This window comes from Streptomyces sp. NPDC020983 (assembly GCF_044333485.1).
Lineage (GTDB): Bacteria > Actinomycetota > Actinomycetes > Streptomycetales > Streptomycetaceae > Actinacidiphila.
In genome coordinates this window covers 382589-439683 of sequence record NZ_JBIRRA010000005.1, presented here as the reverse complement: position 1 = coordinate 439683, position 57095 = coordinate 382589, and the positions used below count along the sequence as shown (strand labels likewise).

45 protein-coding genes and 1 pseudogene (2 of these 46 running past the window's edge) are annotated in these 57095 nt (G+C 74.8%); 18 read left to right on the top strand and 28 right to left on the bottom strand.

The window, feature by feature from the left end:
• On the bottom strand, positions 1–1236 hold the 5' portion of the coding sequence (locus ACH4SE_RS13585; protein WP_398543527.1) for a beta-galactosidase. Its footprint begins 2946 nt before the window's first position; only the first 1236 of its 4182 coding nucleotides appear in the window; its start codon is at positions 1234–1236; its stop codon lies beyond the left edge, outside the window.
• Positions 1237–1567: 331 nt separating this feature from the next.
• Between ACH4SE_RS13585 and ACH4SE_RS13580 the strand changes: the two genes are divergently transcribed.
• Positions 1568–3592 (top strand): NPCBM/NEW2 domain-containing protein, encoded by a 2025-nt coding sequence (locus tag ACH4SE_RS13580; protein ID WP_398543526.1) that lies wholly within the window; start codon positions 1568–1570, stop codon positions 3590–3592.
• A 60-nt stretch (positions 3593–3652) separates the two neighbouring features.
• Here the strand turns inward: ACH4SE_RS13580 and ACH4SE_RS13575 are convergent, their stop codons facing one another.
• From ACH4SE_RS13575 to ACH4SE_RS13550, 6 genes are all read right to left on the bottom strand, one after another.
• The gene (locus tag ACH4SE_RS13575; protein WP_398543525.1) at positions 3653–4591 is read right to left on the bottom strand and encodes a hypothetical protein; all 939 of its coding nucleotides are present in this window, start codon (positions 4589–4591) and stop codon (positions 3653–3655) included.
• A gap of 54 nt (positions 4592–4645) precedes the next feature.
• Positions 4646–5575, bottom strand: coding sequence for an SCO2521 family protein (locus ACH4SE_RS13570; RefSeq protein WP_398543524.1), 930 nt, complete (start codon positions 5573–5575; stop codon positions 4646–4648).
• Positions 5576–5615: 40 nt separating this feature from the next.
• Complete coding sequence (locus ACH4SE_RS13565) at positions 5616–6644, bottom strand: SCO2522 family protein (RefSeq protein WP_398543523.1); 1029 nt, start codon at positions 6642–6644, stop codon at positions 5616–5618.
• The gene (locus tag ACH4SE_RS13560) at positions 6641–7558 is read right to left on the bottom strand and encodes an SCO2523 family variant P-loop protein (protein WP_398543522.1); all 918 of its coding nucleotides are present in this window, start codon (positions 7556–7558) and stop codon (positions 6641–6643) included. Before ACH4SE_RS13560 ends, ACH4SE_RS13565 begins: the two co-directional genes overlap by 4 nt.
• A 3-nt stretch (positions 7559–7561) precedes the next feature.
• Positions 7562–9403: an SCO2524 family protein gene (locus tag ACH4SE_RS13555; protein WP_398543521.1), complete on the bottom strand. Its 1842-nt coding sequence runs from the start codon at positions 9401–9403 to the stop codon at positions 7562–7564.
• Between the two features lie 77 nt (positions 9404–9480).
• Positions 9481–10296, bottom strand: coding sequence for an SCO2525 family SAM-dependent methyltransferase (locus ACH4SE_RS13550; RefSeq protein ID WP_398543520.1), 816 nt, complete (start codon positions 10294–10296; stop codon positions 9481–9483).
• 296 nt (positions 10297–10592) lie between these two features.
• Here ACH4SE_RS13550 and ACH4SE_RS13545 point away from each other — a divergent pair, with 296 nt between their 5' ends.
• Complete coding sequence (locus ACH4SE_RS13545) at positions 10593–11159, top strand: GNAT family N-acetyltransferase (protein WP_398543519.1); 567 nt, start codon at positions 10593–10595, stop codon at positions 11157–11159.
• A 27-nt stretch (positions 11160–11186) separates the two neighbouring features.
• On the opposite strand, the gene ACH4SE_RS13540 is transcribed toward ACH4SE_RS13545, so the two are convergent.
• From ACH4SE_RS13540 to ACH4SE_RS13525, 4 genes are all read right to left on the bottom strand, one after another.
• A complete protein-coding gene (locus ACH4SE_RS13540) occupies positions 11187–11936 on the bottom strand; it encodes a hypothetical protein (protein ID WP_398543518.1) in 750 nt (249 codons plus the stop codon).
• Positions 11933–12847 carry a hypothetical protein gene (locus ACH4SE_RS13535; protein ID WP_398543517.1) on the bottom strand — a complete coding sequence of 305 codons (915 nt, stop codon included), beginning with the start codon at positions 12845–12847 and terminating at the stop codon, positions 11933–11935. Before ACH4SE_RS13535 ends, ACH4SE_RS13540 begins: the two co-directional genes overlap by 4 nt.
• A 71-nt stretch (positions 12848–12918) precedes the next feature.
• Complete coding sequence (gene msrA / locus ACH4SE_RS13530) at positions 12919–13431, bottom strand: peptide-methionine (S)-S-oxide reductase MsrA (RefSeq protein WP_398543516.1); 513 nt, start codon at positions 13429–13431, stop codon at positions 12919–12921.
• A 64-nt stretch (positions 13432–13495) separates the two neighbouring features.
• A complete protein-coding gene (locus ACH4SE_RS13525) occupies positions 13496–14614 on the bottom strand; it encodes an isoafricanol synthase (protein ID WP_398543515.1) in 1119 nt (372 codons plus the stop codon).
• A gap of 332 nt (positions 14615–14946) precedes the next feature.
• On the opposite strand from ACH4SE_RS13525, the gene ACH4SE_RS13520 reads away from it, so the two are divergent.
• On the top strand, positions 14947–17688 hold the full coding sequence (locus ACH4SE_RS13520) for an ATP-binding protein (protein ID WP_398543514.1): 2742 nt from the start codon (positions 14947–14949) through the stop codon (positions 17686–17688).
• A gap of 204 nt (positions 17689–17892) precedes the next feature.
• Here the strand turns inward: ACH4SE_RS13520 and ACH4SE_RS13515 are convergent, their stop codons facing one another.
• The 5 genes from ACH4SE_RS13515 to ACH4SE_RS13495 are packed head-to-tail and all read right to left on the bottom strand — an operon-like array spanning position 17893 to position 23456.
• Positions 17893–18912, bottom strand: coding sequence for an ABC transporter ATP-binding protein (locus ACH4SE_RS13515; protein WP_398543513.1), 1020 nt, complete (start codon positions 18910–18912; stop codon positions 17893–17895).
• Positions 18909–19964 carry an ABC transporter ATP-binding protein gene (locus tag ACH4SE_RS13510; protein WP_398543512.1) on the bottom strand — a complete coding sequence of 352 codons (1056 nt, stop codon included), beginning with the start codon at positions 19962–19964 and terminating at the stop codon, positions 18909–18911. The genes ACH4SE_RS13515 and ACH4SE_RS13510 overlap by 4 nt, the downstream gene beginning before the upstream one ends.
• A complete protein-coding gene (locus ACH4SE_RS13505; RefSeq protein WP_398543511.1) occupies positions 19961–20884 on the bottom strand; it encodes an ABC transporter permease in 924 nt (307 codons plus the stop codon). Before ACH4SE_RS13505 ends, ACH4SE_RS13510 begins: the two co-directional genes overlap by 4 nt.
• Entirely contained in the window at positions 20877–21806 is a 930-nt protein-coding gene (locus tag ACH4SE_RS13500; protein ID WP_398543510.1) for an ABC transporter permease, read from the bottom strand. The genes ACH4SE_RS13505 and ACH4SE_RS13500 overlap by 8 nt, the downstream gene beginning before the upstream one ends.
• Before the next feature lie 36 nt (positions 21807–21842).
• Positions 21843–23456: an ABC transporter substrate-binding protein gene (locus ACH4SE_RS13495; protein ID WP_398543509.1), complete on the bottom strand. Its 1614-nt coding sequence runs from the start codon at positions 23454–23456 to the stop codon at positions 21843–21845.
• 261 nt (positions 23457–23717) lie between these two features.
• Between ACH4SE_RS13495 and ACH4SE_RS13490 the strand changes: the two genes are divergently transcribed.
• The 3 genes from ACH4SE_RS13490 to ACH4SE_RS13480 all read left to right on the top strand — a co-directional run bounded on the left by ACH4SE_RS13490 (position 23718) and on the right by ACH4SE_RS13480 (position 27728).
• Positions 23718–25364 (top strand): PucR family transcriptional regulator, encoded by a 1647-nt coding sequence (locus ACH4SE_RS13490; RefSeq protein ID WP_398543508.1) that lies wholly within the window; start codon positions 23718–23720, stop codon positions 25362–25364.
• A gap of 179 nt (positions 25365–25543) precedes the next feature.
• Positions 25544–26206 (top strand): FMN-binding negative transcriptional regulator, encoded by a 663-nt coding sequence (locus ACH4SE_RS13485; protein WP_398543507.1) that lies wholly within the window; start codon positions 25544–25546, stop codon positions 26204–26206.
• Positions 26199–27728, top strand: a complete 1530-nt coding sequence (locus ACH4SE_RS13480; RefSeq protein WP_398543506.1) for an amidohydrolase — start codon at positions 26199–26201, stop codon at positions 27726–27728. The genes ACH4SE_RS13485 and ACH4SE_RS13480 overlap by 8 nt, the downstream gene beginning before the upstream one ends.
• 97 nt (positions 27729–27825) lie before the next feature.
• Here the strand turns inward: ACH4SE_RS13480 and ACH4SE_RS13475 are convergent, their stop codons facing one another.
• Positions 27826–29508, bottom strand: coding sequence for a M14 family metallopeptidase (locus ACH4SE_RS13475; protein WP_398543505.1), 1683 nt, complete (start codon positions 29506–29508; stop codon positions 27826–27828).
• A 307-nt stretch (positions 29509–29815) separates the two neighbouring features.
• Between ACH4SE_RS13475 and ACH4SE_RS13470 the strand changes: the two genes are divergently transcribed.
• The 4 genes from ACH4SE_RS13470 (at position 29816) to ACH4SE_RS13455 (ending at position 33587) form a co-directional block, all read left to right on the top strand.
• The gene (locus tag ACH4SE_RS13470; RefSeq protein ID WP_398543504.1) at positions 29816–30535 is read left to right on the top strand and encodes a VIT1/CCC1 transporter family protein; all 720 of its coding nucleotides are present in this window, start codon (positions 29816–29818) and stop codon (positions 30533–30535) included.
• A gap of 3 nt (positions 30536–30538) precedes the next feature.
• Positions 30539–32419: an FAD-binding protein gene (locus ACH4SE_RS13465; RefSeq protein WP_398543503.1), complete on the top strand. Its 1881-nt coding sequence runs from the start codon at positions 30539–30541 to the stop codon at positions 32417–32419.
• A gap of 173 nt (positions 32420–32592) precedes the next feature.
• Positions 32593–33381, top strand: coding sequence for a COG4280 domain-containing protein (locus tag ACH4SE_RS13460; protein ID WP_398543502.1), 789 nt, complete (start codon positions 32593–32595; stop codon positions 33379–33381).
• Complete coding sequence (locus ACH4SE_RS13455; RefSeq protein WP_398543501.1) at positions 33378–33587, top strand: hypothetical protein; 210 nt, start codon at positions 33378–33380, stop codon at positions 33585–33587. Before ACH4SE_RS13460 ends, ACH4SE_RS13455 begins: the two co-directional genes overlap by 4 nt.
• Positions 33588–33673: 86 nt before the next feature.
• Here ACH4SE_RS13455 and ACH4SE_RS13450 read toward each other — a convergent pair whose 3' ends face one another.
• On the bottom strand, positions 33674–35500 hold the full coding sequence (locus tag ACH4SE_RS13450) for an adenylyl cyclase (protein ID WP_398543500.1): 1827 nt from the start codon (positions 35498–35500) through the stop codon (positions 33674–33676).
• A gap of 993 nt (positions 35501–36493) precedes the next feature.
• On the opposite strand from ACH4SE_RS13450, the gene ACH4SE_RS13445 reads away from it, so the two are divergent.
• The gene (locus ACH4SE_RS13445) at positions 36494–37807 is read left to right on the top strand and encodes a dicarboxylate/amino acid:cation symporter (protein WP_398543669.1); all 1314 of its coding nucleotides are present in this window, start codon (positions 36494–36496) and stop codon (positions 37805–37807) included.
• A gap of 70 nt (positions 37808–37877) precedes the next feature.
• Here the strand turns inward: ACH4SE_RS13445 and ACH4SE_RS13440 are convergent, their stop codons facing one another.
• Positions 37878–38801: an EamA family transporter gene (locus tag ACH4SE_RS13440; protein WP_398543499.1), complete on the bottom strand. Its 924-nt coding sequence runs from the start codon at positions 38799–38801 to the stop codon at positions 37878–37880.
• A 79-nt stretch (positions 38802–38880) separates the two neighbouring features.
• Between ACH4SE_RS13440 and ACH4SE_RS13435 the strand changes: the two genes are divergently transcribed.
• Positions 38881–39762 (top strand): LysR family transcriptional regulator, encoded by an 882-nt coding sequence (locus ACH4SE_RS13435; RefSeq protein ID WP_398543498.1) that lies wholly within the window; start codon positions 38881–38883, stop codon positions 39760–39762.
• A 22-nt stretch (positions 39763–39784) separates the two neighbouring features.
• On the opposite strand, the gene meaB is transcribed toward ACH4SE_RS13435, so the two are convergent.
• The 6 genes from meaB to ACH4SE_RS13405 all read right to left on the bottom strand — a co-directional run bounded on the left by meaB (position 39785) and on the right by ACH4SE_RS13405 (position 47682).
• Positions 39785–40789 (bottom strand): methylmalonyl Co-A mutase-associated GTPase MeaB, encoded by a 1005-nt coding sequence (gene meaB / locus ACH4SE_RS13430; protein ID WP_398543497.1) that lies wholly within the window; start codon positions 40787–40789, stop codon positions 39785–39787.
• A gap of 7 nt (positions 40790–40796) precedes the next feature.
• A complete protein-coding gene (gene scpA / locus ACH4SE_RS13425; RefSeq protein ID WP_398543496.1) occupies positions 40797–43007 on the bottom strand; it encodes a methylmalonyl-CoA mutase in 2211 nt (736 codons plus the stop codon).
• Complete coding sequence (locus ACH4SE_RS13420; RefSeq protein ID WP_398543495.1) at positions 43004–44851, bottom strand: methylmalonyl-CoA mutase family protein; 1848 nt, start codon at positions 44849–44851, stop codon at positions 43004–43006. The genes scpA and ACH4SE_RS13420 overlap by 4 nt, the downstream gene beginning before the upstream one ends.
• Before the next feature lie 61 nt (positions 44852–44912).
• Positions 44913–46313: a M14 family zinc carboxypeptidase gene (locus ACH4SE_RS13415; protein ID WP_398543494.1), complete on the bottom strand. Its 1401-nt coding sequence runs from the start codon at positions 46311–46313 to the stop codon at positions 44913–44915.
• Positions 46314–46643: 330 nt separating this feature from the next.
• Positions 46644–46928, bottom strand: coding sequence for a hypothetical protein (locus ACH4SE_RS13410; protein ID WP_398543493.1), 285 nt, complete (start codon positions 46926–46928; stop codon positions 46644–46646).
• 178 nt (positions 46929–47106) lie between these two features.
• Complete coding sequence (locus ACH4SE_RS13405) at positions 47107–47682, bottom strand: DoxX family protein (protein WP_398543492.1); 576 nt, start codon at positions 47680–47682, stop codon at positions 47107–47109.
• A 171-nt stretch (positions 47683–47853) separates the two neighbouring features.
• Here ACH4SE_RS13405 and ACH4SE_RS13400 point away from each other — a divergent pair, with 171 nt between their 5' ends.
• Positions 47854–48735, top strand: coding sequence for an oxygenase MpaB family protein (locus ACH4SE_RS13400; protein WP_398543491.1), 882 nt, complete (start codon positions 47854–47856; stop codon positions 48733–48735).
• Between the two features lie 178 nt (positions 48736–48913).
• Here the strand turns inward: ACH4SE_RS13400 and ACH4SE_RS13395 are convergent, their stop codons facing one another.
• Complete coding sequence (locus tag ACH4SE_RS13395) at positions 48914–49852, bottom strand: MerR family transcriptional regulator (protein WP_398543490.1); 939 nt, start codon at positions 49850–49852, stop codon at positions 48914–48916.
• Positions 49853–50027: 175 nt separating this feature from the next.
• Here ACH4SE_RS13395 and ACH4SE_RS13390 point away from each other — a divergent pair, with 175 nt between their 5' ends.
• On the top strand, positions 50028–51662 hold the full coding sequence (locus ACH4SE_RS13390) for a serine/threonine-protein kinase (protein WP_398543489.1): 1635 nt from the start codon (positions 50028–50030) through the stop codon (positions 51660–51662).
• 17 nt (positions 51663–51679) lie between these two features.
• On the opposite strand, the gene ACH4SE_RS13385 is transcribed toward ACH4SE_RS13390, so the two are convergent.
• Positions 51680–52585, bottom strand: coding sequence for a GNAT family N-acetyltransferase (locus tag ACH4SE_RS13385; protein WP_398543488.1), 906 nt, complete (start codon positions 52583–52585; stop codon positions 51680–51682).
• Between the two features lie 276 nt (positions 52586–52861).
• Here ACH4SE_RS13385 and ACH4SE_RS13380 point away from each other — a divergent pair, with 276 nt between their 5' ends.
• From ACH4SE_RS13380 to ACH4SE_RS13370, 3 genes are all read left to right on the top strand, one after another.
• Positions 52862–54508, top strand: coding sequence for an FAD-dependent oxidoreductase (locus tag ACH4SE_RS13380; protein WP_398543487.1), 1647 nt, complete (start codon positions 52862–52864; stop codon positions 54506–54508).
• 92 nt (positions 54509–54600) lie between these two features.
• Entirely contained in the window at positions 54601–55407 is an 807-nt protein-coding gene (locus ACH4SE_RS13375) for a class I SAM-dependent methyltransferase (protein ID WP_398543486.1), read from the top strand.
• Between the two features lie 32 nt (positions 55408–55439).
• The gene (locus ACH4SE_RS13370) at positions 55440–55883 is read left to right on the top strand and encodes a signal peptidase I (protein WP_398543485.1); all 444 of its coding nucleotides are present in this window, start codon (positions 55440–55442) and stop codon (positions 55881–55883) included.
• Here ACH4SE_RS13370 and ACH4SE_RS13365 read toward each other — a convergent pair.
• On the bottom strand, positions 55787–56290 hold the full coding sequence (locus ACH4SE_RS13365) for a hypothetical protein (RefSeq protein WP_398543484.1): 504 nt from the start codon (positions 56288–56290) through the stop codon (positions 55787–55789). The genes ACH4SE_RS13370 and ACH4SE_RS13365 overlap by 97 nt on opposite strands.
• Positions 56291–56661: 371 nt before the next feature.
• Between ACH4SE_RS13365 and ACH4SE_RS13360 the strand changes: the two are divergent.
• Positions 56662–57095: pseudogene (locus ACH4SE_RS13360) on the top strand (helix-turn-helix domain-containing protein) (its annotated part continues 337 nt past the right edge of the window); the annotation flags it as partial.

The following is a 57095-nucleotide window of genomic DNA, read 5'->3' as shown; positions in this document are numbered from 1 at the left end:
GACGATCCTGGTGTTGTCCGGCGGGGTCGCCCTGATCCGGTCGGTCTTGGTGAGCGGGGCCACCGACTGGGTGAAGTAGCCGATCAGCTTGTCCTCGTCGAACTTCGGGTCGAGTTCGCGCGTCTCGCGGATCGCGGCGCCGTAGTCGTACGAGGTGTAGTTCTCCGGCATGCCCAGCCAGCCCCAGTTGGTGCCGCCGTAGGTCATGTAGAAGCTCTGGGCGGTGGCGCCGACGGCGATGTTCTGCTTGTAGAAGACGTTGGCGAACTGGTCGTTGATGAGCTCGGCGCACTTGTCGTAGCCCGGGCCGCCCCAGGGGTCGAAGGCACCGCCCTGGAACTCCGGGGTGTAGAGCGGCTTCCCGGCCGGGTGGTCGTAGCTGAGGTCGGGGACGCCGTTCCACTTGGACGGGTTGGAGCAGTTGAAGCCCTGCGGGTAGGAGTCGGGACCGTCGACGTCCAGGGCGGCGTCACCGGAGTTGAAGGTGCCGTTGTTGTTGCCGGTGAGCGGCACGGTGATGCCGTCGGCGCGGGCCTTGTCCTCCAGGTGCTGCATGTACGCGCGGGCGCTCGCCGAGCCGTTGTAGTACTCGTTCTCCACCTGGTAGGCGATGACCGTGCCGGTGCCGTTGGTGAGCTGGTGCCGGGCGAGGATGCGGTCGATCTGGGTGAGCCACTCGTCCGAGTACTTCAGGAACTCGGGGTCGTCGGTGCGGTTCTTCTCCTTCTTGGTGGTGAGCCACCCGGGCAGGCCGCCGCTGTCGACCTCGGCGTTGATGTACGGCGCCGGGCGCGCGATGACGTACAGGCCCGCCTGCTGCGCCATGTCCAGCAGCTTGTCGACGTCGCGCACGCCGGTGAAGTCGTACACGCCGGGGGCGGGCGAGTGGTAGTCCCAGTCGAAGTAGAGGGAGGTGGCGTTGAAGCCCGCCGCCTTCATCTTCTGGAAGATGTCGAGCCACAGGTCGGGGCTCGGCAGCCGGAAGTAGTGGAACTCGCCGGACCACAGGTAGGTGCGGTCTCCGTCGACCATGAACGAGTAGCCGTCGAAGGTCACCTTGTGCGCGGTACCGGCCGCCGCGTCCTGCGCGGAGGCCGCCGGGACGCGCGGCGCCGCGGCGGCGGGCAGCGCGGGCACCGCCGTCAGGGCGAGGGCGGCGGCCGCCGCGGCCCCCGCCCACCACCTTCTGTGCCGGCCGGTCCTGCCGGCCGCCGAACCGTCGGGGTTACGTTGCACTGCGCCCTCCAGGCTTACCGAGGATGTCAACTCCAAACAGATTCAATCGAAGTCGCACAATAGGAGGGTGCGCAGGACGGCACAATAGGTCGGGCGAAGGTCGTCATCTTTCCGCAGCCGAAAGGTATATCTCTCCACATACCGCCCATCCGACGAGGACAACGGAGCCTCGCGTGGCGGATACACGCACCGATGAGTTCGCGTCAGATCCCTTGACAGGCGCCACACAGCTGGTCTGTCATGTCGCCAACTGTTGAGTTGCGTCGGATTCTGTGCCGACTGTGTTCGGCTGCCGACCGGTGCTCTCTCCGGAACCAACGATGGGACTCGTATGCCGATCACCCGCAGGATCCTGTCCTGCGTCACCGCGGGCGCGTTGTGGGCAGGCGGCCTCGGCGTTGCCGCGGTCACCGCAGGCGTCGCCACGGCGCCGTCCGCGGCGGCCCTCGACAACGGCCTCGCCCTCACCCCGCCGATGGGCTTCAACGACTGGAACTCCTTCGGCTGCAACGTCAGCGAGCAGCTGATCAAGGACACCGCCGACCACTTCGTCAGCTCCGGCCTGAAGGACGCGGGCTACACCTACGTCAACATCGACGACTGCTGGATGACCCACACCCGGGACGCCGAGGGGCGGCTGGTCCCCGACCCGGTCAAGTTCCCCGACGGCATCAAGGGCACCGCCGACTACGTCCACAGCAAGGGCCTCAAGCTCGGGATCTACGAGGACGCGGGCACCGCGACCTGCGCCGGCTACCCCGGCAGCCTCGGCCACGAGGCCACCGACGCCCGGTCCTTCGCCGACTGGGGCGTGGACTACCTCAAGTACGACAACTGCAACAATAAGAGCGACGGCACCCTCGCGGACTTCGTGAACCGCTACACCGCGATGGGCGACGCGCTCAAGGCGACCGGCCGGCCGATCGTCTACTCCATCTGCGAGTGGGGCCAGCTCCAGCCCTGGAAGTGGGCCGGCGACATCGGCAACCTGTGGCGCACCACCGGCGACATCAGTGACAACTGGGGCAGCCTGAAGTCCATCACGGACGCCAACCTGCCGCTGTCCGCCTACGCGAAGGCCGGCGCCTGGAACGACCCCGACATGCTCGAGGTCGGCAACGGCGGCATGACCGACACCGAGTACCGCACGCACTTCTCGCTGTGGGCGATGATGAACGCCCCGCTGCTCATCGGCACCGACCTGCGCAAGGCCACCCCGGCCACGATGGACATCCTGCTCAACAAGGACGTCATCGCGCTCGACCAGGACGCGCTGGGCAAGCAGGCGAGCGTGGTCGCCTCGACGGACAGCGGCACCAAGGTCGTCGTCAAGCAGCTCGCGAACGGCGACCGGGCGGTCGCGCTCTACAACGAGTCCGACCAGCCGCAGCACATCGCCACCACCGCCGCGGCGGCCGGCCTGCCCGCCTCCGCCACCGGCTACACGGTGCGCGACCTGTGGCAGCACCGCGACTACCAGTCGTCCGGCACCCTGGCCGCCACCGTCCCCGCGCACGGCACCGTGCTGCTGCGGGTGTCCCCGGACGTCCACGCCCTGCGCAACCCGGCCCTGGTCGACGCCGGTGTCGGCGGCACCTCCGTGCACATCCAGCCCGGCAAGGGCGCCGACGTCACGGCGTACGTCACCGACCTCGGCACCCTGCCGGCGCTCTCGGTCTCGGTGAAGCTCGACGGCCCCGACGGATGGTCGGTCCGGCCCGAGGGCACGACCACCACCGCGGCCCTCACCGCCGGCCACACCCTCAGCACCAGCTGGCACGTCGACGTGCCCGCCGGTACCCCGACCGGCACCTACGCCCTGTCCGGCACCGCCACCTACCAGGGCGCCGGAGCGACGGGCACCGTCAGCGTCCCGCTGAACGGGCAGGTCACCGTCGCCGTCCCGCCGCCGGCCGGCACCTCCTACCTGAGCGACCTCCCGTGGGAGTCGGCCACCAACGGCTGGGGCCCGGTCGAGCGCGACAGCAGCAACGGCGAGACCGGGTCCGGCGACGGCAGGCCGATCAGCCTCGGCGGCACGGTCTACGCCAAGGGCCTGGGCGTCCACGCGCCCAGTGACGTCGCCTTCTACACCGCGGGCAGCTGCACCTCGCTGACCGCCACCGTCGGCATCGACGACGAGAAGAAGAACAGCAAGGGCTCGGTGGAGTTCCTGGTGCTCGCCGACGGCAAGCAGGTCGCCGACAGCGGTGTCGTCACCAGCACCACCGGCGGCCACCCGCTGACCGCCGACGTCACCGGCGCCCAGGAGGTCCACCTGGTCGTCACCGACGGCGGCGACGGCAACGACAGCGACCACGCCGACTGGGCGGACGCGAAGATCACCTGCTCCTGATCCCCGCTCCGCCGCCGGAACAGGCCGGTGCCCCCGCGCGACCCGCGGGGGCACCGGCCGCTAGCGGCCCGCCTCCCAGAGCGTCCTGAAGCGCTGCACCCGCTTGGCCACCCGGTCCGCCCGCAGGTCCATGAGCGTCTTGGTGTTGACACCGCGCAGGTCGGAGCCGATCTCGTAGGACAGCGACTCGTCGAAGACGATGAAGTCGTTGGTCTCGTCCATGCGGGCGATCGGCGACAGGTCGGACAGCGCGAGGACCTTGACCTCGATGCCCAGGCTCTGCTGGTCGTCGCAGAGCTGGCCGAGGTCGATGGTGTTGTCCTCCGGCTTGTCGATGATGAACAGCCGCCGGATCCGCACCCCGTGCGCGTCGATCGCGTCCCGCTGCGCCCGCAGGTAGCGCTGGCCCAGCTCGCTGGGCCAGAAGTCGCGGTCCACCGCCGTGCTGGTCGCGTCGATCGTGGACACCGCGCAGCCCGTCAGGGTGACGATCCAGTCGTGGTCCTCGCCCTCGTAGTCGACGAGCTTGGCGTTGAGGTTCTCCATCAGGCTGGTGAGCCGGCTGACCTCGGCGCGTGTGAAGGCCTGCATGATGGCGGGCGAGCCGGTGCCGACCTTGCTGGCGCTGCGGATCAGCCGCGAGACGCCGTCCGGCGGCAGCGCCGAGCGGTCCACCAGGCCGAACAGCTCGGTGGCCTCGTTTATCCGGGCGAAGCCGTTGGCGACCAGCTCCCTCATCTCCGCGTTGTGCGCGGCGATGGTGTGCTCGACGGACGTCAGCCGGCGCTCGAAGTCGGTCATGTACTGGATGATCAGGGCCGCGCCCCCGAGGAAGATGGACGAGGTCAGCTTCCACACCTCGGGCTGGTCGGTGGCGTCCGTCAGCAGGTAGGTGGCGCCGCCGACGAGGGCGGTCAGCAGTGTCTTGAACAGTACGGGCGGTACCACGCGCGTCGCGGCGGCCTGCGCCCCCGACCCGGTGTCCAGCGATCCGGCCATGTCGTCATCTCCCCCTGGTGGGTTCGTGCGCTTACGAGCCCGCGGGCGGGCAGGTCATGGCTGCACATGCGCGGAGACGGCCAGCAGTGCGAGCTGGTCCCTGATCCGCTGCACGAGGATCTGCCACTGCCGGCTGAATCCCGGTTCCCGCTCCAGCACCTCCCACAGCGGGTGCAGCAGGCGGTCCACCCGCGCGGCGGGCATCCACAGGTGCAGCAGATGGTCGACGGCCGGGCGCAGTGCTGCCACCGCGACGCGCCCGTCGACCGATCCCAGCCGGCTGCGCTCGACCATCCGCACCAGCGTGGTCAGCAGCCAGTCGTGCAGGGCGAGGTCCTCGCAGAGCCTCGCCGCCGCGGCCGTTCCCGTACTCCCCGCCAGCCGCAGCTCCACCGTGCGCAGGCCGTCCTGCGCGAGGGTGAAGTTCTCGATGGACGGCTCCGCGCCGTCCGGGGCCCGCAGCGCGACCCAGCGCAGCCGGGTCACCCGGGCCCGGAAGGGCACCGCCTGGTCCAGCACCGGGTTCCGCAGCACCGTGCGCAGCAGGTGCTCGGCGACGGCCCCCAGGTCCAGCTCGCCCGGCCCGGCCGGGCCGGCCAGGCACCCGGCGGCGACATCGCGCTCGGGCAGCTTGCCGAACGGCTCGACGGTGCCGGGCCGGGCCAGGTAGTGGCCCCACGGGCGGCGCCGGTCGGGACCGTCGGCCGCCGCGGTGCAGAAGGCGTCGGTCTGCAGCAGCCGCCCGCCGGTGAGGGCGGCGCGCGAGGTGACGGTGCCCACCGCGCGGACCCGGGCGCCGGAGGCGGTGGGCAGCCGGCAGTCGACGCCGGTCAGCACGTCGGGCGAGAGCGCGTACGCGTTGGGCCGCTCGGACTGCAGGACCCGCCGTCCGGCGCGCAGCCGCAGCAGCCCTGCGGCGGCGGGCGACGGCAGCGCCTGGGAGTTCTGGAGCAGGCAGGTGCGCACCTCACCGCAGGCGAGCACCGGCTGAGCGAGCGCTGTCGTCCCCCCGCCCGGGATCACGTCACCCGCCCGCGTACATGACGTAGGAGATGCGGTCGGTGATCTCCTCGGGGACCGGTAAGCCCTCGCCCGCCGAGCGCCGGGCGACCTGGCCGAGCGCCTCGGCGTCGATGTCGACCTGGTCGAGGATCACCCGCACCGCGTGCTCCACCCCCAGGAAGCGGGCCGGCAGGACGGAACAGGTGCGGTACGCCGAGAAGGGCGCCGCGGCGGGGTTGAGCCGTATCACCGGCGGCAGTTCGTCCCACTCGCGCGGGAACTCCGCGGCCGTCCAGGGCACGGGCTGCAGCACCGCCTCCCCGGCGTGCCGCAGCAGGCCGAGCCGGGCGAGCTGCCAGACGGCGGCCAGGAAGGGGCAGGACCACCAGCGGCGGCCGTCCACCTCGTCCCACAGCTCGACGTCGACGAAGACGGAGTGCCGGCGGGCGGCCGTCTCGGCGGGCGGCTGCCAGGGCTCGGCGCCGGCCATGGCCTCGGCGAGGCCGCCGGCGGGGCTGCGCTGGCCGTTGGCGAGCCAGCCGGTCTGCACCGCGGGCGGGCGGGTGCCGTCGGTGCCGGGCGCAGGCGACTCGACCAGGCGCGCCTGCACCTCCTCGGCCACCGCGGTGCCGCCGGCGACGGCGCAGCCGGACTCGCGGGCCAGGTAGTCGATCGTCAGGCCCGCGCGACCGGCCTCGGCGATCACCATGGGGAGCAGCTCCGCGGGGGTGGAGAAGCGCGTGAAGTAGTCGTCGACGAGGAAGCAGGTGCTGACGCGGGCCCGCCGCCCGCCGGCCGCGGCGAGCGCGCAGGCCGCGTCGGCCCACGGCTTGACCTGGGCGAAGTGGCTGCGCAGCCGTTCGGGTCCGGCTTCGAAGTCCTCCATGTAGAGGTGGCCCAGCTCCAGCGACAGCTGGGCGAGCGGCACCGACTGCACGCGCGGCTCGGCCGCGGTCTCCCGGAAGACCGTGCCGGAGCCGTTCGCGGTGCCGGGGTCGGTGACGGGCACGGTCGTGGCGGCCGCGGTGGCGGCGGTTCCGGTGTGTGTCATACCGGCCCCCACGCCTCGTCGTCGGTGAGCTTGTCGGCGAGGTCCTGGAGCGCGGTCAGGGTCTCCAGGTTGGCGATCCTGCTGGAGAGCACGTCCTCGTCGGTGATCAGCTGCTCGCGCCACTGGAGGACGGGTTCGAGCGGCACCGTCCCGATGGCGGCGCTGAAGCCGACGTCGCGGTCGGCGGCGAGCCGGTCGAGGTCCTGGTCGCACTTGCGCATCCACGACGACTGGGCGGCCGGCACCAGCGACCACGGCGGCGCCTCCGGGTCCGGCACCGCGGCCCGCACGAACCGGATGGCCGCGCGCAGCTCCTCCTTGTCGTGCCCGCGGGCGACCCCGCCGGCCAGGATGCCGCGCTGGCCGAAGACCAGCCCGGAGGCGGCGATCACGTGCTGCCGCGTCCAGCGGTGGTAGACCAGCCAGCGGGCCTGCACACCGCGCATCTCGGGCCGCGCGGTCACGTCGAGGGCCATGTCCATGGCGTAGCTGCGGCCGGCGCTGAGGTCCACGATGACGACCTCGAACTCGCTGTTGAGCCGCAGGAAGAGGTCGATGCAGCGGTTGACGGTGTCCCTGGCGACGGCGAACTCGCCGCCGCTGCGGTCGCCGGGGAGCAGCACCAGGCTGCCGGAGTTGGCCGGACGGTCGCGCAGCAGCTGGTGCTCCGTCTCGGCCCATACGTCCAGCCGTGCCGGCTCGGTGGCCTTCCCCTGGAGGTAGGAGTGCAGGCCGCCCTGCTCGATGCCGCCCATGGCCTTGGGGACGTCGAAGACCGCGGCGGCGGTCGGCGAGCCGAAGTCGAAGTCCAGGTAGCACACGTCGTCCCCGCCGAGGGCGCGGCGGAAGGCGATGTTGGCGCTGGTCACGGAGCGGCCCGTGCCGCCCTTGTCGGAAGCTGCGAAGACGAGCACCGGTCACACTCCCCGCGAAGCGGTCTGTCTGGCCAGCGCCAGCCCGTCGAGTTCGCCGAGGATCTCCATCGTGAGCGCCACCGCGGTGCCGGGCTGCCGGTCGACGAGGTCCCGGGCGCGGTTCAGCTTGACCTCGACGCCCTTGAGGGCGAGCCCCCGGGAGGCGTCGAGGGCGGAGGTGGGCTCCAGCTGCTCGTTGCCCAGCAGGTGGGTGGCCTCGCTGAGCAGCCAGGAGGCGTAGTTGATCAGGTCGGAACTGCGGATCGGGGACTGCACGTAGAGCTGCCGCCCGGCGACCATGCACTCGATGACGCGCTCGGTGACCCCCCACGACAGCCCCAGCTTGGGGACGGACGCCTCGGGGAAGACGGCGCCGGCGTCGTCCCACAGCCCGACACCCTCGCCGTCGGTGATGCGGCGCCTCCACATGTGGTCGAAGATCTTCTCGGCGAGCCGCAGCAGCCGGTCGTGCGAGGTGATGTTGCGCGACAGGGTGCACAGCTGGATGCTCCGCTTGAGGAGCATCGCGGAGAAGTCGCCCATGGTCCACTGCATGGGGTTGCCGGTCTCGCTGCTGCCCTGCAACGGCAGCCGGATGCCGGGGCTGTGCAGGGTGACGGCCTTGTCCCCGACCGTCAGCCGGCTGCTGATCCGGCCGCGCTCGGCGAGCCGTTCCATGACGGCGACGGTACGGGTCAGGTCGTCGTCGGTGGCCCGGCGGCGTACCAGGTCGTGGACGAGGATGGAGGCCACGCACAGCGAGAAGTACTCCGACTCCAGCCGCTGGCCGGTGGTCCGCCAGGGGATGTCCTCCAGCGGCCAGGCCGCCTCGTTGAACCGCGCGATGCCGGACCAGTACTGCTGGGTGATCTCCCACCGCAGTCGTAACGCCTCGGCCAGGCGCTGCTGTTCGGGTGTGAGCAGGCCCAGGGTGAGGGTGCGGTCGCTGAAGAGGTCCTGGATGCCGTCGAGGGCGACGACGGTGAAGTACAGGTACGGGATGGGCCGTGCGGCGCCGTTCGGCTGCGGGCCGATCGGCTCGCTGGTGTCGACCGGCGGGGCTTCCTTGACCAGGCTCCAGGCCCAGCCGCACTCGAAGAGCTGGTTCTCGTCCTTGAGGCGGTCGGCGATGTCGACGCCGAGGACGAGGCTCTCGCCGATGGTGGCGCGCAGCGCCTCGAAGCGGCGCTGGAAGCGCTCGACGACCACCCGTTCCGACAGCCGGCCCTGCCCGAGCACCCCGCACAGCGTGCGGCCCTGCGGCTCGTCGGGGTCGAAGACGTTCACCGTGAAGGAGCGCAGCAGGCTCACCATGGCGGCCGTCAGCCGGGTCTCGGTGGCTCCGCGCAGCTCGTCGATCTGCGCGCGCACGTCGGAGCGGCGGGTCTTGCCCTCGTAGATCTTGAGGAAGCCGAGGGTGGCCAGGCACAGGGTGATCGACATGGAGAAGGAGTCGACCACTCCGAGGCTGCGCTGCTCCTCGGTCAGCTCCAGTTCCGGGTCGGCGGGGACGAAGTAGTGGCCGCCGGCGAAGCTGGGGCGCTTGTCGTCGGTGGTGTGGGTGCGCATGAAATCGGAGAGGATGCTGACGAGTTTCGCCGGGATCTCCACGCGCCCGCCGACGTTCTTGAGCGCGGTCTGCACGTCGCGCTCGGTGGTGTCCGGGTCGTCCAGCCGGAAAGCCGGGATTTCGGTCGCCGGATACATCAGGCAGAGCAGCCGCTCGGCGTCGGCGACGCTGCTCCTGCCGCCCCATTCACCCCACTCCCACTGGCCGTCGGCAAACGAATGGCGTGAAACGGCCTGCCAGATGTCCAGCAGGTGCTGCCGCGGCTTGATCTGCATTCCCCACCCCTCCACCAGGTGCACCGTTGCTCTTCCAGCGGTGTCCGGTTACGCCCCGCCCGTAATCCGCGCGCGTGTTATGCGGGCCCGCGCCGCCCGCATGCCACGATCATTCCCTCGTACCCTTCGCGCAACGCGCCGCCCGGCATTCCGATGGGGGTGATCGCGACGTCCTCACCCTCCGCGAACGGGCTCAGGCTCTTGCGCACATCGACTTCGCCGACACTGCACGCGGGGAAGAAGGTGTCACCGACCCGGTACCCCAGCGAGCCCTCCATGAAAGCCGCCGCAAAGGGGGCGCCCGGTTCCAGCACCCGCATGAAGCGCTCGACCGCGAGCCGGAACTCGGCCTCGGAGGTGGACAGCGATTCGGCCACGAAGAACATCGTGCCGATCTGCCAGCGCTCGGCGCGCTCCCCCAGGTCGAACAGGTTGCCCTGCTCGACCCGTGCGGCACGGGCGAACGCGGCCCGCGGGTCGGCGACCCGCCGGGAGTAGACCTCCTGCTCGCACAGCGCGTCCCAGAACTGGTCCCAGTGGGCGTCGTAGGACTCCTGCTGGCCGCGCAGATAGGCGACATTGGCGGCGGAGTGCTCGTAGAGCGTGACGGTCCGGCACCACGGGAGGACGGACATCGCCGGGTACAAATTTGCCCCGGGACCGACGTCGATTCCGCGCAGACCGGCTCCGGCCGCGTCGGGGACGTCCCGGAAGTGGTCGGCGAAATGCTTGCGCACGACTTCGAGGATCTTCGCGTCATCGGAGCGCAGCCGGCCATAATTATGATCAACGTACGCCCGGGGGTCGAACGCGTCCCACGGCGCATCCGAATTCAGCCGTGGCGCAGGGGTGCGCGCAGAGTCATTCGCCGTCCGGGGCGATCCGAGATCCATCTCCCCATAATAGCGGCGAACTTGGCGCCCGGCGTCCACCGTGCGTTCGGCCGGATTAGTGCAGGGCGCACGGAGGGCGCGTGGCAGCATACGCGCATTTCATCCGTATCCCACCTTGAACAGCGGGTAAACGCGGCTGATCCTGGTCAGAACCGGTGACACGGCGCCGGCCCCACCTTACGCACGCGCGCGAGCCCATGTCAGCCGAATGGGGGAACGCGGCGTGGTCCTCCGTATGTCCCCGGACCGGGTCCCGGCCCGGCCCGCCGTCCCGTCCCCAGCCCCCGAGGAGTGGCATGACGACCCATCTGCCCGACGCCGGCCGCCCGCGTGTGACGCCGCTGCTGCCGGCCTGCGCGCCCGCACTCGTCCCGGCCGACGGCGAACTGCCGCCGCGCGTGCGCGCGGTGACCGACGCCGACCTGCCCGAACTGCACCGCCTGGACCAGGAGGTCTTCCAGCAGCACGCCTACCCCTACTTCGTCCTGCGGCAGTTCTACGACCTCTACCGCGACGACCTGCTCGTCGTCGACGACGCCGGCACGCTACGCGGCTACGTGCTCGCGGGCGTCGCGTCGGACCCGTCCCGCTGCTGGATACTCGGCCTCGCGATCGACCGCAAGAGCCGCCACCGCGGCCTCGGCCGGCTGCTGATGACCGAGTCGCTGCGCGGCCTGTGCCTGCGGGGGGTGCGGGAGGTGTGGCTGACCGTCGAGCCGGCGAACGCCGCCGCCCTCGACCTGTACCTGTCGCTGGGCTTCTCCCGGGTCGACCGGCGCAGCGACTACTTCGGCGCGGGCTCGGACCGGGTCCTGATGGTCCTTCCGCTGGCGGGCGCGGTCGCGCTGTCGGCGGAGGCGTAGCGGCGCACCGGGGGTGAGGGGGGCGGTTCAGCCGGTCAGGAGGCCGGCGATGCGGTCGCGCACGCCCTCCTTGCCCTCCACCCGTTCGGGGACCAGCCGTTCCGGCCGGCCGGGGTCGCGGCCCAGCACGTGCAGCCGCCCGTCGCTGCGGGCCAGCACCAGGTCGGTGCTCTCGCCGGCGATCTCCGCGGAGCCCTCCGCGGTGTAGCGGGTGACGGTCACCAGCGCGGAGCGCTCGGCCGCGGCCAGCAGCGCGTCCGCGTCCGGCGTCCGGCCGGGGTCGGCAGCGCTGCCGTGGGGCAGCCACTCGGTGAGCATCCTCAGGGACTCGTCGAAGGTGTGCAGGCTCAGCTGGTGGACGCCGAGCGCGTCGATGCGCACCATCAGGCAGATGTGCTCGGGCTGCGGGAGCAGGAGCACGCGCCAGGGCTCCCCCGGCCCGGTCCCGGTGGTGCGGGCGTCGAGCACGCGCCGGGCGCGCTGCTGGAAGGCCACCGCGATGCCCAGGTCGCCGCGCACCTGCACCTGCTCGCCTCCGCTCCCGGCCAGCAGCAGCTGCCGGGCGGCGAGCGAGCGCACGGCCTCGGTCAGCTCGTCGTCGGAGGGGCGGGCCTCCAGGAAGTCCACGATGGCGTCCACGGCCGTCAGCTCGGCGATGGTGTACGCGCCGAGCAGCACGGGCCCGGTGTGCACCATGTTGACCACGGCGGTGACCAGCCCCTCGGGTACGGCCGCCGCTCCCGGCGTCTCCGCGGCGCCCGCCGCCCGCGCGCTCACCGCGCACCTCCCCGGGGGCGTACCGGATCCGCCCGGAGCGCCTCCTCGTACCGCTCGCGCAGCACCCGGGCGGCGATCCGGGACGGCGTCTGGGTGACCCACACCTCGGAGTTGCCGAACAGCCCGCGCCCGCCGCGGCCCGGCAGCGCCTGCCCCAGCTCGGCGCCCGGGTCGGCCCGCTCGGGGGGCGGGAAGCGGGCGGCCAGCTCCCGGGAGACCGCGGTGGTGTCGTCCGACTCCTCGATCCTGCGCAGCGTCGTGGCCAGCGCCCCGGCCACCGGCGGCGGCAGCGCGGTGGGCACCGCGACCAGCGGGGAGAGGTACATCGGGCGCCGCTCGGTCATCCGCGACAGGCCCCAGGGCCCGACGTTGCTGCCGGTGCAGCGGTAGACGACGTAGTCCACCAGGTGCCGCAGGTCGTCCGGGCTCGGCAGCCTGCGCCCGCCGAAGGCCGCGGGCGTCTTCTCCAGCTGCACCCAGGTGCCGGTGGCGGTGCGGCCGTGCAGCTTCTCGCGCACCACGTGGCCGCGCATGCCGATGTCGGGGTAGCGCTTCTTGTCGATGTCGCGGTGGTGGCTGGAGATCCGCGGGTGGCTGCCCCTGCCGGACCGCCAGCGCTCGTACAGCCCGGGATCGTCCACCAGGACGTGCCCGCCGCACAGCACGTCGTGCAGTTGCGGCACCTGGAGGCCGTGCTGCTCCAGGTCGGAGAGGATCTGCGCCTCCTCGGGGCTGAGCCGGGAGACGGCGTGCAGCAGCCCCCGCCGGTACTCCCCGGCGCGGGCGGTGATCTGGATCATCAGCCGGACCCGCTCGCGCTGCCGGGCGGCGCTGTCCGCCGCGCCGGACGGGGGCGCGTGGCCGCCGCGTCCGCGGCGCAGGGACGGCATCGCCGGGTGCTTGCGCTCCATACCGGCCAGTACAGCACGGCGGGCGCCGTCCCGCAGTGCGGGGACGGCGCCCGCTCGGGCCGCCGGGGCGGTCAGCTCCCGCTGCGGGCGGGCAGCCGCCAGTTCGGCCGGGGGTAGTGGCAGGTGTAGCCGTCCGGGTAGCGCTCCAGGTAGTCCTGGTGCTCGGGCTCGGCCTCCCAGAAGGGGCCGGCGGGCTCCACCTCGGTGACGACCTTGCCGGGCCACAGGCCGGAGGCCTCGACGTCGGCGATGGTGTCCTCGGCGACGCGCTTCTGCTCGTCGTCGGTGTAGTAGATCGCCGACCGGTAGGCCAGGCCGATGTCGTTGCCCTGGCGGTTCTTCGTCGTGGGGTCGTGGATCTGGAAGAAGAACTCCAGGAGCGCGCGGTAGTCGGTCCGCTCCGGGTCGAACAGGATCTCGATCCCCTCGGCGTGCGTGCCGTGGTCGCGGTACGTCGCGTTCGCCACGTCACCGCCGGTGTAGCCGACCCGGGTCGCGGTGACCCCGGGGAGCTTGCGGATCAGGTCCTGCATCCCCCAGAAGCACCCGCCCGCCAGAACCGCCCGCTGTGTCTGCGTGGCCATCTGCGTCCTCTCCTCGCGTCCTCGTCTGCGTCTTCCCGGTTTCCCGGCGCCCCCGGCAAGGATGTCAACGTGCGGGGACGCCGCAGGATTCCGCCGGGCCGGGTGCGACCAGCAGGCTCCACGGGCGGCGGCGCCCGTCGCTGACGGCGGCGACTCCCGCCGCGTCGTAACGCGTGGTGGCGAGCGACCACGAAAGGTTGCCGGCCATGAGGTGCCGCATGCCCTCCACGTAGTGGTCGACGTGCCCGCGGACGGTACGGTCCAGGCGCAGCCCGGCGAGCGAGCGCGGCAGGTCCGCGGCGAGCCGCACGAAGCGGGCGGTGCGGGCGTTGGCGAGACCCGCGACGTGCGCGACGGACTCCTCGACCGTGCAGCCCTCGTGCGTGCGGTGCACCACCACGCTGTTGTTGACGTCGCCCGCGGCCAGCTCCTTGACCAGCGACACGATGTCGTTGACGAAGATCACCACGTCGCAGGTGATCTGGCGCATCTCGCGCAGCGCGGGGGCGCGGTAGACGTCGTCGGGCAGGCTGTAGCCGCCGCAGCGCTCGGTGAAGTCCAGGCACGGCCGCACCCCGATGGTGTCCCGCCGGACGGTGAGGAAGTCGTCCAGCCCGGGCAGCCGGTCGGCGTTGCGGTGGCGGGCCTCGTCCTCGTGGGCGGCGAGGTAGGCGCGCCAGTGGTCGCGGAAGCGGATCCGCCAGTGGCGCGGGGTGCCGTCGGTCGAGCGCCGCCAGATGTCGCGGAAGGAGCGGACCAGCGGGCCGTCCGTCCCGGCGCCGTCCGCCGGGTCCTGCGGCTCGGGTGTCATCGTGGCGGCGAGGTCGGCGACGAGCCGGCGGATCCGCTCGGGCTGGGCGCCGAGCAGCCCGTCGAACTGGTCGTCGAAGATGAAGAACCAGGCGTTGAAGTCGGCCGAGAGCTCCAGGTCGGCGGCCGCCGCGTCGGGGTAGAAGTACGCCATCAGCCGTTCCAGGCGCAGCGCGTCGTATTCGGCGGCCGCGGTGTCCCCCGTCAGCAGGCCCATGCCCTGGGCCCACTGCAGGGTGTGCTGCCTGGCCCGCTCCGCGTGCGCGTTCAGCCGGGCGGGGAAGGGGATCCTGACGGCGGCGGTGCGCCGGGTGGGGTCGGCCGGGCCCGGCAGGGCGGGACCGGGGTGTGCGGCGACGGGCTCGGGTGACATTGCGCCCTCCTGAGCGCCCGGCGCGCCCGGTTGCGCGGGCGGGCGCGGGTGCGATCGGCATACGGACCCGTGTACGAATCGCGTGCGGTTGTTCGAGCGTAGGCGCAGCGACCACCGGGGGACCAGACCGCGTCAGGGTGCCACGGGCACGTGCGCCCCGCCGTGCTCCCCCGACCGGGGGCCGGAGGGTACCGTTCCCCGCCCGCCCGCGCGGCAGGTGGCCCGAAGCCGGTGGAAGAAGTCCCGAGGGGGACGTCACCGCGTCGCCCGGTGCGTAGGCTGGGCCTTCCGAGGGCGCGTGACGGAGCCGACGTACGTTCAGGGGAAACGACATGGCATTCCGAGGGGAACGGACGGGACGCTCGCGGCGTCTGCTGCTCGAACGCGAGGCGGAGACCGCCGCGCTGGAGAGCAGGCTGTCCGAGCTGACCGGCTCCGTGCAGGACGGCGAAGCGGCCGGCACCGGGGGCTTACTGGCCTTCGCCGGGCCCGCGGGGCTGGGCAAGACGACGCTGCTCGGCGAGGTGCGCAGGCGCGCCGCGGCACGCGGCTGCACGGTGCTGTCCGCACGCGGCGGCGAGCACGAGCAGGGAGTGGCCTTCCAGGTCGTGCGCCACCTGCTGCAGCCGCTGCTGGCCACCGTGCCGGAGGCCGAGCACCGCAGGACGCTCGGCACCTGGTACGACATCGTCGCCCCGGCCGTGGGCCTGGTGGCCGGGGCGGGCGACGCCGCGCCCGACCCGCAGGGCGTGCGCGACGGACTCGACTGGATCGTCACCCGGCTCGCCGTGCAGCACGCCCCGATGGTGCTCATCCTGGACGACGCGCACTGGGCCGACGCCGAGTCGCTGGCCTGGCTGACGGGCTTCGCGCCGCGCGTGACCGAGCTGCCGCTGCTCCTGGTGGTCGCCTACCGGCCCGACGAACTCCCGCACGACGCCGCCGCGTTCGGCCGGCTGGCCGAGCGGCACGGATCGCGCACCCTGGACCTGGCGCCGCTGACGCCGGGCGCCGTCGGCCGCATCGTCAGGGACGCCCTGGGCGAGGACGCCGACGAGGCCTTCTGCCGGGAGACCTGGGCCGTCACCGGCGGCAATCCCTTCGAGGCGGTCGAGCTGGCCGCGCGCGTCGCCGACCGGGGGCTCAAGCCGCAGTCGGTGCACATGCCGGAGCTGCGCGAGATGGCGTCCGCGGTCAAGGGCGGCGGGCTCGTCGAGCGGCTGGAGCGGATGGGCCCCTCGGTGGTCCGTTTCGCGTGGGGCGCCGCCGTGCTGGGCGCCGACGCGTCCCGCAGCCGTGCCGCGAGCCTCGGCGGGCTCGGTGAGGCGGAGTCCGCGGACGCGGTCGCGAAGCTGCGCGAGGCCCGTGTCCTCGCCGACCCGCCCCGCGACGGGGAGGGGGACGGGCAGGACGCCGCCCCGCTGGAGTTCTTCCACCCGCTGGTGGCGACGGCCGTCTACCGGGCGATCCCGGCGGCCTTCCGCGTCGCGATGCACGGCAAGGCCGCGGCGATCGTCTCGCAGGCGGGCCTCGGCGTCACCGCGACCGCCCGGCACCTGTTGGAGACCCATCCGGAGAGCGATCCGTGGGTGGTGCAGCAGCTGTCCGAGGCGGCCCGCGAGTACCGCAGGGCCGGTGCCCCGGACGCCGCGCGGCGCTGCCTGGCGCGGGCGCTGCGCGAGCCGCCCGCCATGGAGGACCGTGCCCAGGTGCTGTACGACCTGGGCTGCTCGGCACTGCTGACCGAGCCCGCGATCACCGTCAACCACCTGCGCGCCGCGCTCGACGAGCCGGTGCTGTCGCCGGATCTGAAGGAGGCGATCGTCTACCGGCTGGCCCAGGCGCTCGGGCACTCCGACCGGATGGCGGAGGCGGCCGAGACGGTCGCGCAGGCCGCGCGCTGGGCGACCGACGCCAAGACCCGGCTGCACATGCAGGCCGAGCAGTTCATGTGGAACGCCTTCCGGGCCGACGAGCAGGACTCCGCCGCCCGCTCCCGCAAGCTCACCCGGCTCGCCGACCACCTCAGCGGCCGCGGTCTGGCCGAGCGCTACATCCTGGGCCTGCGCGCGTGGGACGCGATGGTGCGCGGCGAGCCCGCGTCGACCGCGCTGCACTGGGCCGAGCAGGCGCTCGGTGACGGTCTGTCGTGGACGGACGAGCGCTGGGGCTTCGAGGTGCCGGTGCTGGTGGCGCTCACCTTCATGTACTGCGACCAGCCGGGGCGGGCCGAGGAGCTGTTCAGCCAGGGCATCGTGGAGTGCCAGGACCGCGGCTGGCGCGGCGCCCACCTGTCCTTCGGCTGCACGCTGCTGGGCTACATCCGCTACCGGCGCGGCCGGCTGAGCACCGCGGAGTCCATGGTCCGCGACGGGCTGCGGATCGCGGACCGGGTCGGGCACCAGGTGCCCGCGCAGTACTTCGCGGTCGGCATCCTCATCGAGATCCTGCTCGCCCGCGGACGGTCCGCCGAGGCGCAGGAACTGGCGGCGTCGTACCGCTACGGCGAGATCACACCGAGCGCGGTGGTCTACCCCGACTCGCAGACCGTCCACGGCGAGCTGCTGCTCGCGCTGGGCCGGCACCGGGAGGCCGAGGTGCAGCTCACCCGGGCCGGGGAGCGGCTGGACGCGCGCGGGATGCGCAATCCGGCGTGGTGCCCGTGGCAGCTGGACCTGGCGCGGGCGATCGAGCCGTCGGACCCGGTGCGGGCGGCGGCGGTCGCCGAGGAGGGGCTGGCCAGGGCCCGCCGCTTCGGCACGCAGTCGGCGATCGGCCAGGCGCTGCACGCCAGGGCCGCGGTCGCCCCGCCGCAGCGGCGGGCCGCGGTGCTGGCCGAGGCGGTGACCCACCTGGAGCGCTCGCCGTCCGGTTACGACCTGGCGCGGGCGCTGTTCGACCACGGCGTCGCGCTGCGGCGTACCGGGCAGCCGCAGGAGGCCGCTGAGCAGCTGCACAGGGCCCTGGAGGGCGCGGTGCAGTGCGGGGCCGACGGGCTGGCCGGCCGGGCGAGGAACTGGACGCGACGGGGCTGTGGCCACTGCAGCCGCGCAGCGCGGAGGCCGCGTCGCTGACGCTGCAGGAGCGCAGGGTCGCCGAGTGGGCGTCCACCGGCTGGAGCAACGCCCGGATCGCGGAGGCGCTGGGTTCCACGGAGCCCGCGGTGACGCGGATGCTGTCGGAGATCTACGTCAAGGCCGGCTGCGACCACACCGGTCTCGCGCGGCTGGTGGCGCGCACCGAGCGGTGGGAGCGCCGGGCCGGCGGCTGAGGCGCGGTCACGTCCCGCTGCCGCCGGCGCCGGCCGGCAGCAGCGGGAAGTGGCAGGCGGCGGCGTGGCCGCCGGCCGTGCCGCCGGTGCGCAGCAGCGGTTCGCGGGTGGCGCACTCGGCGGCCGCCTGCGGGCAGCGGGTGTGGAAGCGGCAGCCCGCGGGCGGGTCGAGCGGGCTCGGCACGTCGCCCTGCAGGCGGACCCGGTTCCGCGCGCGCTCCGGGTCGGGCACGGGGTCGGGCACCGCGGACAGCAGCGCGTCGGTGTACGGGTGCCGGGGGCGGTCGTAGACGTCCTCGACGGTGCCCTCCTCGACGATCCTGCCGAGGTACATGACCGCGACCCTGTCGGCGATGTGCTCGACCACCGACAGGTCGTGCGCGATGAAGACGTAGGCGATGCCCAGCTCGCGCTGCAGCGAGGTGAAGAGGTTCACGATCTGGGCCTGGACGGACACGTCGAGGGCCGAGACCGGCTCGTCGCACACCAGGATCTCCGGGCGCAGCGCGAGCGCCCGCGCGATGGCGATGCGCTGTCGCTGCCCGCCGGAGAACTGGTGCGGGTAGCGGCGGGCGTGGTCGGGGTTGAGGCCGACGAGTTCCAGCAGTTCCCCGACCAGCCGGCGGTGGTCGCCGCGCGGGGCCGTCTCCCGGTGGATCAGGAACGGCTCGCGCACGATGGCCTCGACCGTCATCCGCGGGTCGAGGGAGGCGTAGGGGTCCTGGAAGACGAGCTTGATGTGCCGTCGGGCGGCCCGCAGCCGGCTGCCGCGCAGCTGGTCGAAGCGCTCGCCGAGCAGGTGGATCTCGCCGGAGGTGGGCCGGTCGACGGCGGTGAGCAGCCGGGCCAGGCTGGACTTGCCGCAGCCGGACTCGCCGACCAGGCCCAGCGTCTCGCCGCGGCGCAGCTCCAGGTTCACCCCGTCGACGGTCCTGACCTGGCCCCTGGTGCGGCGCAGCAGCCCGCCGCCGACCGGGACGTGCTTGACGAGGTCGCGGACCTCGAGGATCAGCGGTGCACCGGTCATCGTCCGGCCACCTCCTTCCAGTGGTGGCAGGCGCTGGTGTGCTGCGGCGCGACGGGGTGCGGCGGCGGCGCGTCGGCGCAGTCCCCGGCGGCGTACCGGCAGCGGGGTCGGAAGGCACAGCCCTCCGGCGGGACGGCCGGGTCCGGCGGCGCGCCCTGCAGGACGGCGAGCGGCCGGCCGCGCGAGCCCCGGCGGGGTATCGCGTCCAGCAGCGCACGGGTGTACGGATGGGCGGGGCTGCCGTACAGCTCGGCGGCGGGCGCGTGCTCGGCGACGCGCCCGGCGTACATCACCACGACGCGGTCGGCGGCGTTGGCGACGATGCCCATGTCGTGGCTGATCAGCACCAGGCTGGTGCCGTGTTCGGCCTGGAGGTCGGCGAGCAGCTCCAGGATCTGCGCCTGGACGGTGACGTCCAGCGCGGTGGTGGGCTCGTCGGCGATCAGCACCTCGGGGGTGAGGGCGAGGGCCATGGCGATCATCGCCCGCTGGCGCATGCCGCCGGAGAACTGGTGCGGGTGGTGCGCGGCACGGCGGGCGGCGTCGGGGATGCGGACCCTGTCGAGCATCTCCACGGCGGCGCGGGCGGCCTCCCGGCGGTTCAGGCCGCGGTGGGCGCGGAAGACCTCGGCGATCTGGAAGCCGACCGGCAGTACCGGGTTGAGGGCGGAGAGCGCGTCCTGGAAGACCATCGCGATGTGGCGGCCGCGGATCTGCCGCAGGGCGCGCCCGTCGAGCCGCAGCAGGTCGATGCCGTGCAGCCGCACCGATCCGCCGGTGACGGCGGCGCCGGGCGGCAGGATGCCCATGACCGCGCGGGCGGTCAGGCTCTTGCCGCAGCCGGACTCCCCGACGACGGCGAGCGTCCGGCCGGGCTCGGTGCGGTAGTCGACGCCGTCGACGACGGTGTGACCGCCGCCGGGGCTGCCGGGGCGGCCGGCGAAGGCGACCCGCAGGCCGGTGACCTCCAGCGGGGGCGCGGCAGGGTCGTACCCGGGGAAGCGGGCCAGCGGGTGCGGTCGGGCGGCGGGCGCCCCCTGGGTGGTGGTCATCGCAGCCTCGGGTCGAACGCGTCGCGCAGGCAGTCGCCCAGCAGGACGAAGCCGAGCACGGCCAGGGACAGGAAGAGGGCGGGGAAGAGCAGCAGGCCGGGGTGGGTGGTGAAGTACTGCTGCGCGGTGTTGAGCTGGACGCCCCAGGAGATGGCGGGGGCCGTCAGGCCGACGCCGAGGAAGGTCAGCGCCGCCTCGGCGGTGATCACGCCGCCGATGTTGATGCTGGTGAGCACGGCCACCGGCATGATCGCGTTGGGGAGGGCGTGCCGCAGCAGGATGCGCAGCGGCCCGGCGCCCAGTTCGCGGGCCGCGGTGACGTAGTCCAGGCCGCGGACGGCGAGCACCGAGGAGCGCATGACGCGCGTCAGCACCGGCCAGGAGAACAGCGCGAGCACCAGCGACACGCTCAGGATGCTGTGCACGCTGAAGGTCTCCAGCACCACGATCATCCCGACGAGCACGGGGAAGCCGAAGAAGACGTCCATCAGCCGGCTGACGATCATGTCGGTGACGCCGCCGAAGTAGCCGGCGAGCGAGCCCAGGACGACGGCGACGACCAGCGTGAGCACGGTGGTCAGCAGCCCGATGCTGATCGAGTCGCGGGCGCCGTGCACGACGTTGCTGTACAGGTCGCAGCCCTGCACGTCGTAGCCGAAGGGGTGGCCCGCGGCGGGGCCCTGGCCGCTGTGCTCCAGCGCGCACTGGTGGGGGTCGCCGTGCCCGAACCAGCCGGCGAAGGCCTGCGGGACGGCCGCCATCGCGCACAGCAGCAGCACCAGGGCCAGCGGCAGGACGAAGCGGGGGCGGCGCAGCAGCCGGTGCAGCGTCCCTGGTTCGGCGGGCCGTACGGCCACGGGGACGGCGCCGTCCGCGGGTTCGGCAGGGGCGGGAGCGGTCTTCCGCAGGGGGCTAGTCAAGGCGGATCCTCGGGTCGAGTACGCCGTAGAGCAGGTCCACGACCAGGTTGACAAGGAGGAAGACCAGCACGAGCAGGGTGCTGATGCCGACGACGGTGGGGCCGTCGTGCTGCTGCACGCCCTGGAAGACCTGGTAGCCGAGGCCCGGCAGGTTGAAGATGCCCTCGATGAGGATCGTCCCGGACAGCAGGTAGCCCAGGTTGGTGCCGAGCATCGACACCACGGGGATCAGCGAGGTGCGCAGCACGTGCCGGAGCAGGACGCGGGTGCGGCCGAGCCCCTTGGCGGTCGCGGTGTCGACGAACTCCGCGCCCAGGTTCTCCAGGATGCTGGCCCTGGTCAGCCGGGAGATCTCCGGCACCCCGAGAAGGGCCAGGCACAGCGCGGGCACCAGGTAGCTCAGCGGCCAGCCGTCGTCGATGCCGGAGACCGGGAACCAGCCGAGCTTGACGCCGAGCCAGATCTGGGCGACGTAGGCGGTGATGAAGTACGGCACGCCCAGGATCAGGCTGGAGCCGCCGAGTACGGCGAGGTCGGCCGCGCGGCCGGCCCGCAGGGCGGCCAGGCAGCCCAGCGCGATCCCGGCGACGGCCTCGATCACCCAGGTGAGCAGGGCGAGTTTGACCGTCACCGGCCAGCTCGCGGAGATGACGGCGGAGACCTGGGTGTCGTTCAGGTCGATGCCGAAGTCGCCGTGGGCCAGGCCGGTGACGTAGTGCCAGTACTGGACGAGGAGCGGGTCGCCCAGGTGGTAGTGGTCCCGGATCGCCGCCGCCGTCGCGGGGCTGACGACGTGGTCGGGGCCGGCCAGCGCCTGGACGGGGTCGCCGGGCAGGGCGTAGACGGCGGCGTAGATGACGAAGGTGGTGCCGATCAGCACCGGGATCATCAGCAGGATCCGGCGCAGGACGTAGTTACCCACACCTGCCCCCTCGGCGTGCGGCGCGGCCGGCGGGCCTCATCGGACGGTGACCGAGGACAGGTCGACGTCACCGAGGTAGCCCAGCCGCACGCCGGACAGGTTCCTGGCGTGGACGGCGCCGCTGACCGGGTAGTAGAGCGGGGCGAGCGGCAGGTCCGCCATGGCCGCGTGGTCGGCCTGCCGGGCCAGCTGCACGCCCTCGTCGGGGGTGCCGGCGGCCGCGGCCCGGTTCATCAGGGCGCTGAAGGCCGGGCTCTTGTAGCCGGTGACGTTGGTGCCGGAGGTCTCGCCGAAGAGCTGGTCGGCCTGCGAGTAGACGGTCGGGTACGCCGCGCCGTTGTAGAGCAGGAAGGGGCCGGTCGTCTTGTGCCCGAGCAGGTTGGGGTAGATCTGGTCGGTGGGCTGCGCCTTCATCGTGATCGAGGTGATGCCGAGGTTGGTGCGCAGCTGGTTGACGATCGCTTCCAGGACGTTCTGGTAGTCCGGTTCCTGCTTGGTCCACAAGGTGAGCGAGCCGTGCCAGCCGCCCGCCGCGGCCAGCAGCCCGCGGGCCTTGGCCGGGTCGTAGCCGCACGCCGTGCAGTCCGTTCCGCCGCCGCCGGCGATCACGTCGGGGGCGACGCCCGCGGCGGTCCGGGCATGGCCCTGGAGCAGCGACTTCACGATGGCCTCGCGGTCGACGGCGAGCGAGAAGGCCTGCCGCACCCGGATGTCGGAGAAGCGCTCGTCCCACAGCGGGAAGCCCAGGTAGACCACGGCCGCGGTGGGCGAGGTGACCAGCTGCGAGGCGTACGTCCGGCTCGCGGTCGACAGGTCGTTGCCGCTCGCGGTGGCGATGTCGACGGCGCCCGACCGGAAGCTGGTGAAGGCGGTGGCGTCGGTCTGGTAGGCCTTGACGGTGATCTGCGCCGCGTTGCCCTTGGCGCCCGGATAGCCGTCGAAGCGCTTGAGGGTGATCTGCTGGCTGCCGGGCGACATCCCGGGCGCGGCCACCTGGTAGGGGCCGTTCCCGATCGGGAGCCGGTCGTAGGCGGCGAGGTCCTTGAAGGCGGACTCGGGCATCGGGGCGAAGGCGGTGCCGGCGAGTACGTAGGGGAACATCGACAGCGGCTTGACCAGCGTCACCTTGAGGGTGTCGGGGCCGGTCACCTGCACGCCGGACAGGGTCTTCGTGGCGGGCTTGCCGCTGGCGGGGTTGAGCGCGGCGTACCCCTCGAAGTTCGCGAAGAGGTAGCTGTTGGACATGGTGTTGGGGGCGTAGGCCGCGGCGTTCCAGGAGTCGGCGAACGACTGCGCGGTGACCGGCTCGCCGTTCTGGAACTTCCAGCCCTGCTTGAGGGTGATCGTCCAGTGGCGCTGGTCGGTCGACTGCACCGACTGCGCGACGGCGTTCACCAGCTTGCCGTCCGGGCCGACCTGGGTGAGCGGCGTCCAGATGGCCTGCGCCACACCGCTGAAGCCCGCCTTGCCCGGCGTGAGGTGGGCGATGTACCAGCTCGGCACGCCGATGGAGTACGAGCCGCCGGCCGCGCTCGGGCCGCTTCCCGCGGCGCCGCCCCCGCCGCACGCGCTCAACGCGGCGAGCGCGCCGGCCGCGCACAGGGCGACCGCTGTTCTGCGGCTGACACGTCCTGGTTGGGGCGGTGTCATCTCGGGTACCTCCAGGGGCGGTCGGAGTTTCGGGTGAGCGGAAGACTGGCCCAGTCCTGATGCCGCAGCTTTGGCGGCCCGGGCAAAATCGCCGCTGCTGCTTTGTGTCGGCGCACATGCCGTCCGGCCGTGCACCGCTCCCCCGCTCCGCAGGGCATGCCGAACGGCCGCTGGGACCAGGTCTGCGCTGCGGAGACGGCTACCGTACGTCACCGGGCGGCGAGCCGGTAGGGGGTTGCGGAGGGTGCCTATGATGAGCCGATGGCGAGCACTTCCTTCTCCGCACCGCAGGTCAACGGCACGACGGGACGCGCCGAGCCGGCGGGTACGACGCTGCGCCGGCTGCGCGAGCACCTGGGCCCGCTGGTGCTCCACGTCGAATGCGCACCGCAGAGTGAGGACGTGGTGATCGGCCGCCAGGTGATCCACGACCTGTGCGAGCCGGTGCCCCCGCTGGCCGACGGCGTGCTGCTGGTGGTGGGCGGCGCCCCGGACCGGGAGAACTGCCTCGACGCGATACGCCAGGCCGGCGCCGCGCGCTACAGCGCCGTCGTCGTCAAGGCCCGCGGCCGTGACCTCGCCACGGCCGCCGCGGCGGCGCGGACGGCGGGCGTCGCGCTGCTGGTGGCCCCCGACGACATGCCGTGGCGGCACTTCGACGCCCTGGTCACGGCGGCGACCAGCGCGTCGGGGCCGGCCCGCGACACGTACTCCACGGTCGGCGCCGGCGACCTCTTCTCGCTGGCCAACGCCATCGCCTACCAGGTCGGCGGGGCCGTGACGATCGAGGACCCGCTCGGCCACGTGCTGGCCTACTCCAACCTGCCGCACCAGGAGATCGACGAGATCCGGCGGCAGGGCATCCTCGGCCGCCAGACCCCGGACCGCCCCACCAACCTCGACGAGTACCAGCGCGTCATCCGCGCCGACCGCCCGGTGCGCTTCGACATGCCCGACACCCAGCACATCAACCGGCTCGCCGTCGCCGTGCGCGCCGGGCCGCAGCTGCTCGGCATCCTCTGGGCGCTGGACGGGGTACCGCCGCTCGGCGAGGGCGCCGCCGCGGCGCTGGAGGAGGCCGCGAAGGTCGCCGCGCTGCACCTGCTGCGGGCGCGCAGCCACCGCGACCCGGACCGCTGGAGCCGCGGCGAGGCGCTGGCCTCGCTGCTGGACGGCGCGGTGTCCGGGCGTACGGCGGCCGCGCAGCTGGGCATCGCCGAGGACACCTCGACCACGGTGGTGGCCTTCGCGCAGGGGGCGCCGGAGGAGATGCCGGGACTCGGCGGCGCCCGGATCGTCGACATGGTCGGCCTGTACTGCGAGGCCTGGCACCCCCAGGCGCTGTGCACGACCACCGGTGGCCTGGTGTACGCGCTGCTGCCGACCCGCACCGACCCGGGCGCCGAAGGCCGGGTGGTGAAGTTCGCCGGGAACGTGGTGAGCACCGTGCGGCGCACCGCGGGACTCGACCTCCTGGCCGGGATCGGGGTGCCCGCCGCCCGGCTGGACGAGGTGCCCGCCGGGCGGCGCACCGCGGACCGGGTGCTGCGCGCGCTCGCCGGGGATCCGCAGGGGCCGGTCGTCGCCACGGTCGCCGACGTGCGCAGCCGGGTGACGCTCATGGAGCTGACCGAGCGCGGCGCCCCGTCGGTGGACCTGCCGCCGGGCCCGGTGCAGCGGATCATCGCGCACGACGCGGAGCACTCCACGACCTACGGCCAGTCGCTGCTGGCGTACCTGGACGCCTTCGGCGAGGCGATCCCGGCGGCCGCCCGGCTGGCCGTGCACGAGAACACGCTGCGCTACCGGATCCGCCGCATCCAGGAGCTGTTCGAGGTCGACCTCGACGACCCGGACACCCGGCTGGTCGTCTGGCTCCAGCTGCGGCTGCACCGGATCACGGGCTGATCCCGGCACCGCCTTCCCCGGCGCCGCCGGGGACGGAGCAGGTACGGGACGGGCGCGGGCCGGCGGCTGTGCGCGCCGACAACGCCCCCCGGCCCAATTGCACGGGCTCCACGAACCGCACGCACCTCCCCCGCACATAGCGTCGCCCGGACAACACAGCCGAGCCGATGGGGGAACCCATGCTGGAGCAACCGATCTACGCCATGAACGACCCCGTGCGCCTGCGTGAACTCGTCGCGGGCCACGGCTGGGCGACGCTGGTCAGCGCCACCGGGCGGGGCCCGGTGGTGTCCCATCTGCCGGTCGTCCCCGACTGGGACTGCCGCGACGGCGAGGGCGGCGGTGCTCGCGGCAGCGACCTCACGATCGTCGGCCACCTCGCCGCCGCCGACGCCGAGCTGCACGAGCTGGGCGCGCACGAGGTGGTGGTGCTCGTCGAGGGCCCGCACGGCTACATATCGCCGGGCCACTACGGTGCCGGCCCGTACGTGCCGACCTGGAACTTCGTCGTGGCCCACCTGCACGGCCGGCCCGAGGTGCTGGACGCCGCCGGGACGTGGCAGGTGCTGGAGCGCACGGTGGCGCACTTCGAGGCGGACCGCCCCGAACCCTGGTCGCTGGACGGCGTCCTGGACTTCGCGCACGGGCTGGCCCCCCACACGACGGGCTTCCGGCTGCGCCCCACCCGGGTCGTCGGCAAGCACAAACTCAGCCAGGACAAGCCGTACGACGTCGCGCAGCGGGTCGTCGCGGCGCTGTCCGGCGGGGGTTCGGGCGCCGGTGAGCCCGGCAACCCCGCGCTGGCCGCGGCGATGCGCCAGGTCCTGGTGACCGGTGACTAGCCCGCGGACCGCCGCCGGGCCGGCCGCCGGCCGGGCCGCCCCCGTGGTGCTGCGCAACGTCCGGCTCGGCTCCGGCGGACCGCTCGCCCACCTGGTGGTCGAGGACGGCCGGATCGCGGCCGTCGTCCCCGGCGGTGAGAGCGCGGGATCCGGCGAGGGCGTCGACGCGGAGGGGCGCACCGTGCTGCCCGGCCTGGTGGACGCGCACGTGCACATGGTCCAGTGGGCCAGCGCGCGCCGCCGGGTCGACCTGTCCGCCGCCGCCTCCGCCGCCGCCGCGTCCCGCGTCATGGCCGAGGCCGCCCGTGGCACGCGGCTGCCCGCGGGCGAGCCGCTCATCGGCTTCGGTTTCCGCGACGGGCTGTGGCCCGACCGCCCCGAGCCCGGGCTGCTCGCCTGGTCCGACGCCGCGGGCCGTCCGGTCGCCCTGGTCAGCAACGACCTGCACACCGCGTGGCTCAACCGGCCCGCGCTGCACCGGCTCGGCGTCGCGGACCACCCCTCCGGGGTGCTGCGCGAGGCGGAGTGCCTGGACGCGGTGGCCCGCCTCGGTGCCGCCGACCCCGCGACGGTGGACCGCTGGGTGGCCGACGCGGCCCGGGCGGCCGCGGCCCGCGGCGTGGTCGGCCTGATCGACTTCGAGTACGCCGACAACCTCGCCGACTGGGGCCGCAGGGCCGCGCACGCACCGCTGGACCTGCGCGTGACCTGCGCGGTCTACCCCGCCCACCTGGACGACGCGGTCGCCCGGGGCCTGCGCACCGGCGACGTCCTGCCGGACACCGGCGGCACGGTACGCGTCGGACCGCTCAAGCTCTTCGTCGACGGCTCGCTCAACACCCGCACCGCGCTGTGCAACGAGCCCTACCCCGGGATGCCCGCGGGCGGGCAGGAGTACGGCCTGCTCCAGACCGAACCGGCCGAGCTGGAGCGCCTCATGGCGTACGCGGCGCGGCACGGCATCCACAGCGCCGTGCACGCCATCGGCGACCGGGCCAACACCATCGCGCTCGACGCCTTCGAGCGCACCGGCTGCCCCGGGCGCATCGAGCACGCCCAGCTCATCGACCGCTCCGACCTGCCGCGCTTCGCCCGTCCCGGCCTGGTGCTGGGCATCCAGCCCGCCCACGCCGCCGACGACCGCGACATCGCCGACCACCACTGGGCCGGGCGCACCGACCGGTCGTTCGCGTACGCCGAACTGGCGCGGGCCGGCGCCCGGCTGGAGATCGGTTCCGACGCGCCGGTGGCCCCGCTCGACCCGTGGGTCGGCATCGCCGCCGCCGTGCACCGCACGGGCGCGGACGGGCGCCCCGGCTGGCACCCCGAACAGGCCCTCGTGCTGCCCGACGCGCTCGCCGCCGCGGCCGCGGGACGCGCGGGACTGCGGGTCGGGGACCGCGCCGACCTGGTGGTGACGGACGGCGACCCGGCGCACACCACGCCGCGGGGGCTCGCGGCGATGGGGGTCTTCTGCACCGTGCTCGGCGGCCGCTTCACCCACCGGGCGGACTGGGGGTAGGCACCGGTCGCGCCGCCCCCTCCGGCGGGCGGCGCGACGCCGGGAAAGGGAAGAGGGCCACGGGACGGCGTCCCGTGGCCCTCTTCCGTGCGGGCCCTCAGCCCAGGCGGAGTTCCGTGCGGGCGGTGCCCGCGCGCGGGTGCGCGGCGGTGAGGCGGACGACCGTGCCCGCCTCGGCGCGGACGGTCCACTCGACGGCCGTCAGATCGGGGGTGCCGGGGTCGTGGCCCCACCAGGTGGTCGACGACAGGGTGCCGCTGCGGCCCTCCAGCTGGCCGAGGCGCTCCACGGCCTCGCCGGTGACCAGTTCGGCACCGGCGGGCAGCTCGACACGGGCGGACAGCTCGCCGGCGACCTCCCGGGAGAGCGCGGTCCGGGTCACGTACGTCGGCAGCCAGCCGGTGTTGCCGACGACCAGCCGCACCCGGTGCACACCGGGCGCGACCTCGGTGGCGGTGGCCCGCCGGACCTCCAGCCGGGGCGAGGCGAGGGTCTGGAAGATGACCCACTCGGTGTGCGGGGCGACCTCGGCCTCGATGCGGTCCATCGGCGGGTTGTACCAGTAGTTGATCATGTCCCAGCCGCCCAGCTCGACCGGGCCGAGCTGCGGGTGCTCGTAGGGGTACCAGTCGACGAAGCCCTTGCCGTCCAGCTCCTTGTCGCTCCACTCGATCATCTTCAGGTCGTCCTCGACCGGGTGGTCGATCAGCCAGCGCGACGCGTGGTACGACTCGATGCCGGCCGCCCGCTGCGGGGACCAGAACTCGGTGATCCAGGCGAAGAGGCCCAGCTGATGGTAGTACCAGCCGAGCTGGCCGCCGCGGAAGACGGCCGCCGCGTCGTGCTTGAGGTCCTGGAAGGACATCACGTCGTAGCCGGTCAGCTCGGCTGCCTTGGCGCCGACGACGTCGTAGACGCGCTGGTCGGGACCGGGCAGCCGCACGTCGGCGTTCATCGGCGGGTGCAGGTGCAGGCCGCCGAACGTGTGGCAGGTGACCCAGCCGGTGATGTTCGGCCGGTCGGTGACCGCCCGCAGCACCGCCTGGGTCTCCGGCTCCGAGCCGGGGTACGGGCCGGCGTTGCGCGGCAGCAGCGGGGCCGCCTCCCAGTCCGTGGGCAGGTTCTGGCCGAGGTCCAGGCCCTCCACGGCCTCGGCGACCTCGACGACGTCGCCGCGGTAGCCGGTGATGTCGCCCTCCTGGAAGAGCCGGTAGTAGTCCCCGCCGGTCTCGTCGGGCTCGCGCGGGACGAGCAGCCTCGGCTCGTCCGGGTGGGTCTTCCACGGCCCCTCCGCGTCGCGGACGCGCATGAACAGCGCCCGGCCGTCGCCGTCCACGTCCCCCAGCTGGAGCCCGGGGTCGGCCTCCGGGCTCGGGTGCGGGCGCACGCTGGAGCGGATGAACCGGCCCTCGGCCAGGGCGTGCTCGTGGCCGTCCGGGTTGAGCCGCGGGACGACGTAGACGGCGCGGGTGTCCAGCAGCCGGGTCACCCGCTCGTCGGTGCCGTAGCCCGTGAGCAGCCGGTGCACCAGGTGCAGGGCGGCGAAGCAGGACGACCACTCGGTGCCGTGGATGCCGGCCTCGACGAAGAAGGCCGGCTTCTCCGCGGCCGGTCCGGTCGCGGTGCTGGTCAGAGTGACCAGCCAGATGTCGCGCCCCTCCCACGAGCGGCCCACGCTCTCCAGGGCCGCGAGGCCGGGGCGGCTGTCCGCCCAGTCCCGGAGCAGCGCGGTCAGTTCCTCGTGGACGTAGAACCGGTCGTAGGTCAGCGGGCGGATCATGCGGTGTTCCCTCGCAATCGCACGGCGGCAGCAGCCTGGCAGGACGGTCAGTCTGCGCGCGGCGCGCACACGGTGCTTTGGGCGGTCGGCCAATCTTTCCCGGCGGACTTCTCGCCCGCCGCCAATCACGCGGGAGGGGGCCGGCGGCCACAGTGCTCCCTGACGGTCGCTCGCCCGGCCGGGCGCGGACCCTGATGTCCTTCCGCCGATTCTCACTGATTCCTCCCTCTTTTTCCGCCGACCCTCCCTGATGCGCCGGCCGGGCCGCCGGGTGCGGCGCCGCCCCGGCCGAGATTGGACACCCCGCATGACTGCCACAGCCGACATCGGCACGGCCGAGATCCACCACCAGCACCGCGATGTCACCGGCGGCTGGCTGCGCCCCGCGACGTTCGGCGTGGTGGACGGCCTGGTCTCGAACTTCGCCCTGGTCGCCGGAGTCGTCGGTGGCGGCGCGGGCGCCCACACCGTCGTCCTGACCGGGCTGGCCGGACTCACCGCCGGGGCGTGCTCCATGGCCACCGGCGAGTTCATCTCGGTGTCGTCGCAGAACGAGCTGGCGCAGGCCGAGATCGCCCGAGAGCGGCGCGAGCTGGAGACCAACCCGGTCGAGGAGTTGCGCGAGCTGACGCTCGCCTACCAGGCCAAGGGCGTGCGGCCGGAACTCGCCCGGGAGATCGCCGAGGAGCTGACGGCCGACCCCGAGGTGGCCTGGCGGGTGCACGTGCGCGAGGAGCTGGGCGTCGACCCGGACGACCTGCCCCAGGGATGGTCGGCGGCGGCGTCCTCCTTCACCGCCTTCGCGCTGGGCGCGCTCGTGCCGCTGCTGCCCTTCTTCTTCGGCGCCTCCAGCATCGTGCCCGCGCTGCTGGCCAGTTCCGCCGGCCTGCTGCTGACCGGCGGCCTGACGGCGAAGCTGACCGCGCGGGCCCCGTGGTTCGGCGCGAGCCGGCAGCTGGTGCTGGGCGGGGTGTCGGCGGCCGTGACCTTCCTGGTCGGCCTGCTGGTCGGCTCGGGGGTGTCCTGACCGATGGGGACGACGCAGATCCAGGCCGGCGGGCGGCCGCTGCACACGGTGGCGCTGGTCAAGCAGGTCCCGCTGGGCGACCACCCCGGCACTCTGGACGGCCGCGGCAGGCTGCTCAGGGACGGCTTCACCACCGAGCTCAACCCCTGGTGCCGCCGGGCGGTGACCCGCGCGGTGGAGCTGGGGCGGGGCGGCGGCGGGCGGACCACGGTCGTCACCATGGGGCCGCCCGGGGCGGCGGACGTGCTCGCCGAGGCGATCGCCTGCGGCGCGGACGAGGGCGTGCTGGTGAGCGACCCGGCACTGGCCGGCGCGGACTGCCTGGTCACCGCGAAGGCGCTCGCCGCGGCGGTACGCACGCTGGACCCGGTGGACCTGGTGCTCGTGGGGCACGGCACGGTGGACGGCGCGACGGGCGCGGTCGGGCCGATGGTCGCCGCGCTGCTCGGACTGCCCTTCGCGGGGCCCGCGCTGTCCGTGGAGGCCGCGGGGGACGGCCGGCTGCGCGCGGTGCTCCAGCTCGACGGGGTCACCGAAACGGCCGAGGTCACCCTGCCCGCGGTGCTCTCGGTCGCCGAGCGCTCCTGCCGTCCGGCGAAGGCCCCGCGCGCGACCTGGCCCGACCCGGCGCCCGTACGCACCCTGGCGGCCGATCGGCTGCCCGGGGTCCAGCCCGGCGCCGCGAGCCCCACCCGGGTCGGCCGCGTCCTCCCCGCCCCGCCGACCCGGCGCCCGGCACTGCTGTCCGGCACCCCGCAGGAGCAGGCGGCCCGCGCGGTGGAACTGCTCGCCGGCCGCACGGCGGCCGGCGGCGCCCCGCCGGTGTCCGTGGCACCGCAGGCCCGTCCGCCGGCGGCAACCCGTGCGGGGGCCGCGCGGCCGCCCGCCGCCGGGCCGGGCGCCCCCGGGCTGCCCGGGCCCGCCGTGCTCGCCGTCTGCGGGGAAACCGGGGGCGGGGCGCGGGCGCTGCTCGGGGAGGCGGCGGAGATCGCCGGGCGGATCGGCGGGCACGTCGTGGCCGTCACTCCGGAGGCCGACCCCGCACTCCTGGCCGGCTGGGGTGCGGACGCGTCGGTGCGGCTGACCGGCACCGATCCCCGCCCTGCCGCCGCCGCGCTGGCCGGGTGGATCCGGACGGCGGGCGCCCCCTGGGCGGTGCTCGGCGGCGCGACCGCGTGGGACCGCGAGGTGCTGGCCCGCCTCGCGGTGCTCCTGGAGGCCGGGCTGCTGTCCGACCTGACCGCGGTGTCGGTGCGCTCGGACGGCCGCGGCCCGGAGCGGCTGGTGGGCGGCAAGCCGTCCGCGGGCGGCGCCTTCACCGAGGTCTCCAGCGACGGCGTCCCCCAGATCGCGACGCTGCGCACCGGCTCGCTCGCCGTACGGGAGCCGCGGGCGGCGTACGGCCCGATCCCCGTCGAGGCGCTGGAGGTCCCCGGCGACCGGCTGCTGCGGCGTTCCGGCCGCCGGACCGAGGACGATTTCGACGCCCTGGAACGGGCCGCCGCCGTCATCGGCCTCGGCGCGGGCGTCGCGCCCGGCGACCGGGCGGAGGTCGAGCCGCTGCGCGCGGCACTCGGCGCGGAATACGCCGCGACCCGCAAGGTCACCGACGCCGGCACCCTCCCGCACAGCCGCCAGCTCGGCGTCACGGGGCGGGACGTCGCCCCGCAGCTGTACGTCGCGCTCGGCGTCTCCGGCAGCCCGCACCACACGGTGGGCGTGCGGCGCGCGCACACCGTGCTGGCCGTCAACAGCGACCCGGACGCCGAGATCTTCCGGCACTGCGACATCGGCATCGTCGCCGACTGGCACGCCGCCGTACCCGCCCTGGCCGAGGCCTTCCGCCGCTCGGCGGCCGCACGGCCGGCGGCCGCCGCCGTCTGACCGCGCCGTCCGGTTCCGCGGCCCGCCCCGGCCGCGGTGACCCCCCGCGGACCCGCACCCGCGCGCCCGCCCCACCCACCACGCCGCCCCCGTCCGGGGGCCGGATTCCTGGAGCCCGCCGTGAGACACTGCTCGCGCACCGTCCGTACCGAACCGCACCGGGGTGGTCGCACATGAGCGGCCTCGTCCTTGTCCTCACCGTCTTCCTGGCCTGCGCCGTCGAGGCGGTCGAGGCCCTGACCATCGTGCTGGCCGCCGGCACGAGCCGGAACTGGCGCTCGGCGATCCAGGGCACCGTCACGGCCCTGGTCGCGCTCGCGGTGGCCGTCGCGGCGCTCGGGCCCGCGATCGGGCTGATCCCCTTCCAGGCCCTGCGCCTGGTGGTCGGCGCGCTGCTGCTGGTCTTCGGGCTTCAGTGGCTGCGCAAGGCGATGCTGCGCGCGTCCGGCCTCAAGGCGCTGCACGACGAGGCCGGCTCCTACGCCAAGGAGGTCGCGGCCGCGGAGGCCGCCGCGAGCGGCGGGCGGGGCGCGGTCAAGGACTGGTACGCCTTCACGCTGGCCTTCAAGGGCGTCTTCCTCGAAGGGCTCGAAGTCGCCTTCATCGTCGTGACGTTCGGCAACAACCAGGGGAGCGTGCCGCTCGCGGCGCTGGGCGCGGCCCTCGCGGTCGTGGCCGTCACCGGTGTGGGCCTCGCGGTGCGGGCGCCGCTGGCGCGGGTGCCGGAGAACTCGATGAAGTTCGCCGTGGGCATCATGCTCACCGCCTTCGGGGTCTTCTGGTCCACCGAGGGCGCCGGGGCCGAGTGGCCGGGCGCCGACGCGGCGCTGCTCGTGCTCGTGCCCGCCGTCGCCGTGCTCGGGCTCGGCGGCGCGGCGCTGCTGCGCCGCACCCAGGACCCGCGGCCGCCCGCCGCGGCACCCTCCTCGCCGGCGCCCGCCGGGAAAGGAAGCCCGCAGTGAAGTGGCTCCGCTCGTTCGTGATGTTCTGGTACGACTTCGTCGTCGGTGACGACTGGCGGGTCGCGGCCGGTGTGACCGTGGCACTGGGCGCGACCGCGGCACTGGTGCACGGCGCAGGGGTCGACGCCTGGTGGCTGCCGCCGGTCGCGGTCGCGGTGCTGCTGGCCCTGTCGCTGCGCCGGGCGGTCGCCGCGGCCCGGCGCTGACCGCGGCCCACCGCCCGTACGCCGCACGGCGGGTACCAGGGCCCCCACGGTCCCGGTACCCGCCGTGCGCCGCCGCGCCGCGCCCGTCAGACGGTCGCGACGCCGTTCGAGTAGCGCTTCATGTTGTAGACGGCGAAACCGTTCTGGACCGGGTCGCCGGAGTCGTTGACGGCGTGCAGCATGCCGCCGCCGCCCGCGCCGTTCAGGCACACGGTCATCAGGTCGGTGAGGACCACACCGGGGGTGTCGGGCACCTCGTACGTGCGGTCGGTGTAGATGTCCGCCTCCAGGTTGAAGAAGCAGTAGCTGCCCAGGCCCCAGGCCAGGTGGTCGCGGACGCCGTCGGCGACCTTGTACGACGCGTAGCCCTTGGTGCCGCCGTGCACCCAGGCCGTCTGGGTGGGGACGTCGTACGGGTTCTCGTTCTGGAAGAAGTACGTGCGGCCGCTCTCGCCGTTCCAGAGCACCTCGTACTTCTGGTAGTGCTCGACGAACAGCCCGTAGGCCGTGACGTGGTCGCCGTTGACGAGGATGCCGGTGTCGGCCGGGTTCACCGACCAGCCCACCGTGCCGTCCAGGCCGTGGTCGGCGCGCCACAGCCACAGGTGGTCGCAGATGACGTCGTTGCTGTCGATCTGCAGGCTGACCCCCGCGCCGCCGGCGACGGCGCCGCCGATGCGGGCGAAGACGTCGAAGAGCACGGTCGGGTCGTTGCCGTGCCGGTGCCCGCTGCGGCCCTCGCCGACCCGGACGAGCACCGGGGTGTGTGCGGAGGCGGCCTCGACGAGCACGCCGGCGATCGTGACGCCGTCGACGTCGGCCACCTCGACGAGCGTGTTGCCCCGGGCCGAGCGCAGCGTCGTGTAGCCCAGGCCCAGCACGACCGTGCCGGGGCGGGTGACACGGATCGGCGAGGTCAGGTCGTAGACACCGGGCGTCAGGAGCAGGTGCCGGCCACTGCCGAGGGCGCGGTTGATCTCCGCGGCGGAGTCGCCGGGCCGGGCCACGAAGAAGCGGTCCAGCCCGATGCTCCTGCCCGCGGCGCGGCCCCCGGCCCATGTGGTGCCGGTGCTGTTGCGGCGCAGCCCGGGCACGAAGACCTCGTAGTCCCCGTGCTCGCCCACGGTCAGGAAGGGCTTCTCCCGGACGACCGGGGTGCGGTCGACGGTGGTGTACGGGGGCGCCGGGAAGGACTGGGCGGGCGCGCCCTCGACGCCCACGAAGACCATGTTCCAGTTGGCGCCGGTCCACGAGCCGAAGGTGTCGTTGCGGGACAGCCACTGCTGCTGCGAGCCGGACTCCACGTAGCCGTCGACCACGCTGTCGACCAGGAAGCCGCCGCTGGACCACCGGTTGCCGGGCGGGCTCGGCCACAGCGTCAGGTTGCCCCGGACGTGCACCCGGCGCATCGGCCCGGCCTGGGCGACGGCCCACCGGTTCAGGCCGTCCGGCGGCACGATCGTCAGGTTCTCCGCGGCCCGCCAGAAGTTCTGGGTGCCGTTGCCGTCGAACCACTGGGCGTCGACGGTGACGTGGCCGTTGATCACGACGTCGGACGGGCTCGCGCCGAGGCCGAGGACGTGGGTGTAGAAGCCGACGTTGATGTCCACCGTGTACGTGCCCGGCATGAAGGCCAGCGCGTAGCGCTCGTCGCCGAACTGGTTGGACTCCTGGATCGCGAAGACGGCGTCGACCTGCGCCTGGATCGCCGCGTCGCCCATCGACGGGTCGAAGACGAGGATGTTGTGCCCCAGGTCCGCGCCCTTGTGGCCCTGCTGTCCCTCGGGCGGGCGGGGACGGGCGGACGGCGCCGCGGCACGGGCGGTACCGGTGGCGATGCCGCCGGCCAGCGGCACCGCGGCGGCGACGGCCGCCCCGCGGAGCACGGATCGGCGAGAGGGGATGACGGACACGGCTCTCCCTGTGGTGGTGGATCAGGAGGACTGCGCGGTGGGCCGGACCGCGAGAGAGCGCTCTCAGGGCGAGAGTGAATCACCGCGGATGGGCAGCGTCAATAAGCGCGCGGGCTTCTCCGAAGGTCGCGGGGCGGTACGGATCGCGCGCCGCGCGAGGGGAGTTGGGAGGTCCCGGCCCTTCCGGCAGCGCGGGGCGGCCGCCGCCGGACCGGCCTGGCGCGCGCCGCCCTCCGACGGGCGCGCCGCGGTCTTCCCGCAGCGCGGGGCGGCCGCCGCAGGGCGCGGGTGCGGCGAGGGGGTTCGCCCGCGGGGTTCCCCGCACCCCTGGGCCGCCCCACCCGCCGGGAGGCGGCCGCCGCACCCCGGCCTCTCGGCCGGCTCACCCCGCCCCGCGGGCCGACCGCCCCGCCGCGCGGCTTGCCGCGGCCGCCGCCCGCGGCCCCCGAGGGGGCGGCGGGCGGGGGCGAAAGACTCGGGGAATCCGCGGAAAGGCGGCCCGCGGACCAAGAACCGAAATCCGCAAGGGAATTGATCACCCGTCAATCCGCCGGGAGTCCGCAGGCCCGTGACCTGCGACGGCGGACGGACGGGGAAAGTAGATGGCGCGAGCACGACAGTTTGTATTTGTGCAATGAATGCATTATCTTCCTGGCCATGTCCAGTGCCCACAGAGTCATCGCGATGCGCGCCGCGGGAGACACCCCGCTGGTGTGGCGTCTGCATGTCGACCTGTGCCACTGCAACGGCGACCTGTGTACGCGCTGACGCGCGCCCGTCGCTGACGTCCCCGCCACCGCCCGCGGCCGATCCCGGCCCGTGGTCCCCGGTCGCCCGGGGTGACGTCCCCGCGTGCCGCGCACCGACGCCTCCACCCGCACCCCGGCCCGGTCGCCCGCTCCTGCCCTGAGCTGCCGCTCAGCGCCGCGTCCGCACGCACCGCGCCGGTACCCGTCCCCCCTCCCCGTCCCGCGGTGCCCGGCCGGTCCGGCGCTGTCACAGGAGTCCCCCTTGCCTGCCTTCCTCAAGAAGATCCCGTTCTGGGCCCAGATCCTCTCCGGTCTGGTCCTGGGCGTCGTCCTGGGCCTGATAGCCCGCGACGCCGACGTGCACTGGCTCACCGAGACGCTGACCCGTATCGGCGACATCTTCGTCCAGCTGCTGAAGCTGGCCGTCCCGCCGCTGGTCTTCACGGCCGTGCTGGTCAGCGTCACCAACCTGCGCAACGTCACCAACGCCGCGCGGCTCGCGGCGCGCACGCTCCTGTGGTTCTGCGTCACCGCGCTGATCGCGGTGACCATCGGCATCCTGCTGGGCCTGGCCACCAAGCCGGGCGACGGCGTCCACCTCAAGGCCGGGGCGGTGCCGGACGGGCTCCACAAGGGCAGCTGGATCGACTTCCTCACCGGCATCGTCCCGACGAACGTCGTGGACGCGTTCGCGCAGCCCAACGTGCTCCAGATCGTCTTCCTCGCCGTCGTCGTCGGCGCCGCGTCGCTGTCGGTCGGCGAGAAGGCGGAGCCGCTGATCGACTTCGCGAAGGTCGTGCTGGAGGTCGTGCAGAAGGCGCTGTGGTGGGTCATCCGGCTCGCCCCGCTGGGCACCCTGGGCCTCATCGGCAAGTCGGTGGCCACCTACGGCTGGGACCTGCTCAGGCCGCTGGGCACCTTCACCGTCGACGTGTACGTCGGCTGCGCGCTGGTGATGTTCGTGGTCTACCCGCTGCTGCTCGCGCTGGTCGGCAAGGTCAACCCGGTCAACTTCTTCAAGGGCGCCTGGCCCGCGATCGAGCTGGCCTTCGTCTCCCGCTCCTCGGTCGGCACCATGCCCGTGACCCAGCGGGTGGCCGAGCGCCTCGGCGTGCCGCGCGACTACGCGTCCTTCGCCGTGCCCTTCGGCGCCACCACCAAGATGGACGGCTGCGCCGCGGTCTACCCGGCGCTCGCGGCGATCTTCGTCGCGGAGGTCTACCACGTCCACCTGGGCATCGGGGACTACCTGCTGATCGCGTTCGTCTCGGTCATCGGCTCGGCGGCGACGGCCGGTCTGACCGGTGCCATCGTGATGCTGACGCTGACCCTGAGCACGGTCGGCCTGCCGCTGGAGGGCGTCGGCCTGCTGCTGGCGATCGACCCGATCCTGGACATGATGCGCACCGCCACCAACGTCACGGGCCAGATCGTGACGCCGGTGCTGGTCGCCTCGCGGGAGAAGATCCTGGACCGCGCGGCCTTCGACGCCCCCCGTGGCATCGAGGACGACGCACCGGCCGAGGACACCACCGCCCGGGAGCTGGTCGAGGTCTGACCCCGCTCCCCCGCTGCGCACCGCGGCCCCGGCCCCTCCCCCCGGAGGGGCCGGGGCCGCGGCCGTACGGTCACCGCGGCCGCGGCCCGCGCCGGGGCGGCGGGAGCTGGCCGCCGACCAGCGCGCCGAGGGCCAGCAGGAAGCCCGCGAGCTGCACGGGCCCGAGCGTCTGGCCGAGCACCGCGGCGCCCAGCACCGCGGCGACGAGCGGCGACAGCAGCGCGAGCAGCGCCGCCGAGGTGACCGGCAGCGCGCCGATGCCGCGGAACCACAGCGTGTACGTGACGAGCCCGCCGACCAGCCCGAGCCACAGGTAGCCGAGCGCGGCCCGCCCGTCGACCGCGGGCGGCGCGCCCTCGGCGAGGAAGGTCACCGGCAGCAGGAGCAGGCCGCCCGCGGTGAGCTGCCAGCCGGCGAAGGCGGTGCCGCTCACGCCCGGCGGGCGGCCCCAGCGCTTGGTGAGCGTCACGCCGAGCGCCATCACGACCGCGCCCGCCAGCCCCGCCGCCACGCCGACGCCGTCGAACCCGGCGTCGGGCCCGATCACCACCAGGCCGACCCCGGCGACCCCCGCCACGCCCCAGCCGATCCGCCACACCGACAGGCGCTCGTGCAGCACCGGCGCCGCGAGGAGCGCGACGACCAGCGGCTGGCCCGCCCCCAGCGTCGCGGCCACCCCGCCGGGCAGCCGCTCCGCGGCGGTGAACAGCAGCGGCAAAAACACCCCGATGTTCAGCGCGCCCAGCACCGCCGCCTTCCCCCACCAGGCGCCGCGCGGCAGCGTGCGGGTGAGGGCGAGCGCGGCGAGCCCGGCCGGCAGCGCCCGCAGCAGCCCGGCGAAGAGCGGGTGCCCGGCGGGCAGGAATTCGGTCGTGACGATGTAGGTGGTGCCCCAGACGGCGGGCGCGAGCGCGGTGAGTGCGGTACGCGACAGGCCCGTTCCCCCGTCCCCGCGGACGGCGCCGCGGGTCCGTGCCATGGATTGCGTGGTCATGACGGAAGTGTCGGCCCGGGTGGATCGATGAGTCCAACACATGTTTGTCACGCCATCGATCGTGATCCACGATGGGTCCATGGAACTCCAGCAGATGCGGTACGTGATCGCCGTCGCGGAAACCAGCAGCTTCACGCGGGCCGCCGAGCGGTGCCGGGTCGTGCAGTCCGCGCTGAGCCACCAGGTGGCACGGCTGGAACGCGAGCTGGGCGCCCGGCTGTTCGAGCGCACCAGCCGCCGGGTGCGGCTCACCCCGGCGGGCGAGGCCTTCCTGCCCGCCGCCCGGCAGTGCCTGGAGGCCGCCGGGCGGGCGGCGGCCGAGGTCGCCGCCGCGGTCGGCGAGGTGCGCGGGCGGCTCGCGGTCGGCTCGATCCCGACCGTCACCGCCGCCGACGTGCCGGGCGCGCTGCGGGAGGTCCACGAGCGGTACCCGCAGGTCCGCATCACGCTGCGGGTGGGCGCGAGCGACGACCTGGTCGAGCAGGTCAGGACGGGCGAGCTCGACGTGGCCTTCCTGGGCCTGCCCACCACGGCGGTGCCGGGCGGGGTGGGCGTCCACGAGCTGGCCCGCGGCAGCCTGGTCGCGGTGGTCGCGCCGGACCACCCGCTGGCCGGGGAGCCCGCGGTGAGCCTCGCCCGGCTGGCGCGGGAGACCTTCGTGGAACTGCCGGCCGGTACCGCGGGCCGCGCGCAGTCCGAGCAGGCCTTCGCCGCGGCGGGGCTGAGCCGGGACATCGCCTACGAGGTGAGCAGCGCGGAGTTCATCCCGCGGCTGGTGGCCCCGGGCCTGGGCGTCGCGATGCTCCCGGCCGCCTACACGCCCGGCCTGGCCGGGGTCGTGACGGTGGAGGTGACCGACGCGCCGGCACGTGTGGAGTACGTCATCTGGTCCCGCTCCGGGCCCACCCCCGCCGCCGCGGCGTTCCTGGCCGTACTGGGCGTGGAGCCGGAGCGGGCGTGACCGGTGGACGCCGGCCGCGCCCTCACCGCGCCGGGCCGTCGAAGGCGCGCAGCAGCCGCTGGGCCGCGTCCGCAGCCGTGAGGGTCCCGGCGTGCAGGCCCGCCTCGACCTCGGGGGCCAGGGCGCGGACGGCGGGGTGGGTGTCGAGGCGGGCGAGCAGCGTGTCGCGGACCGTCGACCAGGCCCACTCGACCTGCTGGGCGCGGCGCCTGGCGGCGAGGCCGCCGTCCGCGGCGAGCGCGGCGCGGTGCGCCTCCAGCCGCTCCCACACCGTGTCCAGGCCGGTGGACTCGCGGGCGCTGCAGGTGAGGACGGGCGGCGCCCAGGAGGCGCCGGCGGGCTGCATCAGGCGCAGCGCGCCGGCGAGTTCGCGGGCGGCGGCGCGGGCGTCGCGCTCGTGCGGGCCGTCCGCCTTGTTGACGGCGACGACGTCGGCGAGCTCCAGCACGCCCTTCTTGATGCCCTGGAGCTGGTCCCCGGTACGGGCGAGGGTGAGCAGCAGGAAGGTGTCGACCATACCGGCCACGGCCGTCTCGGACTGGCCGACTCCGACCGTCTCGACGAGCACCACGTCGTATCCGGCGGCCTCCATGACGACCATGGACTCCCGGGTCGCGCGCGCCACCCCGCCGAGCGTGCCCGCGCTCGGCGAGGGGCGGACGAAGGCCGCGGGGTCGGTGGCGAGGCGTTCCATCCGGGTCTTGTCGCCGAGGACGGAGCCGCCGGTGCGGGTCGAGGAGGGGTCCACGGCCAGCACCGCGACCCGGTGGCCGAGGCCGGTGAGCAGCGTGCCGAAGGCGTCGATGAAGGTGGACTTGCCCACGCCCGGCACCCCGCTGATCCCGATCCGCCGGGCACCGCCGGTGTGCGGGAGCAGCTCGGTGAGCACCCGCTGCGCCAGGACGCGGTGGTCCGGGCGCACGGACTCCACGAGCGTGATCGCGCGCGCGACGAGTGCCCGGCGCCCGGCGAGCACGCCCTTGACGTAGGTGTCGGCGTCGGTGGCCGCGGCTGTCGGCGTGGGCATGCCGCGGCTACCGCTCCTCGTGGCCGAGGGCCGCGGCGAGCCTGGTCAGCAGGTCGTGCGCGGCCTCGGGGATGACCGTGCCGGGCGGGAAGACCGCGGCGGCGCCCGCCTCGTGCAGCGCGGGCACGTCCTGCGGCGGGATGACGCCGCCGACGACGATCATGATGTCCTCACGGCCCTCCGCGGCCAGTTCGGCGCGCAGTGCGGGCACCAGCGTGAGGTGGCCGGCGGCGAGCGACGAGACGCCCACGATGTGCACGTCCGCCTCGACCGCCTGCCGCGCGACCTCGGCGGGGGTCTGGAAGAGGGGGCCGACGTCCACGTCGAAGCCGAGGTCGGCGAAGGCGGTGGCGATGACCTTCTGGCCGCGGTCGTGCCCGTCCTGCCCCATCTTGGCCACCAGGATCCGCGGCCGCCGCCCCTCGGCCGCGGCGAAGCGCTCGACCAGCGCCCGCGTGCCCTCGGCGGCGGGGGTGCGGCCGGCCTCGTCGCGGTACACACCGGAGATCGTGCGGATCTGGCCCGCGTGCCGTCCGAAGACCTGCTCCAGTGCGTCGGAGATCTCGCCCACGGTGGCCATGGCGCGGGCGGCGCCGACCGCCAGGGCGAGCAGGTTGCCCTCCAGCCCGGTGCCGGACGGCCGGGCGGCGGCCGCGGTGAGGGCGCGCAGCGCCTCGCGGCAGGCGTCCTCGTCGCGTTCGGCGCGCAGCCGGCGCAGCTTGGCGAGCTGGCTGGCCCGGACGGCGGAGTTGTCGACCTTGAGCACGTCGATCGGCTCGTCGTCCTGCGGCTGGTACTTGTTGATGCCGATGAGCGGCTGCCGCCCGGAGTCGATACGGGCCTGGGTGCGGGCCGCGGCCTCCTCGACGCGGAGCTTGGGGATCCCGGCGTCGATGGCCCGGGCCATGCCGCCGGCCGCCTCGACCTCCTGGATGTGCTGCCAGGCGCGCTCGGCGAGGTCGTGGGTGAGCCGCTCGACGTAGGCGCTGCCGCCCCACGGGTCGACGACCCGGCAGGTGCCGGACTCCTGCTGGAGCAGCAGCTGGGTGTTGCGGGCGATGCGGGCGGAGAAGTCGGTGGGCAGCGCGAGCGCCTCGTCGAGCGCGTTGGTGTGCAGCGACTGGGTGTGACCCTGGGTCGCGGCCATCGCCTCGACGCAGGTGCGGGTGACGTTGTTGTAGACGTCGCGGGCGGTCAGCGACCACCCGGAGGTCTGCGAATGGGTGCGCAGGCTCAGCGACTTGGGGTTCTTCGCACCGAACTGCCGCACCAGCCGGGCCCACAGCAGCCGGGCGGCGCGCAGCTTGGCGACCTCCATGAAGAAGTTCATCCCGATCGCCCAGAAGAAGGACAGCCGCGGCGCGAAGGCGTCCACGTCCAGGCCCGCGGCCTGCCCGGCGCGCAGGTACTCCACCCCGTCGGCGAGGGTGTAGGCGAGTTCCAGGTCGGCCGTGGCCCCGGCCTCCTGGATGTGGTAGCCGGAGATGGAGATGGAGTTGTAGCGCGGCATCTCCCGCGAGGTGTAGGCGAAGATGTCGGAGATGATCCGCATCGACGGTCCCGGCGGGTAGATGTAGGTGTTGCGGACCATGAACTCCTTGAGGATGTCGTTCTGGATGGTGCCGGCCAGCTTCGCGGGCGGCACCCCCTGCTCCTCGGCGGCGACGATGTAGAGCGCCAGTACGGGCAGCACCGCGCCGTTCATGGTCATCGACACGCTCATGCGGTCCAGCGGGATGCCGTCGAAGAGCTGCCGCATGTCGTAGATCGAGTCGATCGCCACACCCGCCATGCCGACGTCGCCGGTCACCCGCGGGTGGTCGCTGTCGTAGCCGCGGTGGGTGGGCAGGTCGAAGGCGACGGACAGGCCCTTCTGGCCGGCCGCCAGGTTGCGCCGGTAGAAGGCGTTGGACTCCTCGGCGGTGGAGAAGCCGGCGTACTGCCGGATGGTCCAGGGCTGGTTGACGTACATGGTGGGGTACGGGCCGCGCAGGAAGGGCGCGATGCCCGGGTAGGTGCCGAGGGTGTCGAGGCCCTCCAGGTCGCGGGCGGTGTAGAGGGGCTTGACGGCGATGCCCTCGGGCGTCTCCCAGGCGAGGTCCGCGGCACTGCTGCCGGTGGCCTCCTTGACCGCCGAGCGCCATCGCTCCTCGGTCGCGCCCGGGGCGTCGCCGTCCTCGGTGAAGGGGATGCCGGTGAAGTCCGGGATGCCGCTCATGCCGCCACTCCCGTGCGGTCGAGGACGAGGGTCAGGGCGGCGACGGCGTCGCAGCCCAGGAACACGTAGCCGTCCAGGCCCGGCAGGGTGTCCGGGCGGGCGGCCAGGTAGATCCAGCGCGCGCCCGCCGCGCGCAGCGCCGCGACGACGGCGGGCCCCTGCTCGGCGTAGAGCGCGTCGGTGGAGCACAGGCACGCCACCTGCGCGCCGCTCGCGGCGAAGGCGGCGGCCGCGCCGCCGGCGTCCACGGACACCGGGGCGTGCACCGGCTCGACGCCTCCGGCCTGGAAGGTGTTCGCCGCGAAGGACACCCGGGCGGTGTGCGCGGCGGCGGGGCCGAGAGCGGCGAGGAAGACCTTCGGGCGCGCGCCGGTCGCCGCGCGGTGGGCGTCGGAGCGGGCGCGCAGCGCCTCGTAGTCCTCGTCCCGCCGCACCCGGGGCAGGCCGCCGGGCCCGGTGGGGCGGACCGGTGCGGGATCGCGCCGCACGGGCTGCTCGGCGAGGTCGGGGAATTCGCTGACGCCCGTGACCGGTTCACGGCGGGTCGCGAGCCGGCGGCGGCGCTCCGCCCAGGTGCCGGCGATCCGCTCACCCAGCAGCCCGGAGGCGAGGGCCCGCTCCTGGCCGCCCGCGGCCTCCAGTTCCTGGAAGAACGCCCAGCCGGCCCGGGCCAGTTCGGCGGTGAGCCGCTCGACGTACCAGGAGCCGCCCGCGGGGTCGGCGACCCGGCCGAGGTGCGACTCCTCCAGCAGGATCGTGGAGGTGTTGCGGGCGATGCGGCGGGAGAAGGCGTCCGGCGCGCCGATCGCGGTGTCGAAGGGCAGCACGGTGACGGCGTCCGCGCCGCCGGTCCCGGCGGCGAAGGCGGCAAGCGTGGTCCGCAGCAGGTTCACGTACGGGTCCCGGCGGGTCGCCATCACCGTGGAGGTGACGGCGTGCTGGCGCTGGCCGGCCGCGGCCGGGGCACCGCAGGCCCGGGCGACGCGCGCCCACAGGCTGCGGGCGGCGCGCAGCTTGGCGGTGGTCAGGAACTGGTCGGCGGTCGCGGCGTAGCGGAACTCGAGCTGCCCCAGGGCCGCTTCGACGTCCAGGCCGGCGCCGGTCAGCATCCGCAGGTAGGCCACCCCGGTGGCGAGCGAGGCGCCCAGCTCCTGCACCTCCGACGCGCCTGCCTCGTGGTAGGGCAGGACGTCCACGGCGAGCGCCCGCACGCCCGGGTAGCGGCGGTGCACCAGCCGGGCGAGCGTCACGGCGTCCTCGTGGGCGGGCTCCCCGCCGGCACGGGCCGCGTGCCCGAGCGGATCGGCGCCGAGGCAGCCGCGGACCGCGGCGGGGTCGACGCCCCGGGACTCGTACAGCCCGATCAGCTCGCGTGCGGCGGAGGCGGTGTCGGGCCCGGCGTCCAGGACGACGGGGGCGAGGTCCAGGAGGACGCCGTCCAGGGCGCCGGCGAGTCCGCCGGGCGGCAGGGCGGGCCCGCGGGCGGCCAGCCACAGCGAGGTCGCGCCGTTCTCCAGGTCGTCGAGCACGGCCGCGTTGGCGGCCGCGGGGTCGGCGAAGTCCAGCCGCGCGCGCACGTCCCAGCCGCCGAGCAGGGCGCTGCCGCGCACATAGGGCGGGAAGCCGGGCAGGCCGGGGTCGGGTGCGGTGTCCTCGGCGGTGTAGAGCGGCTGCACGGCCACCCCGCCGTCCAGCGCGGTCGCGAGCGCCGCCTCGGCCTCCGCTCCGGAGACCTCCTCACCCGACTTGCGCAGCACTCCCGCGACCAGCTGCCGCCACTGCTCGCGGCCGGCCTCCGGGAACGGGGCGGCCGGTGGGATCCCCTCGTCAGGCAGAACCGTCATACAGCGCAGGGTAGGGAGGACGGCTAAAGCCCGTCTTCCCCTAAATCACGGACCCCACCCCCTAAGGGGTGTCGGCCGCGCACTCCCCCGCGGCCGCCGGAAGGCTGCCCGGACGGCTCAGCGCGACGGCCGCCTGCACCACGCCCGCCTGGTGGCCGGCCTGGCGGGCGACCGGCAGCCGGGTGGCGGGGAACGTGCTCCGGTAACGGGCCGTCCAGTCGTGCAGCAGCATGTCGAGCCGGGCGGTGAGCGGGGCGGCGGGCGGCCCCGCGGGGGCGACGGCGCGGCGCAGCATCGCGGCGGCCCGCAGCGGCACCCGGTGCGTCCACTGCTCCAGTCCGGCCAGCACCCCCTCGGTCAGCCGCCGCCCGGCGGGCACCGGGCCGGGGCCGCCGCAGCGCGGGTCCCAGTCGTCGGGGAGGCGGCGCAGGAAGCCCAGCTGGGAGCGGACCGAGCGGACGAGCGGACCGTCGCCGTCGCCCTCCGCGCCGCTGCCACGGCGTCCGCCGGGCCCGGGCAGCCGGGCCGGCGCGTCGTCCAGCAGGGCGGCGATCAGGTCGCCGCGGCGGCGCATCCGGTCGGCGCAGGCCGCCAGCCGGCGTTGCGGGTCGCGGCCCGGGCTCCCATCGCTCATCCGGTCGCAGGCCCACCGCGCCGCCTCGACGATCACGGTCGCGCCGCCGTGCCGGTGCGGGGCGTACCACGTGGTGCCGCGGATGTCGGCGGCGGACGTGCCGTTCGTGCGGGCGGCCCCGGGAGCGGGCGGGGCGTCCGGGGCGGGAGGGGGCATCAGATAGACCCCGGGGGCCTGCTCCGCGTAGAGCACGGTGTCGTACGAACCGCATTCCACGGGAATGCCGAATTCCGCGGCGGAACGCGTGAACGGCCCGGCGAGGCCCGGAATCTCACGGGTGCTCTGCACGAATGTCCCGCCGACGTCGATACCGTGCAGGGAGAACTGCAGAAACGGCCGCAGTTCGCCGATCAGGCCGAGCAGGATATCGCTCTCCGGCAGCTGCCCGCCGATCGACGGGGCCCATTCCGGCTGCTCGTCCGAGGCGGGGCGGAAATAGTGGGCGAGGAATCCCTCCAGGTCGCGCGCGCGGTGGGCGCCGTGCACCAGCCGCGCGCCGTCCGGATCCGCGCAGAGCAGGAAGTCCCAGGCCACCGACGCGCGCTGCGCCGGGTCGGCAAGCACCCGGTGGGCCAGCTCCATGGCCGCCGCGCCGCCCACCAGTTCGTCCGGGTGGGCCCCGCAGACCACCAGGACGTGGTCGGCGGCGTCCCCGACGGACAGCAGCGTCAGCGGCCGCCCCGCCCGCGAACGTCCGACGGTACGGGTCCGGCACAGCCGCGGGTGGCGCGCGGCGAGCGCCCGGGCGGTGTCCTGGATCTCCTCGAGCGCGGGATAACGGTCGTAGGCGGCAATCGCCCTTCCCGCACTGGTCGACGCGTCGATCACCCGTGAATACCTCTTCCGGTCGATCCGCGCCCTGCCGCGGCGGCAGTTGACGGGCAACCATGGATTCATGCGGACTGCGGGGTGTCAAGCGTTCCGCCATTGAACGGAGCCGATTCCTCCGTATGTCACGGCCGCGCGTTGAACCCGGGCATTCCGGCTGCCGCGCGGCCGGCGGGAAGGTCCGGGCTCGGCACCGTCGGCCACACGATCGGCGGAGACCGACGACCCGGCGGTCGGGCGGGCGTGCCGCCCGTCCCGAACCGGCGGGGGGCGTCACCGGGTGTCCCGGCGGCAGCCCTGTGGCGCCAGGCCGGCCAGGCCCGAGGCGGATCAGCCCGGCGACGGCGCTGCGGCGCCGGAGGAGCCGGACGTCGAGGGACGTCCGTGCCGCCCGGACTGCCCGGCGTGCGGCACGGGCCTGCCGCCGCGTGCGGAGCGCGCTTCCCGTCCGCGGGCCGCCCGCACCCGGACGCTCGCCCTGCGGGGCAGCTCCGACGGCTCGTCCTTCAGCTCACCGAAGGCCTCGGCAGCCTGTACCTTCGCCCCGGCGAGCGACAGCACCGCCACCCCCGCACGCGCCGCTGCCGGCGAGCGCTCCTTCCGCGTCACGAGCACGGCGAACACCGGCCGGCCGGCTCTCCGACTTCCAGACCCGGTCCTCCTGGCCTGCCCCGCGGGCCTGCATCGGCGGGACGGGCGGCCGCCGTACGGGAAGGGGCGAGCAGCGGAACCCACCGGTGGAAGGGGGTCGTCGGCCGCGGGCGGGGGAGCATCCGGTGGCCGGGCCACCCGCTCAGGTCGCGGCGGGGTCCGTCTCGGCGTCCGGGTCGTCCGGCCCGGACGGCGCGGCGTGCTCCTGCTCCTCGGCCGCCGCCGCGGCGCGCCGGTTGACCACGACGGTGGCCGCGGCCGCGCTCAGCGCGAAGGCCAGCAGCACGGTGCCGGGGCGGTTGAACCGGTCGCCGGTCAGGGCGTCGAGGGAGAGGCAGCCGGGGCCGGCCAGACCGAGGCCCGCGGCGACGAAACCGAGGAACGCCGGGTACTCGAAGCCGCCCTGGTGCGCGAAGAACCCCGCGGGGGCGTGCACGGCCACCGCGCCGGCCATCGCACCCGCGGCGGCCGCGCCCGCGACCGGGGTGGCCAGGCCGAGCGCCAGCAGCACGCCGCCGCCCGTCTCGCCGAGCCCCGCGGCCAGCGCGCTCTCCCGGCCCGGCCGGAAGCCCATCGCCTCCATCGCGGCGGCCGTGCCCTCCAGGCCGGACCCGCCGAACCAGCCGAGCAGCTTCTGCGAGCCGTGGGCGATCAGCGTCCCGCCCGCGCCGAGGCGCAGGGCGAGCAGGCCGAGGTCCTTGCGACGGCTGAACGGCATGGGGCGGCCTTCCGCAGACGGGGCAGTACGCGGTCTGCCGCCCATCCTGCCCCGGCCCCGGCGCCCCCGCACGCGCCGGCGGCCGCGCGGGTGCCTCCCGCCCGCTCCGGGGGCCCGGACGACGGGCCGCGGGGCCTCCGCCGGGGCACCCGGCCGACGTAGGGTGGCGGTGTGGTGGAACTCCCCGGGGCAGCCGGATTCGGCGCGCTGCGGCGCCGTCTGGGTGCGGAGCTGTTCGCCAGGGTGGCCGGGCCGGACGGGCCCGCCGTCCGGGCGCGGATCCACGACACCCCGGGGCCGCGCTGGTTCGCCCCGGACCGTCCGATCCGCACCGTGCACGGTGACGCGTCGATGTTCACCGGTGGCCTGTGCGCCCTGCTGCTGCAGTCCCTGCACCCGCTCGCGATGGCCGCCGTCGCCGCGCACTCCGGCTTCCGCGGCGATCCGTGGGGCCGGCTCCAGCGCACCAGCGGCTTCCTGGCCGTGACGACCTTCGGCACGGCGGCGGACGCCGAGCGGGCGGTCGCCCGGGTACGGCACATCCACGAGCGTGTGAGCGGCACCACGGCCGGGGGCGAACCCTACCGGGCGTCCGACCCCCACCTGCTCGGCTGGGTGCACGCCGCCGAGGTCGACAGCTTCCTGCGCGCGCACCGCCGCTACGGCGCCCGTCCGCTGGACGACGCGGGCTACGACGCGTACGTCGCGGACACCGCGCGGGTCGGTGCCGCGCTCGGTGTGCAGGACCCGCCGCGCGACCAGGCGCAGCTGGCCGCCGTGCTGGACGCGTACCGCCCCGAGCTGCGGGCCACCGCGCAGGCCCGGGACGCCGCGCGCTTCCTGCTGCTCACCCCGCCGGTGCCGTGGGCGGCGCGGCCGGGCTACGCGGTGCTGGCCGCGAACGCGGTCGCGCTGCTGCCGGTATGGGCCCGCGTGCCCCTGCGGCTGCCGTACCTGCCCGTGACGGAGGCGACCGGAGTGCGCTGGGCGGGCCAGGGGCTGACCCGGGTGATCCGCTGGGCCATGGCCCCGCCGCCCGCGGGCGGTGCCTGACCGGGCACGGGGCCCGGGCCGCACGGACGGCCGGTCCGTGGGACCGCTGTCCGCACAGGCGTCGGCCACCGCGCGGGGGTCGCCGAGCCGCTGCCGTGCGTGGGCGGCGACGCGCGGCTCCGGCAGCCGGTACGCGGAGTACGCACCGGCGTCCGCCCGGTCGCCGGGCCCCTTCCCGTCACCGGTGCCCGGCGGAGCCGAGCCACCGCACCACCTGCCCGGCGTGCTCGCCGGGCGCGGCCACGGGGTGGAAGACCTCCTCGACCGTTCCGTCCCTGACGATCAGCGTGAGCCGCGCGTACAGCCGCTGCCCGCCCGCCTCGAACGTCGGCAGGCCGAGCGCGGACGCCAGGCGGAGCCCGGGGTCGGACAGCATCGTGAACGGCAGCCGCAGCCGCTCGGTCACCTCACGCTGGTAGGCGGTGTCCTGGCCGGACAGGCCGTGGACGGCGGTGGCGCCCGCGGCGGTGAGGTCGGCGTGGTGGTCGCGGAAGCCGCACGCCTCGGCGGTGCAGCCGCGCGCGCCAGGGATGGTGTCCCAGCCCTCGGGCAGGTCCACGTCGGGGCGGCCGGTCAGCGGGTAGAGGTAGAGGACGGTGCGCCCGGGGCCCAGCCGGTCGAGGGCGACCGTGCCGCCGTCCGTCGCGGCCAGCGCGAGCCGCGGCAGGCGGCACCCGCGCAGGCGGGCGGCGAGGCCGGCGCCGGGCGCGGCCTGCGCGGCTGCGCCCCCTGCGGGTACGGGCGCCGGCGCCTCCGTGCGGGCGGTACGGTACGCGGCTGCGGTGAGGCGGGCGGCGAGCCGGTCCCGGCGCTCGGTCAGCTCCGTGATGCGGGCGCCTAGCTCGTCGATCGCGGCGCGGTACTCCGCCATCGAGGACGGGCAGTCGTCGCCGTCCTGCGCCCCGGAGGCCAGGCACTCCAGGAAGGGCCGGGTCCGCTCGGCCGGTATCCCCAGCTCGCGCAGCGCCCGCAGTTCGCGCACCGCGCGCACGTCCTGCTCGCTGAAGGTGCGGTAGCCGTTGGGCAGGCGGCGCGGGGCGACGAGCCCCAGTTCCTCGTAGCGCCGGATGGCCTTCGCGCTCACCCCCGCGCGCCGCGCCACGTCGCCGATCCTCATGTCCTCCACCTCCCGGACGGCCGCTCCCCGGCAGCCGCCCGCGAGCCTAGACCTTGCCCCTGGGGGCAAGGTCAACCACCGGCCGGCGGCCCGTGTGCCGGGCCCGGGTCACACCTTCGCCACAGCCGCCGGTCCGCGCCCTCCGGGCCGGAACGGAACTGGGATGATGCGGCCCATGGCAACGAACGGGGGCACGGGCGGGGAGCCCGCGCACGACGGCACGCATCCGACGACCAGCTACGAGCTGAGGCCGCCCGGGCCGCCCGCCGACTCCCCCGCCCCCGCGGTACCCGCGCCCGCCGGCCGGACGGACGGCGCGGGCGGCGCGGGCGGCGGGCCGCGGCTGCTCGGCGGCCGGTACCGGCTGCTGGAGCGGCTGGGCTACGGCGGTATGGGCACGGTGTGGCGCGCGCACGACGAGGTCGTGGACCGCGACGTGGCGGTCAAGGAGCCGCGGATGCCCGACCACATGACGGGCGCCCAGCGCGAGACGGCCCACCTGCGCATGCAGCGCGAGGCGCGGGCCGCCGCCCGCATCGACCACCCGTCCGTGGTCACGGTGCACGACGTGGTCGTCGAGGACGGCCGGCCGTGGATCGTCATGGAGCTGGTGCGCGGCCGGTCGCTCGCCGAGGTGCTGGCGGAGGGCACGGTGCCGCCGCGCGAGGCCGCCCGCATCGGGCTCGCCGTGCTGGGCGCGCTGTCCGCCGCGCACGAGGCCGGGGTGCTGCACCGCGACGTGAAGCCGGCGAACATCCTGCTCGGGCGGCACGACCGGGTGGTGCTCACCGACTTCGGCATCGCCCAGGTCGAGGGCGAGGAGCCGCTGACCGAGACCGGCGCCTTCATCGGCTCGCCCGAGTACATCGCCCCCGAGCGGGTGCTGGGGCACCGTCCGGGCCCCGAGTCGGACCTGTGGTCGCTCGGCGTCGTCCTCTACCAGGCCGTGGAGGGCGTGTCGCCCTTCCGCCGGCAGGCCACACCGTCGACCTTCCAGGCGGTCCTGCTCGCCGACCTGCCCGCGCCGCGCCAGGCGGGTCCGCTCGCCGGCGCCGTCCTGGGGCTGCTGCGCAAGGAACCGGCGGCGCGGACGACCGCCGCCCGCGCCGCCGACGAGCTGCGCGCCGTACTCGACCCGCCGCGCGTCCCGGCCCCTCCCGCCGGGCCTGAGCGGGAGCCCGCTCCGGCGGCCGTCCCGCCGACGCCCGGCCGCGCGCTGCGGGTGCTGCCCCGCGGCCGCCGCGGACGGGTGGCCGCCGCGGGGGCCGCCGCCGTCTTGGCGGCGGCGGCCGTGGTCGTCGTGGTCTCGCCGTTCGGCGGCGGGGGCGTCCCGAAGGGCTGGAAGTCCTACGACGAGAAGGGCGTCGACGCCACCCTCGCGGTGCCCGGCGACTACGTGCGCAGCATCGACGACACCTCCGTCACGTACACCGACCCGCACAAGGTCTTCCGGGTGACCCTCACCAAGGCCCAGGGCGAGAAGCGCAGCGCGGCGGCCGTGGCGAACGCCGGCCTGGACTGGTACAGGCACGGCGGCAAGGTCAACTACACCGACACCGCCGAGGACGCCGACGGTACGGTCACCGAGGCCACCCAGCAGGGCGAGCCGGCCGCCCGGCTCGACCTGCACTACACGGACCTCACGGACGACGACAAGCCGGCGCTGCGCGAGCTCGAACTCGACGTCGTCAGCGGGACGGGCGCCCGCTACACCCTCGACGTCGTGATGCCGGCCGCCAAGATCCAGGCGCAGCGGGGCGAGCGGATCTTCGACCAGATCAAGGACCACCTGACCATCCACGGTCTCTGAGCCCCGCCGCCCGCCCGTCAGGACGGCGGACCGCCGACGAGCAGCCGGTGGCCCTCGGGCAGCAGGCAGCACAGCTCGTACGCGCCCCAGGGCATCCGCCGCACGGGCCCGCCGGTCCGCCCGCCCGCGGCGGTCCAGCGGGCGGCGAGCCCGGCGAGGGGCGTACCGGCGTCGAGGACGACGGTCACCGGCGCGATCGGCTCGCCGCCGGGCGCGAGCGCCAGGCGCAGGGCCGGGCCGGCGGACCACGGGCCGAGCCGGGCCGCCGCGTGGTGCGCGGGCTCGCCGGCCCGGAAGCCCGGTTCGAGACCGAGCCCGGCGTGCAGCAGGGCGAGGCTGGCGTCGACGTCCCGTACCGGGAGCACCGGGTGCGCGAGGTGGAAGCGCTGCGGCCCCGGCGCCCGGAGCCTGCCGAGGACCACCTTCTCCCGGGTCCCGCCGACCGGCGTGGACATCGTGAAACGGCTCCGCTCGGTGAGCCCGGCCCGGCGGGCGACACCGATCGACCCGGTGTTCGCGGCGTCGGCCCACGCCTCGACACGCTCCAGTCCCCCGGCCGCGAAGAGGTGCTCCACCAGCGCGGCCACGGCCTCGCCGGTGATGCCGCGCCGCCACTGCGCGGGCCGCAGCATCCACGAGAGCCAGGGCGTCGGGGGGACGTCGGCCAGTTCGACGACGCCGAGGGCGTCCGGCTCGCCCGCGCGGCGGATCGTCCACAGCCGCCCGCCGGGCCGCTCGACGCGGGCGGCGAGCCGCTCGCGGGTCTCGGCCTCGTCGCGGGGCGGTTCCTCGTCCGCCCAGGGGCGCGAGACCCGCGGGTCGCCGTACGCGACGTGCAGGCCGGCGGCATCCGCGGCCAGGTCGAGCGGGGTGAGCACCAGGCGGGCCGACCGGATCCCGTCCGGCACCGCCGTGCCGCTCATCCGCGGGACCCTGCGCCGGGCCGCGGGGGCGTCCAGGGCGCGTCCGCGCACGGGAGGGCCGGTCGGGGCGGCGTCGTGAGCACCAGCAGCGCCATGCCCCCCAGTATCGGCCCCCGCCGGCCCGGCGCCCAGCCCGCCACCAGCCGCGCGCCGGCTCCGGGTGCACGGCTTCCCGGAGCCGCGTTCACCCGTCCGGGGAAATGACACTGAGTAAGCAGTGAGTTACTTTGAGTGAGCAAGGGGAGTGCAGAGGTCCAGGGGCTCAGGGGGCACGACATGCCGACGCATCCGATCGAAGTGACACCGGGCGACGCGCGCTACGACGCGCTGCGCAGGGGGTTCACCCAGCGGCGGATCACCACGCCGGACTCCGCCGTGGTGGCCTCGTCGGCGGACGACGTGGTCGCGGCGCTGAGCACGTACCTGGCCCGGCCGCCCTCGTCGCGGCGCCGGATCACGGTCCGCTCGGGCGGGCACCCCCACGAGAACTTCGTCTCGTCGCGGGACGTCGGGGTCATCGTGGACGTGAGCCGGATGGACCGCGTCCACTTCGACGCCGAAATGGACGCCTACTGCATCGAGGCGGGCGCGGCCGACAGGGGCGGCACGACCCGGCTCCACCGGACGACGGGCCTCGCGCTGCCGGGCGGCCCCTGCTGTCCGGCGGGGCTCGGCGGGCACGTGTCGGGCGGCGGATACGGGCTGCTGTCCCGGCTGTTCGGGCTGACGGTGGACTACCTCTACGCCGTCGAGGTCGTGACGGCCGCGGACGGCAGGCACCCGCGCAGGACGGTGGCCCGCAAGGACGCGGAGGACCGGGCGCTGCGCGACCTGTGGTGGGCGCACACGGGCGGGGGCGGCGGCAGCTTCGGCGTGGTCACCCGGTACTGGTTCCGCGGGCTCCCCCAGCCGCCCGCGCAGGTGCTGCTGCGGGCCGTCGCGTGGGACTGGCAGGACTTCCTGGCGCGCCCCGAGCTCTTCCGCTCGCTGGTGCGCCGCTACGGCCAGTTCTTCGAGTACGAGGCCGCCGGACGGCTCCCGGCCCCGCCGTTCAGGTCCTACGCCTACCGGGACATGTTCACCCTGCTCAAGCTCACGCACATGAGCGCCGGCAAGGTCGGGCTCACCGTGCAGCTGGACGGGACGAGGCCGGATTCCCCCGCGCGGCTCGCCGCCTTCCTGGACTGGATCACCGCGGACTTCCGGTCGGGCACCACCCAGCTCGTGCGGGAGCAGCCGCTGGACCAGGCGATCGGCGAGCACCCCGCGCAGGGCGGCCTGTTCATCCCCACCCTGCTGCCGTGGCTCACCGCCACCCAGAGCCTCGACGGCTCGGGGCCCCACCGCAGCGGCACGTACAAGTCGGCGTACATGACGCGGGGCTTCACCGACCACCAGATCGACGCGCTCCAGCGCCATCTGACCGGCCCCGGGTACAGCAACCCGGACGCCCTGGTCCAGGTGGACTCCTACGGCGGGGCCGTCAACGACCGGGCGCCCGGCGCCACGGCGGTGCCGCAGCGCTCGTCGGTGCTCAAGCTGCAGTACCAGGTCTGCTGGACGCGGGGGGCCGGGGCCGACGGGAACGGCCTGTCCGACCACCGGGACGCCGAGCCGGACCCGGGGATCGCCGCCCCGCACCTGCGCTGGATCCGCGACCTCTACCGCGACGTCTACCGGCCGACCGGCGGTGTACCGGTGATCGCCGATCCGGACGACCCGCTGACCCGGGACGCCAACACCGACGGGTGCTCCATCACCTACCCGGACGTCGACCTGTCGGACCACCGGCTCAACACCTCGGGCCAGTCCTGGCACCGGCTGTACTACAAGGGCGGGTACGAGCGGCTCCAGCAGGTCAAGCTGGCCTGGGACCCGCACGACGTCTTCCGGCACGAGCAGTCCGTCGCCGTACCGCGGTAGCCGCCGGCCGGTGCCGGCCAGGGCCCGCCGGTAGAGTCCCGCGTGCCGGCCGGGGCGTCCGGCCGGAACAGCGCGGAAGGGGGCCGGCGGGCGTGGAGGACTTCGACGAGACGGAGCGGCGGATCTGGGCGGGGCGGGCGGCGGCCTTCCGGGACAGCTTCGCCAGGCTGTGCGCCCACACGGCGCCGGCACTCCTGGACGCGGCCGGCGCGGGACCGGGGGTCCGGCTGCTCGACGTCGGCACGGGAGCCGGCACGGTCGCGGCCGCGGCGGCCACGCGCGGCGCCCTGGTCACCGCCGTGGACGCCGAGCCGGGCATGATCGAGCTGGCGCGGAAGGCCGCGCCGGAGGCGGAGTTCCAGCTCGCCGTGCTCCCCGACCTGCCGTTCGAGCCGGGCAGCTTCGACGCGGTGGTGGCCAACTTCGTGGTCAACCACGTGGGGCGGCCGGCCGCGGCCGTCGCGGCGATGCGCGCGGCCGCCCGGCCCGGCGGCCGGGTCGCCGCGACGATCTGGTGCAGTCCGGCCGGCGCGGGGCACGAACTGCTCGGACGCGCCGTGGAGGCGGCCGGTGCGCGCAAGCCGGGCGAGGAGCCGCGGCTCGACCCGGCCGAGGAGTTCCCGCGCACGGCGGAGGGCTTCGCGGGGCTGTTCACCGCCGCGGGGCTCACCGAGGTGCGGTGCGGGCCGGTGACGTGGGACCACCTCGCGGCGCCGGAGGAGTGGTGGGGCGGCGCGGCGGCCGGGGTCGGGCTGATCGGGCAGACCGTCAGCCGGCAGAGCCCGGAGACCGTCGTCCGGATCAAGGCGGCGTACGACGCGCTGGTCCCGGAGTACACCGGCCCTGACGGGCGCCTGGTGCTCCGCTACCACGCCCTGCTGGCCCGCGGCCTGGCCTGAGCCGTTCTGCGGCCTTGATAGCGTCGGGCCGTGTGAACGACACCGTCTACACCGGGCGCGCGGCCCACGACGCGGCTCTCGACCGCGGCTGGCTCCTCGGCCACTTCAAGCCCGCGGGCGACCTGCGGCACAGCGAGGACCTGGAGATCAAGTGGGGCGTGCACCCGCCCGGTGACACCCGCGCCGCGTGGGTGCGCGGCGAGCGGCGCACCGCCCTCCTGGTCCTGGTCAGCGGCCGTTTCCGCGTCGACTTCCCGCACCGCGGCGTCGTCCTCGCCGAGCAGGGCGACTACGTCGTGTGGGGCCCGGGCGTCGACCACTCCTGGGAGGCCGAGGAGGCGTCGGTCGTGCTGACCGTCCGCTGGCCCTCGGTCCCGGGTTACGCGGTCCCCACCGGCTCCGCGGCGGGCGCGGCCGCCTCCGGCGGGACCTCCCCCGGCGCGGCCCCGCCGACGAGCCGGCGCAGCGTGCGGTAGGCGTCGGAGCGGGGGTCGGCGGCGACGAGCACCAGCCGCCGGTCGCGCTCGGGGACGGCGAGGACGTCGAAGTCCGGCTCCACTTCCGCCTCGCCGCCGGGCGGCCGGAAGGCCACCTTGGCGTGGTGGTCGGCGCTCAGCCGCCGGGAGTTCCGGGCGACGGCGAAGTCGGGGCTCCCGGCGAGCAGTTCGGCGATCAGCGCGCGCAGCTCCGGGGCGTCCGGGTAGTGCGCCGAGGCCACCCGCAGATACGCCACGGCGGTGCCCACGAAGCGGTCGTGGTCGGTGACGCCGTAGCCCCCGCCGCCGGGGTGCAGGAGGTAGCGGCGCAGGACGTTGCGCTCGGCCGCCCGCAGGGCCGTCACGTCCGGGAAGAGCGCGGCCGCCGGGGCGTTCCAGGTCGTCACCCGGCAGGTGCGCGCGGCCGCACCCCGATGCGCGGCATCGCCGAGGCCGTCGCCGGCCTCACCGGCGCCCGCCCGCTGTCCCTCACCCCCGCCCAGGCGCACGAGGCGATGGGGCCCCTCGCGGCGGTCCTCACCCGTTCCCTCCCGCTGGACGCCCCCCGGGCCGGGAGCCTCCTCGCCTGGGGCGGTGACCGGGGCCGGGGCGCGGGGAGAGTCCGCGTGGCCGGGCCGAGGACGGCGGTCCCGCCGTGCCTGCGGTGCACCGGCGGCTTCTCCCCGCTGCCGCGAGGGCGGCGCCGGGACCCGCGGGCCCCTCCTCCGTCCGCGGCCGGCCGCGGAATAGCGGCGGGCCGCGGCGTGGTTGCGGGGGCATGACAGGAACGGGCCGGGCGGCCGCGGGGGACAGGCACGGGCGGGGTACGCCCACGTGGGATCTGGTGGGCGTCCACCCGTACCGGCTCACCGCCGGGGAGGCGCTGCGCGGGGTGGACGGCGCGGTCTGGGTCCTGGTCCTGGACGGGGACGTGCGGCTGGAGAGCGCCACGGCGGGCGCCGAGGCCCTGCACGCGGGGGACGCCTTCCATGTGGACGCCCGCACCGCCTACCGGCTCACCGCGCTGACGCGGGCCGAGCTGGCGGTGGGCCGGCTGCTGGCGGTGCCGCCGCTGCCGAGCCCGCTGGTGGCGCGGGAGTTCGCCGACCGGCACCGCGGCATCGCCGAACTCGTCCGTATCTGCCCGCTCGACCCGGCGTGCGGGCAGTCGCTCTTCGCCGCGAGCTACGGCGGGCTCATCCAGGCCGCGAT

Excerpts from the sequence above, each read along its gene's own strand:
- ACH4SE_RS13440 (WP_398543499.1), bottom strand. The coding sequence starts at position 38,801 with ATGACCACGCAATCCATGGCACGGACCCGCGGCGCCGTCCGCGGGGAC.
- ACH4SE_RS13510 (WP_398543512.1), bottom strand. The coding sequence starts at position 19,964 with ATGACCACCACCCAGGGGGCGCCCGCCGCCCGACCGCACCCGCTGGCC.
- ACH4SE_RS13485 (WP_398543507.1), top strand. The coding sequence starts at position 25,544 with ATGCTGGAGCAACCGATCTACGCCATGAACGACCCCGTGCGCCTGCGT.
- ACH4SE_RS13395 (WP_398543490.1), bottom strand. The coding sequence starts at position 49,852 with ATGAGGATCGGCGACGTGGCGCGGCGCGCGGGGGTGAGCGCGAAGGCC.
- ACH4SE_RS13515 (WP_398543513.1), bottom strand. The coding sequence starts at position 18,912 with ATGACCGGTGCACCGCTGATCCTCGAGGTCCGCGACCTCGTCAAGCAC.
- msrA (WP_398543516.1), bottom strand. The coding sequence starts at position 13,431 with ATGGCCACGCAGACACAGCGGGCGGTTCTGGCGGGCGGGTGCTTCTGG.
- ACH4SE_RS13575 (WP_398543525.1), bottom strand. The coding sequence starts at position 4,591 with ATGGCCGGATCGCTGGACACCGGGTCGGGGGCGCAGGCCGCCGCGACG.
- ACH4SE_RS13565 (WP_398543523.1), bottom strand. The coding sequence starts at position 6,644 with ATGACACACACCGGAACCGCCGCCACCGCGGCCGCCACGACCGTGCCC.
- ACH4SE_RS13490 (WP_398543508.1), top strand. The coding sequence starts at position 23,718 with ATGGCGAGCACTTCCTTCTCCGCACCGCAGGTCAACGGCACGACGGGA.
- ACH4SE_RS13465 (WP_398543503.1), top strand. The coding sequence starts at position 30,539 with ATGGGGACGACGCAGATCCAGGCCGGCGGGCGGCCGCTGCACACGGTG.
- ACH4SE_RS13545 (WP_398543519.1), top strand. The coding sequence starts at position 10,593 with ATGACGACCCATCTGCCCGACGCCGGCCGCCCGCGTGTGACGCCGCTG.
- ACH4SE_RS13435 (WP_398543498.1), top strand. The coding sequence starts at position 38,881 with ATGGAACTCCAGCAGATGCGGTACGTGATCGCCGTCGCGGAAACCAGC.
- ACH4SE_RS13390 (WP_398543489.1), top strand. The coding sequence starts at position 50,028 with ATGGCAACGAACGGGGGCACGGGCGGGGAGCCCGCGCACGACGGCACG.
- ACH4SE_RS13520 (WP_398543514.1), top strand. The coding sequence starts at position 14,947 with ATGGCATTCCGAGGGGAACGGACGGGACGCTCGCGGCGTCTGCTGCTC.
- ACH4SE_RS13385 (WP_398543488.1), bottom strand. The coding sequence starts at position 52,585 with ATGAGCGGCACGGCGGTGCCGGACGGGATCCGGTCGGCCCGCCTGGTG.
- ACH4SE_RS13525 (WP_398543515.1), bottom strand. The coding sequence starts at position 14,614 with ATGTCACCCGAGCCCGTCGCCGCACACCCCGGTCCCGCCCTGCCGGGC.
- ACH4SE_RS13550 (WP_398543520.1), bottom strand. The coding sequence starts at position 10,296 with ATGGATCTCGGATCGCCCCGGACGGCGAATGACTCTGCGCGCACCCCT.
- ACH4SE_RS13475 (WP_398543505.1), bottom strand. The coding sequence starts at position 29,508 with ATGATCCGCCCGCTGACCTACGACCGGTTCTACGTCCACGAGGAACTG.
- ACH4SE_RS13535 (WP_398543517.1), bottom strand. The coding sequence starts at position 12,847 with ATGGAGCGCAAGCACCCGGCGATGCCGTCCCTGCGCCGCGGACGCGGC.
- meaB (WP_398543497.1), bottom strand. The coding sequence starts at position 40,789 with ATGCCCACGCCGACAGCCGCGGCCACCGACGCCGACACCTACGTCAAG.
- ACH4SE_RS13405 (WP_398543492.1), bottom strand. The coding sequence starts at position 47,682 with ATGCCGTTCAGCCGTCGCAAGGACCTCGGCCTGCTCGCCCTGCGCCTC.
- ACH4SE_RS13420 (WP_398543495.1), bottom strand. The coding sequence starts at position 44,851 with ATGACGGTTCTGCCTGACGAGGGGATCCCACCGGCCGCCCCGTTCCCG.
- scpA (WP_398543496.1), bottom strand. The coding sequence starts at position 43,007 with ATGAGCGGCATCCCGGACTTCACCGGCATCCCCTTCACCGAGGACGGC.
- ACH4SE_RS13495 (WP_398543509.1), bottom strand. The coding sequence starts at position 23,456 with ATGACACCGCCCCAACCAGGACGTGTCAGCCGCAGAACAGCGGTCGCC.
- ACH4SE_RS13555 (WP_398543521.1), bottom strand. The coding sequence starts at position 9,403 with ATGCAGATCAAGCCGCGGCAGCACCTGCTGGACATCTGGCAGGCCGTT.
- ACH4SE_RS13380 (WP_398543487.1), top strand. The coding sequence starts at position 52,862 with ATGCCGACGCATCCGATCGAAGTGACACCGGGCGACGCGCGCTACGAC.
- ACH4SE_RS13580 (WP_398543526.1), top strand. The coding sequence starts at position 1,568 with ATGCCGATCACCCGCAGGATCCTGTCCTGCGTCACCGCGGGCGCGTTG.
- ACH4SE_RS13470 (WP_398543504.1), top strand. The coding sequence starts at position 29,816 with ATGACTGCCACAGCCGACATCGGCACGGCCGAGATCCACCACCAGCAC.
- ACH4SE_RS13460 (WP_398543502.1), top strand. The coding sequence starts at position 32,593 with ATGAGCGGCCTCGTCCTTGTCCTCACCGTCTTCCTGGCCTGCGCCGTC.